This window comes from Furfurilactobacillus milii (assembly GCF_009863985.1).
Taxonomy (GTDB): Bacteria; Bacillota; Bacilli; order Lactobacillales; family Lactobacillaceae; genus Furfurilactobacillus; species Furfurilactobacillus milii_A.
This window is the reverse complement of the sequence record NZ_WEZT01000018.1, coordinates 120387-176456: the sequence shown is the minus strand read 5'-3', so window position 1 is coordinate 176456 and position 56070 is coordinate 120387. Positions and strand designations below refer to the sequence as shown.

At 43.7% G+C, this 56070-nt stretch carries 34 protein-coding genes, 1 pseudogene and 1 riboswitch; of the genes and pseudogenes, 5 read left to right on the top strand and 30 right to left on the bottom strand.

The genetic code is table 11. The features are described from left to right. Positions 1-39 precede the first annotated feature (39 nt). Genes wsfD through GB992_RS08905 form a run of 3 tightly spaced genes read right to left on the bottom strand, consistent with a single transcriptional unit; the run spans position 40 to position 3830 of the window. A complete protein-coding gene (wsfD, locus tag GB992_RS08915) occupies positions 40-1317 on the bottom strand; it encodes a glycan biosynthesis hexose transferase WsfD (protein WP_186337571.1) in 1278 nt (425 codons plus the stop codon). A gap of 30 nt (positions 1318-1347) precedes the next feature. Continuing rightward, complete coding sequence (locus GB992_RS08910; RefSeq protein WP_161002116.1) at positions 1348-2439, bottom strand: glycosyl hydrolase family 8; 1092 nt, start codon at positions 2437-2439, stop codon at positions 1348-1350. Continuing rightward, complete coding sequence (locus tag GB992_RS08905; RefSeq protein WP_161002115.1) at positions 2436-3830, bottom strand: FAD-dependent oxidoreductase; 1395 nt, start codon at positions 3828-3830, stop codon at positions 2436-2438. The genes GB992_RS08910 and GB992_RS08905 overlap by 4 nt, the downstream gene beginning before the upstream one ends. 795 nt (positions 3831-4625) lie before the next feature. Between GB992_RS08905 and GB992_RS08900 the strand changes: the two genes are divergently transcribed. Continuing rightward, positions 4626-5309 carry an EAL domain-containing protein gene (locus GB992_RS08900; RefSeq protein WP_017262566.1) on the top strand — a complete coding sequence of 228 codons (684 nt, stop codon included), beginning with the start codon at positions 4626-4628 and terminating at the stop codon, positions 5307-5309. Between the two features lie 192 nt (positions 5310-5501). Here GB992_RS08900 and GB992_RS08895 read toward each other — a convergent pair whose 3' ends face one another. From GB992_RS08895 to GB992_RS08885, 3 genes are read right to left on the bottom strand one after another with little or no spacing between them, the layout of a single operon-like run. Next, complete coding sequence (locus GB992_RS08895) at positions 5502-6359, bottom strand: hypothetical protein (RefSeq protein WP_161002114.1); 858 nt, start codon at positions 6357-6359, stop codon at positions 5502-5504. Continuing rightward, the gene (locus tag GB992_RS08890; RefSeq protein WP_161002113.1) at positions 6359-8263 is read right to left on the bottom strand and encodes an ABC transporter ATP-binding protein; all 1905 of its coding nucleotides are present in this window, start codon (positions 8261-8263) and stop codon (positions 6359-6361) included. The genes GB992_RS08895 and GB992_RS08890 overlap by 1 nt, the downstream gene beginning before the upstream one ends. Next, positions 8263-9996, bottom strand: a complete 1734-nt coding sequence (locus GB992_RS08885) for an ABC transporter ATP-binding protein (protein WP_161002112.1) — start codon at positions 9994-9996, stop codon at positions 8263-8265. Before GB992_RS08885 ends, GB992_RS08890 begins: the two co-directional genes overlap by 1 nt. 490 nt (positions 9997-10486) lie before the next feature. Between GB992_RS08885 and GB992_RS08880 the strand changes: the two genes are divergently transcribed. After that, the gene (locus tag GB992_RS08880; protein WP_161002111.1) at positions 10487-11638 is read left to right on the top strand and encodes an ArgE/DapE family deacylase; all 1152 of its coding nucleotides are present in this window, start codon (positions 10487-10489) and stop codon (positions 11636-11638) included. Positions 11639-11747: 109 nt separating this feature from the next. On the opposite strand, the gene purB is transcribed toward GB992_RS08880, so the two are convergent. Next, complete coding sequence (purB, locus tag GB992_RS08875) at positions 11748-13043, bottom strand: adenylosuccinate lyase (protein WP_161002110.1); 1296 nt, start codon at positions 13041-13043, stop codon at positions 11748-11750. Then, positions 13040-14353 (bottom strand): adenylosuccinate synthase, encoded by a 1314-nt coding sequence (locus GB992_RS08870; RefSeq protein WP_161002109.1) that lies wholly within the window; start codon positions 14351-14353, stop codon positions 13040-13042. Before GB992_RS08870 ends, purB begins: the two co-directional genes overlap by 4 nt. A 211-nt stretch (positions 14354-14564) precedes the next feature. Here GB992_RS08870 and GB992_RS08865 point away from each other — a divergent pair, with 211 nt between their 5' ends. Continuing rightward, positions 14565-15536 carry a GMP reductase gene (locus GB992_RS08865; RefSeq protein WP_161002108.1) on the top strand — a complete coding sequence of 324 codons (972 nt, stop codon included), beginning with the start codon at positions 14565-14567 and terminating at the stop codon, positions 15534-15536. Positions 15537-15680: 144 nt separating this feature from the next. Here GB992_RS08865 and GB992_RS08860 read toward each other — a convergent pair whose 3' ends face one another. Together GB992_RS08860 and GB992_RS08855 are read right to left on the bottom strand one after the other, a co-directional pair. Further along, positions 15681-17036, bottom strand: a complete 1356-nt coding sequence (locus GB992_RS08860) for a nucleobase:cation symporter-2 family protein (RefSeq protein WP_161002107.1) — start codon at positions 17034-17036, stop codon at positions 15681-15683. After that, on the bottom strand, positions 17026-17622 hold the full coding sequence (locus GB992_RS08855; protein ID WP_161002131.1) for a xanthine phosphoribosyltransferase: 597 nt from the start codon (positions 17620-17622) through the stop codon (positions 17026-17028). Before GB992_RS08855 ends, GB992_RS08860 begins: the two co-directional genes overlap by 11 nt. 68 nt (positions 17623-17690) lie before the next feature. Then, positions 17691-17788, bottom strand: a riboswitch (purine riboswitch). A gap of 126 nt (positions 17789-17914) precedes the next feature. Between GB992_RS08855 and GB992_RS08850 the strand changes: the two genes are divergently transcribed. Next, entirely contained in the window at positions 17915-18478 is a 564-nt protein-coding gene (locus GB992_RS08850) for a TetR/AcrR family transcriptional regulator (RefSeq protein WP_161002106.1), read from the top strand. Here GB992_RS08850 and GB992_RS11810 read toward each other — a convergent pair. The 14 genes from GB992_RS11810 to GB992_RS08785 all read right to left on the bottom strand — a co-directional run bounded on the left by GB992_RS11810 (position 18475) and on the right by GB992_RS08785 (position 46706). Continuing rightward, complete coding sequence (locus GB992_RS11810) at positions 18475-18696, bottom strand: hypothetical protein (protein ID WP_238331088.1); 222 nt, start codon at positions 18694-18696, stop codon at positions 18475-18477. The two genes, GB992_RS08850 and GB992_RS11810, sit on opposite strands and share 4 nt — an antisense overlap. Continuing rightward, complete coding sequence (locus GB992_RS08845; protein WP_238331087.1) at positions 18693-19301, bottom strand: MBL fold metallo-hydrolase; 609 nt, start codon at positions 19299-19301, stop codon at positions 18693-18695. The genes GB992_RS11810 and GB992_RS08845 overlap by 4 nt, the downstream gene beginning before the upstream one ends. Before the next feature lie 218 nt (positions 19302-19519). Then, complete coding sequence (locus GB992_RS08840) at positions 19520-19759, bottom strand: hypothetical protein (protein WP_161002105.1); 240 nt, start codon at positions 19757-19759, stop codon at positions 19520-19522. 647 nt (positions 19760-20406) lie between these two features. Then, entirely contained in the window at positions 20407-21009 is a 603-nt protein-coding gene (gene lepB / locus GB992_RS08835) for a signal peptidase I (protein ID WP_161002104.1), read from the bottom strand. 147 nt (positions 21010-21156) lie between these two features. After that, positions 21157-21804 carry a pyroglutamyl-peptidase I gene (gene pcp / locus GB992_RS08830; RefSeq protein WP_161002103.1) on the bottom strand — a complete coding sequence of 216 codons (648 nt, stop codon included), beginning with the start codon at positions 21802-21804 and terminating at the stop codon, positions 21157-21159. Between the two features lie 163 nt (positions 21805-21967). Next, positions 21968-23083 (bottom strand): MucBP domain-containing protein, encoded by a 1116-nt coding sequence (locus tag GB992_RS08825; RefSeq protein ID WP_161002102.1) that lies wholly within the window; start codon positions 23081-23083, stop codon positions 21968-21970. Positions 23084-23158: 75 nt separating this feature from the next. Continuing rightward, positions 23159-25453, bottom strand: a complete 2295-nt coding sequence (locus tag GB992_RS08820; protein ID WP_161002101.1) for an MBG domain-containing protein — start codon at positions 25451-25453, stop codon at positions 23159-23161. A 54-nt stretch (positions 25454-25507) separates the two neighbouring features. Further along, a complete protein-coding gene (locus GB992_RS08815; protein ID WP_161002100.1) occupies positions 25508-29956 on the bottom strand; it encodes a KxYKxGKxW signal peptide domain-containing protein in 4449 nt (1482 codons plus the stop codon). Between the two features lie 75 nt (positions 29957-30031). Continuing rightward, positions 30032-30175, bottom strand: coding sequence for a hypothetical protein (locus GB992_RS08810; RefSeq protein ID WP_161002099.1), 144 nt, complete (start codon positions 30173-30175; stop codon positions 30032-30034). A 329-nt stretch (positions 30176-30504) separates the two neighbouring features. Continuing rightward, the gene (locus tag GB992_RS08805) at positions 30505-31056 is read right to left on the bottom strand and encodes a ferritin-like domain-containing protein (protein WP_161002098.1); all 552 of its coding nucleotides are present in this window, start codon (positions 31054-31056) and stop codon (positions 30505-30507) included. A 20-nt stretch (positions 31057-31076) separates the two neighbouring features. Beyond that, entirely contained in the window at positions 31077-31310 is a 234-nt protein-coding gene (locus GB992_RS08800; RefSeq protein WP_161002097.1) for a heavy-metal-associated domain-containing protein, read from the bottom strand. Between the two features lie 85 nt (positions 31311-31395). Beyond that, the gene (locus GB992_RS08795; protein WP_161002096.1) at positions 31396-33309 is read right to left on the bottom strand and encodes a heavy metal translocating P-type ATPase; all 1914 of its coding nucleotides are present in this window, start codon (positions 33307-33309) and stop codon (positions 31396-31398) included. Between the two features lie 142 nt (positions 33310-33451). Then, the gene (locus tag GB992_RS08790) at positions 33452-37846 is read right to left on the bottom strand and encodes a lectin-like domain-containing protein (RefSeq protein ID WP_161002095.1); all 4395 of its coding nucleotides are present in this window, start codon (positions 37844-37846) and stop codon (positions 33452-33454) included. Positions 37847-38327: 481 nt separating this feature from the next. After that, positions 38328-46706: a SpaA isopeptide-forming pilin-related protein gene (locus GB992_RS08785; protein ID WP_161002094.1), complete on the bottom strand. Its 8379-nt coding sequence runs from the start codon at positions 46704-46706 to the stop codon at positions 38328-38330. Between the two features lie 465 nt (positions 46707-47171). Here GB992_RS08785 and GB992_RS08780 point away from each other — a divergent pair, with 465 nt between their 5' ends. Next, positions 47172-48434: a DUF2075 domain-containing protein gene (locus GB992_RS08780; protein ID WP_238331085.1), complete on the top strand. Its 1263-nt coding sequence runs from the start codon at positions 47172-47174 to the stop codon at positions 48432-48434. A 222-nt stretch (positions 48435-48656) separates the two neighbouring features. Here GB992_RS08780 and GB992_RS08775 read toward each other — a convergent pair whose 3' ends face one another. The 6 genes and pseudogenes from GB992_RS08775 to GB992_RS08750 all read right to left on the bottom strand — a co-directional run bounded on the left by GB992_RS08775 (position 48657) and on the right by GB992_RS08750 (position 55978). Then, entirely contained in the window at positions 48657-49811 is a 1155-nt protein-coding gene (locus GB992_RS08775) for a GGDEF domain-containing protein (RefSeq protein ID WP_161002093.1), read from the bottom strand. Positions 49812-49873: 62 nt separating this feature from the next. Further along, positions 49874-50737, bottom strand: coding sequence for a GGDEF domain-containing protein (locus GB992_RS08770; protein WP_161002092.1), 864 nt, complete (start codon positions 50735-50737; stop codon positions 49874-49876). Then, positions 50712-52864: pseudogene (locus GB992_RS08765) on the bottom strand (cellulose biosynthesis cyclic di-GMP-binding regulatory protein BcsB). Before GB992_RS08765 ends, GB992_RS08770 begins: the two are co-directional and overlap by 26 nt. Beyond that, on the bottom strand, positions 52803-54056 hold the full coding sequence (locus tag GB992_RS08760; RefSeq protein ID WP_161002129.1) for a glycosyltransferase: 1254 nt from the start codon (positions 54054-54056) through the stop codon (positions 52803-52805). The pseudogene GB992_RS08765 and the gene GB992_RS08760 overlap by 62 nt, the downstream one beginning before the upstream one ends. Positions 54057-54104: 48 nt before the next feature. Next, the gene (locus GB992_RS08755; RefSeq protein WP_161002091.1) at positions 54105-55694 is read right to left on the bottom strand and encodes a hypothetical protein; all 1590 of its coding nucleotides are present in this window, start codon (positions 55692-55694) and stop codon (positions 54105-54107) included. Continuing rightward, complete coding sequence (locus GB992_RS08750; RefSeq protein ID WP_488655868.1) at positions 55691-55978, bottom strand: hypothetical protein; 288 nt, start codon at positions 55976-55978, stop codon at positions 55691-55693. The genes GB992_RS08755 and GB992_RS08750 overlap by 4 nt, the downstream gene beginning before the upstream one ends. Positions 55979-56070 lie beyond the last annotated feature (92 nt).

Here is a 56070-nt window from a genome sequence, read left to right as displayed (position 1 = left end):
GATCAGCTCCTAAAAGATGGGTTTGTGGTAAACACCATTTTAAAGGAAGCTGATCTTTTTTGTCCGAACAGCGTTCGGATTAATTTTACAATCTATCATTAACACATAAAAAGCGAACGTTCGTGGGAAAAATGCGCCCATCATGGTGGAAAAGCCCGTAAAATAATGTGTTTGCGCATATTTTGGCTGACCGGCTGACTTGGTGTAATCACTAACTGCCTTAACCTGCGTCAACTGGCCGTCCTTAGCGGCCAGATTTAGTAGCGCACCAAATTCTGACGGATGGGTCAATTCATACTTTAAAATCCACATGAAACTGAACTTATCCGTAAAGTGCTTCTTCATGTACTTACTATTAACGTCAATTGGCGAATAACGATCAAAGTACGTTTGCCCCCGAGTCAAAGCAAATTGACTATCAATCCCTCCTTGCATCAATGCCTTTTCAGGATCCTTTGCCTTTAGTAACACACCGCGAGTCATGGACTGATACTCATTAATGTTATTAAACGTCTTGGTAATCAAGGCGTAGGTCGCCACCCCAGAGGCTAAAATCAGTACAGTACCCAAAATGACGTACAATTTCTCGGCACGTTTGTGAAACACAAACAACAAACTTAGCATTGTCAGCGCAAAACCTAGTGCCAGCGGCGCATTCTGCTGTTTGTTTGTAATCAGGACCACGGTGCTGATAAAGAAGAGCAAGACCATCGGCCAGCGCCGTTTGAAGCGGTGACGCGCCAGTAACAGAATCGAAGAAAACGAATAGAGCATAGCAACGAACATGCCTGGTTCTGCGAAGAAGGAATTAAAATACAGCGTGTATGATGAGTCAGCGAAAACAAAGACAACCATCAGCGCAATAATGTAGTTCCGCCACCGTTTCGAAGGAAATGTTAACGCCTCGGTCAAAAGATAGATGCCACCTAGAAACAACACGTAATAAATCAGTCCCATAAACCGAATATCAAAGACTTTGGTACTATAGACCAACATGTTTAAGCCAATTGCCGCCTTGATAAATAACGGTTGTGACGAGAACAGCGCCGCTGATGATTCGTTAAAATATTGCATAATGCCATATTTTTGAACCATGTATGTAAAAAAGTAATATGGTTTACCAGTTAATCGATAGAGACCGTTTACGTAGATGGCCCGATCAAAATCGCCATTGTTAGCGTAACCGTTAACCGGTGGAATGAATAACAGGTACGCCACAATCAGCGCTGACAAGATTACCGCCAACGCCGCTGGTGAAACATGCGACCGAAACCACAACAGACCTCGTGTCAGGCCATGCCTCAAATGCGCGCCCATTCAATCACCCCTTTCTCTCAAACACCGTTATTAGTGAGTGACACCATCCATTGCCACCAATGCCATTAGGTTGTTAAACGAATATGCCGTATTGGTACTTTCATCTCCGAACCCGCCTGCTAGTGGTGATGCATCATTTTTAACCTGCATCGCCAACAATTGTTGCTGACCGGCGGCTTGAAGCGCCTTTTGACCGCTTGCGTTACCAATCATCATGACTAATGCGTAATTGGCAGCAGACTGATCAGTTGTTAACGCGTGCCCGTGCTGGTCATACTGGTTAACCAGCGTCTTATGCTTTGTTTGCTGTAACAGCCATCGTTCACTGGATGGTTTTAAACGACCAATTTGAGCGATGTGCAATAACGTCACTAATCCTTCTGTGGTGTTAATGTTACCAGTCGTATATTTGTGTGTGTGATAATTGTACCTTCGGGCGTAAAAGGGCATCTTACGGCTAATAAAACCGTTTTGAACCAAACGCAACTGCTTTTGATAGGTTTTAGTGTTGCCTTCTAACTGACGCAGCGTCAAAAAATCAAAGTATGACAGCGTACCGGTTTGGGGGCGCTTTTTAGACTGCGGATCGTAAAAGTCTGCAACATGTCCTTGTTTCAAGGCTTGCTTTTGCTGATGATGCCACAGTGACTTAATTTCACGCTGATAATGCTCTGTTTTAAAGGTTTTATCGTACTGGATCAGGGCACCGATAATCCGCAGGTCATCGAGCGTTGCGTTCACATTTGAGCGCTTTTTTGTCCGTGGATTATACCGATAGCTAAACTGATTGTGCGCGTAAAAGGTCGTTTTCGTTTGCTGATAAAACTTAGTAAATGCTTCTCGCTGATTCGTGAGTGCAAGATGTTGCAGATACAATCCGGCTGACTCACTCAATAGTTCATTGCCACTAGCAGTGTCGCCACCCGCATTGACTTGATCATTCACGTTGGTTTTAACACCCTGCTTGGTAACCAGCTTGGTTGTCACAAACTTGGTCAGTGCTTGATGAGCGGATTCCAGCGATTGTGCATCGGTGTCGGCTTGAACGTTTAGCAGTGGGCCACTAACCATCAGTAAAACAAGTAAACTAACAAGGGTTAGGTAACGTCGCCATTGATTCATATTTCTGATGCCGCCTGATCACTATTCTTTGGTTCCTTCCGGCCACGCTGTTGTTCCTGTGCTACTGCGATTTGAGCCACTTGATTCAAATAGTTAAATGGCTCATCATAATTGGGCTGAAATAACATGTCGACAAACGCTAAATCATCAATTGTATTCTTATTCTGAATGCAAACAGACAATGTGTTCGCGGACTGAGCAATTTCATGTTCACACAACAACTGACCACCAAGAATTCGACGAGAATCCCGATCGTAAACTAACGCAATGGTCAGTTTGGCCGTTGATGGCATGTATGCAGGTCGATAATTACCTTCGTAAGTTGCCGTTGCTGCATCAATCCCCTGCTTTTGTGCATAGGCGAGAGTACTTCCTGTTGTTGCCAAAGTACTGCCAAAAATCTCCATCGCCGACGTCGACTGAGTGCCCATGTATTTCAAGGTCGGCGTCAACAAGTTCAGGCCAACCAACGTGCCTTGGCGAACAGCCGTGGACGCCAATGGTGCATACAGATTTTCATTTGTCGGGTTAAAGTGAACCGCACAGGCATCCCCGGCAGCAAAAATATGGGGATCGGAACTCTGCATGTAATCATTGGTTAAAATGGCACCATTCGGTAACATGTCAACCTGCCCACTCAGCAAACCCGTATTAGGCACAAATCCAGTCGCCACAATCGCTAAATCAGTGGGATAATGACCGCTGTCCGTTTCGACAAGAATTCCGTCACCCTCTGGGTCTGCACTAAAACCGGTCACACGTTCGTGCAGATGTACGTCGACATCATGGTCAACCAGTCGTTGCGTAATTTTTTCAGACAACATTTGGTCGACAGAGTGAACCAAAATCTGTTTGTGATTCTGAAACAGACTGACTACATGCTCTGTGCTGGCATAACTTTCCGCAAACTCCACACCAACATAGCCAGCGCCAGCAATGGTAATGTGTTTATTTTCCTCGGCCGTTTTATAAATCTGTTTGGCTTGGTCATAATCTTTGCACAACAAAACCCGGCGTGAGTCGATTCCCTTCAATGGCGGAACAATCACTGTTGATCCGGTCGTCATCACTAGACGATCATAATGAACTGTTTCAACATCCTTACTAATAAGGTCTTCGACGACTACCGTTTGTCGTTTTGCGTCAATCTTTAACACATCATGTTTTACATGAACGTGTGCACCTAATTTACGCAGAGCCTCAGGGCTTGAATAAAACATGTCCTCTAGACGTTGCACACGACCGTCCAAATACAGTGAAATCCCGCATGACAGAAAAGAAATATTATCATGCCGTTCATAAACCTCAACGTCTAAATCTGGATTGGTCACTAGCATCTGACTAATCGCAGCGGTACCTGCATGTGTACAACCAACAACAATAACTTTCATGAAAGTTCATCCCCAAAATTTAATTAATAACTTATGACTCTCATAAAGAAAATTACGGTAACACGGCCATCATAATCGGCCTACCTTAAAATTAACTTTATAAAATGTTTTGTAGCTCTTTTTTTTAGTGCCAAAAACATCTACGAGCTTTATTAAATCAACGATTCTTAACGCTTGACCACAGTTAACCAGCAACTGTACCATAGGTCAAGTAGTTCACCATAATTAACTCAAGTTTGTCTTTTCATCATTAACTTGAGTGATAATATGTAGTACTTGTATTTGCGATAAAAATCGCCTTCGGTTGTCAACATGGAAACACCGGCGTGGGAGCGGTTCAAGCCCGAAGTTCACGGTCTCTCACCTCGTCGCCAAGCCTCAAAACCCGAGTCTTCGCGACCGTCCCCGTGCTGTACATCAGGAAAACCACCTGATTACAGCCCCCTTCACGCCTTGGTTTCCTTGTTGACGCCCTTCGGCTTACATTACAGGCTTAGACTACCGTTAGTTAAAAATAAGCTTGTTCAAAAAAATACAATTTGTGTCTACAGTAATATAAGTGGAGTCGACTAGAGACAGAGTTCCGTGTCGACAGCACTTAATGGTGCGGGTTTGACCATTTAGTGCTGTGGGACGAGTTCTGAGACGAACTTGGGCTCAGAATCGAGGTGGAAGACTCCGGTTTTCAGGAGACTGAGACCGGTCCTCAGGGAACGGCGTCTCTGGTCGACGCAACGATGGCATAAGAACTGTAATAACCAGTTCGTTAATATAAAATGCAAAGGATGGATGAGCATGTTTCGTTTCTTTATACAACCTCAATTGAATATCGCCACCAATTCAATTATTGGTTATGAAATGCTCTTAAAAGAGCACACGCCAGATGGTTGGCGGGTTCCAACGTCTTTTGACAGCATTACACCGCAAAACTGGACGGAATTATTTGTGGCCTCGACCAAACTCTTGTCGCTAAAGATTCATTCCGTGTCTGTCAATCTAGATCGCCGTCAGCTGATGAATGACGACATTGCCAAATCAGTTATTGATGCCCAGGAACGTATGCGGCCAATGCGGGTCGTCGTTGAACTAACTGAACGGGTTGGTAAGGTGCCTTTCACAAACGCCGAGTTGATTCCCCAAATTCAGCAATTTACCAATCGTGGCATGGATTTTAGCCTAGATGACGTTGATAGTGGCGACAATCACTACAACAATATTAAAGACCTCCTGCCTTATGCCGATGAAATTAAGTTTGCTCTGCAAAACTTTAAGCAGGGACTAATGTCGCCCAATATTCGGCAGGAATTAGACACTTGGCTTGGCATTACCCATCAGTATAATCAACGTCTAGTATTGGAAGGCATTGAGGATGAAGTTGGCGACGACATCGCCAACGAAATGGGCATTAACATTCGCCAAGGTTATTATTATGGCAAACCACATTTATTAGCTTTAGGTCAGGATAAATCATTCGCCTAGTTTTGTTAATGTGGCAAGCAGTTCCGCCGGTCTAACAAAACACAACGTACCTATCCTATGTGTATTACTTTAAAAAATAAAACGTTATTTTACAAAAATTTAGGCCGATAGCGGTCTAATTCGCATGAATATTTTAAAAAATCGCCTTTCCTAAAATTTTAGGGAAGGCGATTTTTTGAAACCGTAATATCATTACTTTACGACAAAGATATAAATATTAGCAGGTGATAGCCCAATCGTGAACTTAACACCCTTAGAATAGATTGGATCAATGGAACTGGAACCGCTCTTAACGCTCTTTGTTTCTTTACCAAATTGCTTCATCACACTCTTAGAGTCCGCACCGACACCGTTTGTTAAAAGCGCGAAGCTCGTGCCAAACTGCTTTTGGGTAGCCTTTTGCTTAAATGCCTTGGTCGGTACGATCATCGTCGCACCGAGAACTTGACCATTCTGAACGTTCATTCGAATGCGGTAGTCTTTGGTCGAAACAACGTCACTAACACCATTAGCGGGTGTTTTAACAGGTAGCAATTGACCTTTGGCCTGTTGTTTGGCCGTGGCCATTGCTGCCTGAACATCCTTTTGCAAAGCGCCAACTTGAGCAGCAGCCTCTGGCGTTGGCTGTTTCTTCAAGCTTGCGGCAGCCTTTTGCAGTGCCATTGCCTTGCCCTGATCAGCTTTGCTTAACTTAGAACCCGTTAGCGCCTGATTGAACGACTTTTGCAAGGTTTGATAATCAGTCAATGCCTTAGCCGCTGAAACGTGGATTGTTTTACGCGAACCATTAGCGGTCAACTTAACGGACTGACGTTTGGTCGTTGTGGGTACCTGAATGACAAACGTCCCATTATGCACAGTTAATGATTCTTTTGTGTGGTCATCGACTTGATAGGTCACCTTATTAGCGTTGGTGTGTCCTTTCACCGCGGCAACCATGCCATCTTGATGATACGTTTCATGCGTGGTTGTCAGTGACGCGCGCCCACAACCAGCCAAGGCGAGGACGGAAGCCGCAGCAACAACACCTAATATTGTCTTTCGTTGCATTACGATTCCTCCCCTTCATTCATGCTGATGTTGCCGGCAAACTGACTATTGTAAAGATCAGCGTAAAATCCGTTAGCTGCCATCAACGCATCGTGGTTACCTGTTTCAACAACAGAACCATGATTCATAACAATGATGTTATCGGCGTTTCTGATTGTAGATAACCGGTGCGCAACAACGAAACTCGTTCGATTTTGAAGCAACTGTTCCATGGCGTGCTGAATTTGAACTTCAGTCCGCGTATCAACAGAACTCGTCGCTTCATCAAGAATCAGAATTTCGGGATCCGCCACAAATGCCCGGGCAATCGTTAATAACTGACGTTGTCCCTGAGAAATGTTCGACGCTTCCTCATTCAATACCGTTTTGTACCCTTCTGGTAACTTACAGACAAATTCATCGACGTGAGCGGCCTTAGAGGCGGCCATAATCTCGTCGTCCGTGGCGTTTTCACACCCGTATTTCAAGTTATCCCAGATTGTGCCGGTAAACAACCAAGTGTCTTGAAGCACCATCGCGAAGTGTGAGCGTAAGTCCTCACGCTGAAGGTCACGGGTATCCGTACCGTTCAAACGAATTGAACCACCCTTAACGTCATAAAAACGTTCCAATAGGTTGATAATAGTCGTCTTCCCGGCACCGGTTGGCCCAACAATGGCGACCTGTTGACCCTTCTTAACAGCTAAGTTGTAATCAGTCATCAACAGTTCGTCATCGTAACCAAACTGCACGTGGTCAAGGGTCAGCAAGTTTGGATCATCAGGCTGTGCTGGTAAGTTTGACTGTGTTTGCTTCATTTCTTCTTCATCAAGCACATCGAAGACCCGTTCAGCTGACGCAATCGTTGACTGAATCGTGTTCAGTAAGTTTGCCAACTGCGAAATTGGTTGTGAGAATTGCTGCGTGTATTGAAGGAAAGCCTGTACGTTACCAAGGGTGACATTCCCGTTAGCAACTTGGATCCCACCAACAATCGCCACAAACACGTAACCAATGTTGTTCAAGAACATCATCAGCGGCATGATAATTCCGGAAATAAACTGTGCCTTCCAAGCCGCTTTGTAATACGTTTCGTTCTGTGTTTCGAAGTCCTTGATAGCATCGTCTTCCTTATTGAAGCTCTTGACCACCTCATGACCTGAGTAGTTTTCTTCAACTTGGTTATTGATCAACCCAAGGCTCTTTTGCTGTTGACCAAAGTAACGTTGTGACTTCGGTGCCACAACCCCAACAACGACCAAACTGAGCGGAATAGTTACCAATGCGATCAGCGTTAGTTGCCAGCTAATCGTTAACATCATCCATAAAGTGCCGACAAATGTTACCAAACTGGTAATCGCTTGCGTCAGACTCTGTTGCAGCGTGCTGGCGATATTATCCATATCGTTGACCGCACGACTCATAATGTCCCCGTTGTTATGCGTGTCGTAATACTTGATCGGAACTAAACGCATCTTGCCTTTAAACTCACGCCGTAACTTGTACACAGTCCGCTGAGAGATCCGCGTCATAATGTACTGTTGTAGGAAGTTAAACAAGGCCGAAGCCAAATACATAATCAAAACAACAACGATAATATTGAGGACTTTTTCGAAGTTGATTGGGTAGTGACTCATGGCGATGCCGGCCTTTTGATGCGCGACACCCGTCATAATTCCTTTGTAGATTTCGGTTGTTGCTTGACCCAAAATCTTTGGTGTCCGAATTTGGAACACAACCGCCGTGATGGCGAAAACGAGCACCATAATCATGCCAAACCAACGATCTGACATGTATTTCATTAATCGAATAAACGTGCCGAAGAAGTTGTTAGGCTTTTCAACTAAACCAGGGCCTGATCCCGGACCGTGTCCGTGACCGCCAGTTGGTCGTGGTGTCTGTGTTTTCTTTGCATTATCACTCATTACAGACCCGCCTCCCCTTCGCGTAACTGAGACCGCATAATTTCTTGATAAACTTTGTTGGACTGTCGCAATTCTTCGTGTGTGCCCTTGCCGACTAGCTTCCCGTTATCAAGCACTAGAATCAGATCCGCATCAGCAACTGTAGCAATTCGTTGCGCAACAATCACAACAATACTCTGTTGAATCCGTTTGTCCTGACGCAGTTGACCACGCAATTTAGCATCAGTCTTAAAGTCCAAAGCGGAAAAGGAATCATCAAACACATAGGTGCTGGCGTCCTTCACCAATGCACGGGCAATGGCTAACCGTTGACGTTGACCACCAGAGAAGTTTGCACCGCCCTGTTCAACGTGGGCGTTCAAGCCACCCTCTTCTTTAACAAAGTCGGTTGATTGGGCGATATCTAACGCTTGCCAGATTTCGTCATCTGTCGCGTCCTCTTTACCAAACTTCATGTTGTCGCGAATAGTACCAGTAAACAACGTTGCCTTTTGTGGCACCATCGCGACTTCACCATGTAGTGTCTTAATGTCTTGCTGCCGCACATCAACGCCATTCACATTGACGCTTCCTTTTTCAACATCAAAGAAACGAGGAATTAGATTGACCAGCGTTGTTTTACCAGAACCGGTACCACCGATGATGGCCACCGTTTGACCAGCCTTGGCACTAAAATCAATGCCGCTTAAAGCAGGCTGTTCTGCGTGACGGTAACGGAATTCAACGTTATCAAATGCCAGTTGTTTGGCTTCACCAGTTGCTGGCGTAGTGGGGTGTTCTGGATCCTTAATGCTGGAATCTAGGGATAGGACTTCCTGAATCCGCGTTGCCGAAGCGGCCGCACGAGGCAGAAAGGCCATGACCATTGCGAGCATCATGAAGCTCATCAAGACTTGCATCGCATATGTCATGAAGGCAATCATGTTCCCGACTTGCATCGCCTGCGAACTGATCAGCTTGCCACCGAACCAAACAATGGCAACGTTTGTCGCGCTCATAATCAGCGTCATCACAGGATAGGCAAACGCCACGATCGTGTTAACCTTAATCGAATTGTCCGTGTAATCCTGGTTGGCTGCTTCAAAGCGATCCTGTTCAAACTGATCCTGACGGAAAGCCCGAATAACACGAACACCAGTAAGACCTTCACGAAAGACCAAGTTCAAACGGTCCGTTTTCGTTTGCATGGCACGGAACCGCGGAATCGCCAAGCCCATAATCAAACCAATACAAATCAGTAAGACAGGAATCGACACCACGAAAATCCATGACAATTGGTGACTCTTGTTATAGGCCAAGAAACTGGCACCAATCAGCATAATCGGTGCCATAATCATCATTCGTAAAGCAATCATGGCAACGTTTTGAATCTGGACCACATCGTTGGTTGTTCGTGTGATCAATGATGAAGTTTCTACCTTATTAAACTCATCATTGGCAAAGTTCATTACTTTGCTATAGATGTCACTCCGCAAGTTTTGACCTAACTTTTGTGAAGAACGCGCTGCTAACAACACGTTCAACACTGCGGCCGCCACTGACAGTAACGAAAAACCGATCATTTCAAAACCGATTTTCCATATGTAACTAATGTCACCCTTTGCCACCCCGTTATTCACAATGTCTGATGTTAAACTGGGCAAGTTTAGGTTGGCTATGACCTGAATAATCATAAAAAATACGGCACCGAGTACCGCCCATAATGAAATTCGGCCCCTAGCTATTTTTAGCATTTGGCACGTTCCTCCTCGTTCGTAAGCAAAGATGTGACGATGATTGACACAAAATAAACCTAGCTATTATACGCCAAAGAAAGGCGTATTCTCTAACTTAATTTACTCAAAATAATTGTAAATTAATTCATTTTTATCAATTGACGTTATATCTGCTATTTCGTCCGTAACAATCAATTTTTCGCACGAAGCAGAGTGAGTATATCACTTACTGTTTCTTATGGAAACTATTTTAAACTGGCTTTTTAATAATTTCCAAGTTTAGTAAAACAATAAATTACTGTTCGTGATTAAGTAATTTACTATTTTATTATAGTGCTTGAAATAGTAATTGCAAGCTTTTGTTTGTTAAACCATGCTTATTCAATCCCGCCAATTACAAAAATTGTTGCCATTCGGTATCAAAGAATTGACCGTTTTGCCTTCACAACTTACGCTGTTACCAAACAGATTCAACCACCGCCCTGACTGAGTGTAAGGAGGAAGCAACATGAATCAAGACGAACAATTGAAGCTACTGTCCGACCTTATTGGCGTACCATCAGTCAATGGTCGCGAACGCGCAGTAGCGCTTATCCTACAATCTTTTCTAGAGGGTCACGGCATTACTGCGCACTTAATCGATTATGGTACCGACCGTTCAAATTTGATTGCAAGTTACGGCGATAAAAATACACCAGTACTCGGTTTTTCGGGCCACATGGACGTCGTAACTGCTAATGAAAAGGAATGGCAATCGCCACCGTTTGCACTAACCGTTGAGGGTGATCATCTCATTGGCCGCGGCACAGCTGACCAGAAAGCGGGCGTTGCAGCACAAGCGATTGCGCTAGCCGAATTAGCCGATGCACACACCAAACTAAACGGGCAAGTGCGACTGCTATTTACGGTTGGCGAGGAAGTTGGTGAATACGGCGCTCAACAACTGACCGAACTAGGCTACGCAGATGATCTGTCCGGATTAGTAATTAGTGAACCTTCTTCTCAAGACGTTTGGTACGCTAATCAGGGGTCAATTGACTACACAGTCGTATCTACCGGGAAGACCGCACATAGTTCGATGCCTGATTTAGGCGTTAATGCACTAGATAACTTGATTATCTTTTACAATGCGTTACAGCAGGTCTTGCAATCGCACCAAGAAGAAAGTCCCACTTTAGGTAAATTTCACAATAGTGTGACCACTTTCCACGCCGGCGATCAAGTTAACACCATCCCCAACCACGCCGAATTACAAGGTAACGCCCGGACTATCCCAGAGTTCGATAACGCCGCGTTTATTGATCTCTTAACTAGTGTTGTTAACCGGTTAAATGAATCGTCATCAATGAATCTTGCCCTCACCATTAACTTCAACAAGATACCAGTTGTAAGTGATAAAGACTCGCCTTTAGTCCATCAAACCGTTGATATTGCTCAAAAAATTACTGGAAAAACACCGCAAGTAATCGGCATGGTTGGCACAACGGACTCCTCAGAGTTCGTCAAGGCCAAGACACATTTCCCCATCATTGTTTATGGACCAGGAATTACACAGCAGGCCCACCAGCCAAACGAATATGTCTCCAAACGTGCCTATTTTCAAAGTATCGATGTGTATCGTGAATTAGCGAAGCGCTTTTTAAATAAAGCGGATGACTAGTGCTTATAAAAAAAAGTCCGATTATGGACCAACTCAATAGTGAGCTGGCTCGTAATCGGACTGTTTTTATTAATTTCAGGATGTCCCCAAACACACCAGAACGCATCACTTACTCGATGCCGACACGTTTGAAAATCTCATCAACATACCGCAAGTGACGTTGCACATCAAACACGGCAGTCACTTCGGCCGGCGTCAAATATTGGTTGACAAAAGTACTGGCCATCGCCAGTTGTTGAAATGTTTTATCGGTGGTCATTGCCTGTTGCGCCAACTGTTGCACATGATCGTAAGCTGTTTCACGACTGATGTCCTTGTCAATTAAGGCTAGTAGCAATTGTTGACTGAACACCAGGCCACCACTGGATTCAATGTTGTGAATCATCCGGTCCTCATTGACGACCAAATTTGTCATGATGCGATTAAAACGATGCAGCATGTAATCTAACAGCTCAGTCGTGTCCGGTAAGATGATTCGTTCGGCTGAAGAGTGCGAAATATCGCGTTCATGCCATAAAGATACATCTTCAAAAGCCGTAATCATATGCCCACGAATTACCCGAGCCAAACCCGTAATGTTTTCTGAGCCAATTGGATTGTGTTTATGAGGCATCGCTGAAGAACCTTTTTGCCCAGCGGAAAACGGCTCAGCCACCTCACCAATTTCCGTTCGCTGTAAACCGCGAATTTCCGTTGCAAAGTTTTCTAAGCTAGTCGCAATGAGTGCTAACACGCTCAAATAGTGTGCGTGAAGATCCCGTGGCAACACCTGACTGGTCACTGGTTGCGGGCGTAATCCAAGTTGATCACAAACATCCTGTTCCACTTGTGGGGGGATATTTGCAAAAGTGCCCACTGCACCACTTAACTCACCCACAGCCATTTCATCAGTCACTGCTTGTAAACGCGTGATGTCACGATTAATTTCATCTACCCACCGTGCCAATTTAACGCCAAACGACATTGGTTCTGCCTGAATGCCGTGTGTGCGTCCCATCATTGCCGTGTGGCGATACCGTTTTGCCTGTTTGATCAATGTGTCTCTTAACGTTTGCAGATCTGTCATCAATAGGACATTAGCGGCTTTTAATTGCAATGCCTGGGCCGTATCCACAACATCCGTGCTCGTCAGGCCATAATGAACCCACTTTCGTTCATCGCCCAGCGACTCGGATAACATGCGTGTGAATGCCACCACATCATGATGGGTTTCTGCTTCAATTTCACGCATTCGATCAACATTTATGACGGCATGCTCGCGCAAGGCATCAACATCCGCCTGTGGAATCTTACCTAAGTTTGCCCACGCCTGACACGCAGCCACCTCGACCTTTAGCCATTGTTGTAACTTATTTTTTTGTGACCAAATTTGGCCCATTTCCGGTCGCACGTAGCGATCAATCATGCCATTTCCTCAACTTTCATGTCAGCTTGCCAAACATCCTTCAAAACCATTGTCTGTTTACGATCTGGTCCAACAGATAAAGTCGCTAATGGTAAACCAGTTAATGACATGACGCGTTCCACATACTGACGTGCATTCTTTGGTAAGTCATCCACTGTTTTACAATTTGTGATATCTTCCGTCCAGCCAGGCAAGGTTTCGTACACTGGTTTGCAACGCAACAAAGCTTCCCGTCCAGCAGGATAACGATCAATTGTTTCACCATCCAGTTCATAAGCTGTACAAATTTTTAACTCTGGCAAACCGGTCAGAACATCTAAACAATTTAACGCCAAGTAGTTTAAACCGGATACACGTTTGGCATGTCGCAAAACGACCGTATCCAGCCAACCAATTCGGCGAGGCCGTTTCGTGACGGTCCCATATTCGTGTCCCACTTCACGGATGTGATCACCTTTCTCATCATGCAGTTCTGTCGGAAACGGACCATCGCCAACTCGAGACGTATAGGCCTTTGCCGCACCAATAACGGCTGAAATTCTAGTCGGTCCGATGCCACCACCAATAGTGACACCGCCCGCAACTGGATTAGATGAAGTTACATAGGGATAAGTTCCGTGATCAATATCTAGCATTACCCCTTGAGCGCCTTCAAATAGCAAACGTTGTCCATTGGACAGCGCATCATCAAGCACTTTTGAAGTATCAGTTACATATTTGGCGAGCCTTTCGGCATAACCCTGATAAGCCTTTAGTAATGGTTCAAACGCAATTGGTTCCGCACCATACAATTTGGCCAACAACTCATTTTTAGCTATGACATTGCGAGCGAGCAATGTTTTAAAAGTTTCTGGTTCCAATAAATCGGCCACTCGAATGCCAATTCGGGAAGCTTTGTCCATATATGCGGGGCCAATACCCTTATTTGTCGTGCCAATCTTACTGCCTTTTTTACTGGCTTCTTCTAATTGATCTTGCAAGATATGATATGGAAAAATCACGTGAGCACGATCAGAAATTCTTAAGTTATCGGTACTAATGCCGCGTTCATGTAAGTAATCAATTTCAGCTAACAATGTTTTGGGATTCAGCACGACGCCGTTGCCAATCAAACATTGTTTATCACTTTCAAAAATTCCTGAAGGCAATAGTTGTAGCTGGTACTTTTCGCCGTTAAAGGTAATAGTGTGTCCCGCATTGTCGCCACCTTGGTAACGCGAAATCACGTCAGCCTGCTGACTGACAAAATCGGTAATCTTTCCTTTACCTTCGTCGCCCCATTGACTCCCAACAATCACTACTGCTGTCATTATGTCACCTCAAATTTTGTTTGTCGAACAACAATGAGAACTATAACAGGTAAAGTTCGGATAATCAACCAAAACTGTATAATCTAATTATTAATAAATTTATTGTTCCTGTTTTAGTGAATTTTAATTTGACAGCATGATTTAAAACGATTATTGTATCTCGTGTTGACGAACTTTAATCAATAAATGACAGAAAGAGGTTTTCACCTTCATGGAAACATTTGATTATGAAGACGTTCAGTTAATCCCCAATAAATGTTTGATTGAGAGTCGCTCTCAGGCGGATCCAAGTATTACGTTTGGCGGGCATCACTTCAAGCTTCCTGTGGTTCCAGCGAACATGGCAACTGTCATCGATGAACAGTTAGCTACCTGGATGGCAGAACATGATTACTTTTATATCATGCACCGCTTCGAACCGGAAACAAGATTACCTTTTGTTCGGAAAATGGCTAAGAAACATCTCATTAGTTCGATCAGTGTCGGTGTAAAGCCGAACGAAAAACAGTTTATCGATGATTTGACCAGTGAAAAGCTAACACCAGACTTCATTACCATTGATGTCGCTCACGGTCATGCCAACAGCGTTATTGAAATGATCCATTATATTAAGAAACGCCTCCCCAAAGCATTCTTGATTGCTGGTAACGTGGCAACACCGGATGCCGTCCGTGAACTTGAAGACGCTGGCGCCGATGCAACAAAAGTTGGCGTTGGCCCTGGTAAAGTTTGCATTACGAAGTTGAAGACTGGTTTTGGTACAGGTGGTTGGCAGCTGGCTGCAGTTCGCTGGTGTGCAAAGGCTGCGCGTAAACCAATTATTGCGGATGGCGGCATCCGTCACAATGGCGATATTGCTAAATCCATTCGCTTTGGTGCCAGTATGGTAATGATTGGTTCACTGTTTGCCGGTCATCGTCAGTCACCAGGCCATGACATTATGATCAATCACCGTCATTTCAAACAATATTATGGTTCAGCATCCGAAAACCAAAAGGGTGGCCATAAAAACGTTGAAGGTAAAGATATCCTAGTAGATTATCGTGGCGAAATCAGCGATACATTAACTGAAATGACAGAAGATATTCAATCATCTATTTCATATGCAGGTGGTAGTGATCTTACGGCACTCAAAACCGTTGACTATGTCATCGTGCGCAATACCATTACAAATGGTGATTAGTTAAAACTCAAAAAGGGCGCTACCAAATTCTGATTAAACTCAGAATTTGGTAGCGCCCTTTCAATTCAACTTTTTTAATTTCGATGTTAATTGTAAAACACTAACTAATTGGAAATAAAATTAACTCACGATTAACACGGAGACTTACTTCTCTGGCTTTGCTGCTGTAGTCTGGTTCTCCGCAGTAACTACTGTTTTCTCCCTTTCCGGTTGCTGCTCGCGCTCCGGTCGTAAGAGCAAGTTTAGAATAACAGCTGAGAAGCTAGCAATCACAATACCATTGCTCAAAATAAGTTGGGCCGTTTTTGGTAAATCTTGGAAAATTGCCGGTTGAACGGTAACGCCCAGACCTAAACCAACAGAAACTGCCGCAACCAAGATGTTTTTATTGTTGTGAAAATCAACTTGACCAAGCATCCGTACGCCCTGCATCGCAACCATTCCGAACATGACAACCATCGCGCCACCGATAACTGGCGCTGGAATAATCGTAGCTAACGCGCCAATCTTTGGCAATAATCCCAGTGTCATCAGAAAACCAGCTGCATAAAACACTGGTCGGCGACTCTTAATTCCGGATAGCTGAACCAATCCAACATTTTGGGAGAACGTTGTGTATGGGAATGTGTTGAACAAACCGCCAAGGGTAACTGCCAAGGCTTCAGCACGGTAGCCCTTCTTTAAATCCGTTTCCGAAATTGGTTTGTTCATGATATCTCCCAGAGCGAAGAAAACACCGGTTGATTCAACCATTGATACGAGTGAAATCAGAATCATCGTTAGGATTGAAGAGATTTCAAAGTGTGGAACACCAAAATAAAACGGTTGTGGAAAGTGAAACCAACTGGCCTGCAAAACCGGTTTTAATGACACCATTCCGAATGCTCCGGCTGTAAGTGTACCAACTAGCAACCCAATCAACACTGCAATTTGGCGAATAAATCCACGGCCCCAAACGTTAGCAGCAATGATTACAGCCACGGTTAGAAAACCAACCCCGAGGTTTAAAGGTGAGCCAAAGGTTTTTGCCGATGCATCCCCGCCGCCAAGGTTTAAAAATGCAATGGGAATTAGTGTTAATCCGATAACGGTGATGACTATGCCTGTGACCAAGGGTGGAAACAGGTGTCGGAGCTTGGCGAACACACCGGCGATTAAAAAGACAAAGATACCGGCCGCAATGATGGCACCATACATAGTTCCAATCGAAAAGTGCTGACCAATCAAGATTAATGGTGCTACTGCTTGAACGGCACAGCCGAGAACAACTGGCAAGCCGATCCCGAAAACACGATTCGTAAGAAGTTGGAGTAACGTTGCCAACCCACTCATGAAAATATCAACTGAAACCAAATATGTCATTTGAGTTGCATTAAAATGCAAGGCGCCACCAATGAGCAATGGAACTAATACGGCGCCTGAGTACATTGCTAATAAATGCTGAAGTCCAAGCATGGCAGCTTTGGATTCACGTGCCGTTGTCGTGGATTTACTGGACATTAATTTGCTCCTTTTCATGGCTGAAAACAACGTGACCATTATCAAAACTTGCGATACTTGCCAAAGCGAGCAATGGGATGTGACGGTCCACGATGAACTGATGACCACGTTGGAATCGTTTCTCAATCACCACGCCAACACCACCAACCGTGGCGCCGGCAGCCTCACAGATATCCAGCAGGCCGTTAACAGCTTGACCGTTTGCGAGAAAATCATCAATAATCAGTACCTTATCATCAGCCGACAAAAACGATTTTGAAATTGAAATTGTATTTTCAGTTTGTTTAGTAAAGGAGTAAACCGTCGCTGTGTATAAATTATCTGTCAGCGTCAGGCTCTTGTGCTTACGTGCAAACACCATCGGAACACTAAGAGAAAGACTAGCCATCAGTGCTGGTGCAATCCCAGACGATTCCACGGTTAGCACTTTAGTGATCCCCATATCGGCAAAGTAGTGAGCAAATTCATCGCCCATAGCCTGCATCAATTCGGGATCCACCTGATGATTTAGGAAACTATCAACTTTTAAAATATCTTCACCGAGGACACGACCTTCGGCATCAATGCGTTCTTCAAGACGTTTGATAAACTTCTCCTCCATTTTCTGAGAACAAAAAAGCTTCCCTTGCGGATATCGCAAAAGAAGCCGAGGATACATTGACTTAATTTGCTTATAGTCCGGAGTTTAGGGCTCTGGGTAGAGACAACCATCCATATCATGGTTATATATAAGCTTTGTTCGTATGCTAATTAACTTGTGGTTCATAGATTATCACAGGTTTGACCATCGTGCAATCACAGAACTCACTTTTTCATTTCTTGGCGCCATCTGGGTTCATCGACTACAATAAATTTAGTTTTCGAAAGGTGATAAAAAAATGAATGAATCCGACTTACGCGTTGTCAAAACTATCCATTTGATTGACCAAACATTACTAAACTTATTAAAAACAGAATCGTTCGAACAAGTCACGGTTCAGCAAATCTGTCTGGAGGCGGAAATCGGTCGATCTACTTTTTACCATCACTACGTAGACAAATTTGCATTACTTGAACATCTTAACAATCAATATGCCGACAAATTCAAAAAAATTATGGTGACACGAATTTCAACAGTTACACAGTCTACTTCCCTTGTCACTTTGGTATCAGATCTCTTGCCCGACAAAGACGCACTATTAATCTTGTTGAACGTCCATGTTAGTAGTCTTAGTTTAGATGCCAATTTTCGGAAAATAATCAACGACAGCTTAGCCAGCTTTTTGAGAGATCACCTCAGCACGACTCTGCCGATTGCCTACCTTCAAAACCTGTATGTTGCTAACGCAATGACTTACATTACTTGGTCACTCGCACACGGCCTCAATGAGGATGTTGCCCACTTTATGAACACGACGTTTATCAATATCGCTAATCAAATCACTCAGCAAAATTCACATTAGTAGCTCAATGTAACAACGTGAGGCATTACCTGAGGATCATGATTTGCCAACGCCTCAACAACATTTGGTTTTGCCGCTTCTTGCTTAATCCAAGCCAGTGACTCAATAGCAGCTTTTCGATCTACCACAATACCAGGGGTAACCATTTTTTCCCATGATTCGCGTGCATAACCTACATCAGCGGCAAGAACGACCTCACGTCCATCTTTCCCTGTCACAATTGTTGCTGAAAGCCCAGCACTGTGGCCAGGCGTGGCAACGAACTGAACACTCCCATCACCAAACAGATCAAATGTCTGATGTAAGGGACCCACATTTGCCTTTCATATGCAAATGTTTCTACGTTGACGTCACGCCACATTTTATTGATATACCGTAATTTATCGCGATTAGCCGCTTGCCACTCCGCATCACTGGTTAAAATTCTCTTGGCCTCTTTAACCAGTTTGAGACCACTGGCATGATCACTGTGCAAATGGCTTAATACCAAATAGTCAATATCACTTGGTTTATATCCTAAAGTTGCTAACTGTTCACGAACTGACCACTCAGCCGGTAAATAGGCTTTATTGATTTGCACTTGCATGCCCAGTTCATGCCACTGACTCTGACGAACCGATTCGTTCCAACCAGTATCAATGAGTACCAACCCTTTTGGATGCTCAATCAAATAACTCGAAACAGGCAAGGTAATTTGATTAATATGTGATCGCAATACACCTGTAAATGCCAGGGGATTACGATAATAGTCATGAAAAGGCAAGGCTCGATCAACTTGAACTAAACCTGTGTGCAAAACATGAACTTTAATGTCTGTAGTCATTTTATCAACCTCCGAAAAATACTGTACGCTATGACTTGATGAGTTCATTATTAATTCTTTATTGGCGGGAAACAAGAATCAATAATAGTCATTGTGTATCATATCTTTCAAAGCGTCGTTTATCGTTTTATTATTAATCATAACTTCTATAACACTAAAATAGTGGCATTAACCCTAAATGCACTTTGCATAGGATTAATGCCACTATTTTTTCCAAATTATTTTGATCGTCGGTCCAGCCACTGACCATATACAAACCCACCGATTAAAGCGAACATGGTTAGACCGGCAGCGACGGGAATCAAGACATTGGGAACGGCATTGCCAATCACTATGATAACAATACCAGCGATAACCAACCCCCGACCCATGAATAACAACATACCTTTTGTTGCACAGTCACTTTGTCTGACGTGAAACCCAATTGTGAATGTGGGATGTGCCGGTGGTAAATACATTACTAGCATTCCTGCCAATCCAGAAGTAATTCCAACAATCGAAGCATGGCTGGCCTGAAAGTCATCCGGAAAAACGCACGCAGTTATGCCATAAGGTAGATTGTAAAATTAATCCGAACGCTGTTCGGACAAAAAAGATCAGCTTCCTTTAAAATGGTGTTTACCACAAACCCATCTTTTAGGAGCTGAAAAGTGAATTGACTTCACAATTGTAATTGCTTCGAACTTTCGTTCAAAGACCCTACACATTTGATTCGTCGAAACGTTGTTCAGTTTTCAAAGATCTACATCGCTGTCATGCGACAACTTAATTAGTATAACATGCTGTTTTTAATCGGTCAAGCAAGAAATTAAACATTTTTTTGAAATCCGTTTAGCAACTTGACGACCTCTCGTAGCAGCAAGTAATACTATATCAACAAGTCGAACATCGGTCAAGCGTTTTGTTCAAAAAAATATCGCACGAAGTCAAACAGACAACTTCTTTCATTATATGTGCGATTGATTTCAATTCGAATTAATTCCACATCCTCGACACACAGTGACTACAACCGGGTCCTAAAAAGTATTCGTCATATCAAACCATGAGGTTCGAATGACGAATACTTTTTAAACACCGCCGTTGTTTTCAACGTCACAAAGCAAATTTACTTGTCTGCTGTCCATGTTTTGTAAGCCTGGTTAATATTAAATCGTTTGCTGGCGGTACTCGTCCAAAACGGAACCTTAACGACGCCAGCGACTTTCTTTTGCTGTACAAAGCCCCAATAACGACTGTCGTTTGACACAGAGCGATGATCGCCCAGGACAAAATACATCCCCTTAGGAACTGTCGATGACTTCACCCGCCAATCATGTTGTGCGGCTAACGACGATAAAGTCCAGTTACCAGTCCCCTGATTACGCTCTGTCATGCCTATGTAACTCTGATTGATCTTACGGTCATTAACATACAGGACACCATTCTTGCTTTCAACCGTGTCACCTGGCATGCCAATGACCCGTTTGACATAATCAATGTGTGAGGTGGCGTTCGGATCTTCACCCTGCGCATCAAAAATAATCACAGAGTTATGGCGAATCGGAGCTCGGTTAAACATCGCCACTCGTTCGTGGTCCTCTAAATTAGGTTGCATCGATGGACCTGCAACATAAGCAAACTGAAATAATGTCGCCTTAATTACCACCGCCACGATTACCCCAATCAACAACGCTATGATCACACTTACAATGCTCTTTAAAGTTTTCATCAATCCTGTACCAACCGTCTGATAATTTTCGTTTAACTCTCTCCAGAAATTTATTTTAGTCCACTTGCGGCACAATACAATTCTTAATCTCAAACTTAATTGAACAGGCCAATATTTTTCAATTCCTTGTCGCCACACATAAGAATTTTACGCAATTGTTCCCTCAACACTCTCAATATCTGCTTTACCATCGTAAGCAACCATTGCCTCAATTGCGGCCGTAATACCACGCACATCATCCGCTAATGACAATGAAGGCACGTTTGGACGGCTCACAACCTGCTCGGGCAGAAACGGAATGTGCATGAATCCTGCCTTCAATGCGGGAAATTGTTTATCTCGCATATACTGCACCTGATACATGATGTGATTGCAAACGTAAGTCCCTGCCGTTGTCGACACTGCGCTTGGCACGCCAACTTTGCGAATGGCGCGTGCCATTGCCTTAACCGGTAACTGAGTAAAGTAAGCCGTCGCACCATCGCTTTGAATCGTTCGGTTGATCGGTTGAAAGCCCTCGTTGTCCGCAATCCGGCCATCATCAAAATTAATGGCAACCCGTTCCGGCGTGATAGCAGCCCGGCCACCAGCCTGACCAATGTTTAAAACATAATCTGGATGTTCTTGTTCAACAGCATCCTGAACAACCGTTGCGCAACGATCAAACACCGTTGGAATTTCTAGCTTCACAATATCGGCACCCGCAATTTGTGCTGGCAATTGCTTCACGGTTTCAATCGCCGGATTAATTTTATCCGTGCCAAACGGATCAAAGCCCGTCACTAAAATTTTCATACTGACGCATCCCCTTCGCTTGCCATTATCTTAGTGTTTCTGACTGATGGCGTTGTTATTCATCATTCTAATCATCTGCCAACGACTTTCAATAAAAAACGCTAACCTCCAATACGGAGATTAACGTTTTTCACATTTGTAAAACTAGTTTATGTTGTTACTTTTACGATCGGCGATACTTACGAACACCGAGAAAAATGAATCCTGCCGCCATCATACCTAACCCGGCAATAACCAGCGCAAACGAACTTTGCTGGCCTGTATGTGGTAAGACCTTTGCCTGCGACTTAGCAGCCACACGCGCAGGGGCATAAACTTCTGTAGCCAATTGAACATGCGTCTTCTTAACAGTTGTTTGCTGTGCCGGAGTCGTTTGCTCAACCGTTCGAACTGGAACCGGTTTTGCAGCTACCGGTGTAACAGTCTGTGTGTCCACGGGTTGTTTTGGTGTCTGTTCATTTGGTGTTTGTTCAGGTGTGGTCATCGGCGTGTAAATCACCTCTACCACGCCTGGTTGACCCGACACCTCTGGTACAACTGTAACTTTGTAGCCAGGAATTTGAGGGACGTTTGAAATTGGCTGTCCCGGAACGCCAGGTTGTTGCGTCGGCGTCGTGCCAGGAACTGGTTTGCCATCGGGCGTCTTTGGTACAACCGTCACAATGAGCTCGTAATAGTAGTCCACTGCGCCGTTCGTTAAGCCATACATGCCGCTGGCGTTGGCCGGCGTAGCAACTAGCTTATAGCCGCTAACATTGGCTGGTGTCGACTGATAATCACTACCAAACGGTCCAGACAGCGTGGCAGAACTTGCAATTGGCGTCGTTGTCCCTTGAATGTAGTAATTAACCGTAACAGTTTCCGTCAGTGGTGTATAAACGACATTGACCTGTCCCGGCTTATCCGGCACATTCGGTGTGGTTGTTCTTGTATATCCTGGAATCGTTGGATAGCCACCCGTTGGTGCGACCGGTTGGCCTGGAGTACCTGTACCTGAAGGAGCTGGCACATTTGGAATTTTATTATCATTACTGTCCACTGGAACAACACTGTAATCAACAGTGTACTCATAATTGACGGTGCTGCCAGCCGCTACATAAGTGCCAGTGGCATTGCTTGGCGTTGCGACTAATGTATAACCCGGAATTTGGGCTGCATTCGTCGTATACGTCAGACCGACACCACCGTTCGTTGTCGCGGAATTAGCAATCTTGTTTGTAGTGCCAACCACATAATAATTGGCCGTAACGGATGCATTTTGGCGATAAACGACTTTCACAGTCTGTGAACCGGCACCGGTCAAAGTGTAGCTAGTTGGTTGATTGCTCTCAACCGTATAGCCCGCAACACTTGGCTAGGCAATCGTTATTGTGGCGCCCTTTTTCTCGTCAGTTATATCGACTGCTTTTTTACCAGCCAATTCATTACCGTCCTGATCAACATACTCAACCGTTACAGTCGGCGTAATCGTTAACGTACCATCAGTCAACTTGGCTAATGTTGTGGCGTCAATCGTAAAGCTCTTGTTTGCCGCGGCCAAATCACTGATTCCCTTTGCGCTCAGTTTAACATTATGATCACCAACATCTTCGCTAGTGTCATTGTCTCGTTCAAAGTCATCTTTTGTCCACTTAGGTGCCGTTAACCAGCTTGGTAGCGTCACCGTATATGGCGTGCTAGGATCATCTTTACCGTAAACTTTGGTTTGTGACCCGATACTGCCATCGATTTCTGCCTGGGCATAGTTCCACGTGATCTGATCAGCAACTGGATCGCCCGTTTCAACGCCCCAATCGTAATTAACCGCATATGACGCACTGCCATCAGCATTCTTCGTGATCTGCAAAGTTTTATTATTCTGATCCGCCGCACTCACGACTGCGTAACCAGTCACGGCCTGTGATTTAGCAACAAATCGACTATTTAATGCTTGGTCAGCTTCGGTTGGGTAAACAGGTTGTGATTCCTTAGGCAAGTCTGCTGGTAAACCACTAGCCTGTTGTTTTAAATCATTAACAAGTGTTAATTCCAAATGGATCCCAGAAGCCAACGGTGAGTCTCCATCAGCGCCTAACGTCAATACGGCACCCTTTTGAACATTGCTCTTAGCAAACGCCGTATTTAACGTTGCCACAATGTGGGCTGAAGTTCCATCGGCGCCCAAACTCATAGTTACACCGGTGATATTCTTCCAATTATCAGCATTAACCGATGAATTGCCTTTTTCCAAATCTGCTTGCGACGATCCTGACGTTAATACTAATTTCTGACCATTTGCTAACAGCGCCAATTGTTTCACACTCAGCGCCGTGCTTGGAACATCAAACGTATAAGTTTTAGCACTAGCATCGTAGCCATCGCCGCTTTTGGCTACGTTAATGGTAGCTTTCTTTGTGAAGTCCGCTAACTTAAGCGGTGCGGTTTTAGTTTTCACATACAGCGCGTTATGCATTACCGGCGTTTTACTGCCATCAGGTGTTTGCGTATCTGTTAGCCACCCGTTCAAATCAAAGCCATCTTGATAGGTATCTGCCAGAAAATCTAAGTCGGCAGCAGCGTTCCTTGGTTTATAGGTCACCGTTAGACTCTTGGCATCTTTATTGACCGTCACCGTAGTTGTGTAATTTGCAGCTGTGTTTGCATCAGGCTGGAAGCTAACTGTTTGCCAATTAAAGTCTTTAGCAGCGTTGCTTAAATCAATTGTCGTCGTTATTCCGTCGGATACTGGTGCGCTTGGCACATCTGTTAGGGACGGCGCTGTACTCGTTACATTCCACACACTGCCGTAAGTCTTCGCGTAAAGATAGGTACTCGTGTTGCCACCAAACGTCAATTGGGTGTCGTTAAAGTTAACAGCATTCGGATCATTTGTCGCAACACCGTTGATCAACTTATAAGAAGCGCCTTGGTAGTTCGCCGTGCTAGCGGCGTTAATTGTGGCGGGTACTGTTGCACTGTACGTGCTGCCTAAAGCTAGCCCATTTCGAGTTACAGGGGACTGTAAATCTTGCCCCGCCTGAACGTACGCAACATTATCAGTGCTATTACCGTCTTTGACCGTCGTGTCAGCACCACCAGCAGCAGCCTGATAAGCAAGCTTCAGATCGGCCTGCATATTCATGTTCAGCGTCAAATTGTCTAATGGCGTTTTATTGGTAGTATCCCCGGTATCAGGAATATATTGGCCATTACTATCAACCGTGAACGGCAACACTAGCTTAATTACATTTGTATTTGTCGCCTTATCATAATTGGCTGTGGCCTTATCTGGGTCAAACGTCACGGTCACGGATCCATCAGCATTCAGCGTAACTGACTTAACACCATTAGGTATAGGTAATCCATTCATGGTTCCCTCGTAAGTCTTTCCTGACGTGCCAGCCAGATTTTTAATAAACGCTGTGACCATTCCGTTTGGATCATTAGCCTTGGTTGCACTCACAATATCAGCATTGCTAAATGTATATTGATGATCAGCATTAACCTTCGTTGAATCTGAAGTGTCAACATTAGCTGTTATGCTATTTTGACTCTTCACTTTTGTGTCAATAACGAGATTCATGACATCCCCAAACTGATCAACAAGCGCCGGTGCCGTCGCATCTTTAGCACCTGACCAGTTAACAGCATACGTGCCTGTTTTAGCCAATGCGTTAATTAGCGCTGCTTTGTCAGCATCAGATGTTGGCTTATAGGTGAGCGTTTAGTTTGTGTCATCGTGCGTCCAGCCGGCAGGCAAGTTAGTCACACCGCTCCACTCAAAAATCTCACTACCCGTATTATCGGCAGTTACTTTGCTTGTATCAAATGAGGTTGTTGACTGAACGTTGCCGTTAGCATCCTTGCCCAGTGAAATGGTAATACTTGGTCCAGGCTGTGTTGTATTAACTGTCATTGCTGTCTTTGTAGCCGAGTTAGAGACATTCGTCGCAATATATTGGATCGTCGTGGTCGAATTTTCGGCGGTGCCATAATCTTTTGTGTTGTCCGTAGATGAGGCATCAGTCACGTATCCATGATAAGTCAGCCCATTTGTATCATCCGGAGTGTTTGTCACAGAGCCGTCTGCATTTTTCTTTTCATAAGTGCTCTTAATGCCGTTGGTACCAAAACTTGGATCAGCTGTTAAAACAACCCCTTGATGTAATGCGCTGACTGGTGTCACGATCGTTGTCGATGAAAATGACGGTTCAACATTTTTACCCATCACAACCGTCGCATCGGCCGCCGTCTGTGTGTTTGTTACCGTTAAATCATTAACCATTTTGTCTTGGAGACCAATTTCGCTAACCGTAATGGCATCATTCGAGGTCCGCCTAATTGTAACCTGCGATGGTTCTTCATCAGCTGTGGCATCTTGATTCGTGATAATAACTTGACTATCCTTTGCGCCAAGTGTTCCAGTTCCATTAGTGGCGGAAACTTTACCATTCACATCATAAACTGTGTAAACTAAACTACCGTCTACGTTTAGCGTAATATCAACTTTCGAACCATCAAGGTTAGTAATTGTTTTCTTTAGATAAGTCCCATATGCACCATTTACATCCGTAATTGGTTGTAGCTGAATTGTACTGTTGTGGACAATCTTGCCGTCTTTATCCGTGCTCTGGAAGAAACCAGCGTACGTTTGGTCCTCTGTTAGTTTGTTATTATCTTCAGTGACTTTATCGTTCTTAAAGTTCGTATCAGCCGCCTGCTGAACTAACGTCATTTGACTGATAAACGATTTACGATAATCCCAACCAGCCTGGTAAAGTTTTCCGGAACTAGTGCCATCGCTGGTTGTCGTCTTACCATCAGCGCTCAACTTTGTCTCCACTGTGTTGAGTGCATCACGGACAAACGTATAATTTAACGTGCCATCTGTGTTTGCTGACACTGAAACGGTGGTTTGCTTTTTACCGTCATTTGTCACGTCGTCATTTAACTGTACGCTTGGATAACTAACGCTTGTACTGCCCGTCGTTTGCGCTCCACTGTCACCTAAAGTTGCCGAATCATTGGTCACAACCATCTGAAGACTGGTTAGCTTACCTTGACTGGGATTGGCTGTATCTGCGCCTCGTGTGATTGTCACAAGCGTGTTTGTACCATCCGCATTACTATAATGAACGGTCCAAATCGTTGTGCCATCTGGATTCGTAGTCGTTAAAACAGGCGTAAGTATATCTGTAACAGTACTTTTATTTTCAAACTGATACGTGTCTGATGATGGGTTTCCTAGTGCCGGCTTTTCACTCGTTGGTGTGACATTCAAATTACGTTGTACAGCTGCATAACCAGCCTCATAAGCTGGAATTGCCATCGCTTCTTCATGGACATAAGCGTAGTCGATCGCATTTTGAATAACTTTCTTAGCATTATCTTGATTGTCTGTACTCAATTCTGTACTAGTAATCGTCGATGTACTGTCACCCTGCTTGCTAGCAGCCTTATCCTTCAGGACCGTTACGGTTTCAGCTGGTGTCCCTGTTGAATCTTCAGAATAAGGGGCAGTGTACGTAACATCAGCATTTAGCTTTATGTCACTGCCATTCGCCGTAGCAGTTAAATCCGGATTATCCTTCTTTGCGTCTGCCAAACTCTGTGAAATGGGCTGACCATTATGAGAGTCCCCACTTTGCTTAACATACGTGTCTGCATCTGCAATGGCCTTGGCAATAACATTCGTTGAATTGCCATCCTTATCAGTAAAGAAACTGTGATAAAGAGCACTAAACACCTTGTAGTAAACATATGAATTCTGTTTATAGTATGCATATTGGCTGTTCGACAATCCACCCTGACTCGTGGCATTTGGCAGAAATGCGGCTGCACTAGCTAGCTTCGATAGATCACCCTGGTTAATCGCTAACTGCACGTCACTTAAAAAGTCCGTCTTAGCCTGATTGGCAACGTTCAGAGCCAACTGGTACATGTTATTTTGTGCCGGTCCATCTGTCCAATCAGCACTAGCCGAGGTTGTAGGAGACGTTTGGTAAGCCAAAGATACGATCGGATTGCCCTTTTCAGAAACCGTGTACTTAAACATGTGACCCGTCAAAACTGAATAAATTGCTAAATCCAGTGGTGATATGACCTGTGTGCCTTTGGGGTTGGATAAAGCCGCTTGATCAGTAAGTCCAGTAGGAATGGCGGTATTACCGTCCCCGGTCAAAGCACTGGCTACAGTTGCATGTTTTCCACTTAGATAAGACCGTGCCACAAGATACATCGCTTGATACAAGTTCTTTTGATTATTGGAACTGTCCGTGTTCGTTTGTGATGCATATTCGGCCGGCATTCGTTGATCAATATACGTCAATAAATCTTTAGGTGAGATACTATTATCCAGTACCTCTGACTTACCGCTTAAGGCGTCCTCTGTTGCTGCTGTAAACGCCTGTGCAACAACATTTTGCCAACTGGCATAATAATTTATAAATGCGGTTTTAAAGATTTCTTTTTCTAGAGCGTTAGCGCCAGCATTAGGTAGTGCATTGGATTGGAGCAATTGGTCAACTGGTGGTAAAAATGTCGTTTTATTTACACCGTTCCGACTACCAAGTTGATAGTTAGCTGCATCCATATTCTGCTGACCATAGTCTTTAGCTATGTTCGCAAGCAGCGAGTCCCCATAACCAGTGGGACTGTAAGCGTTACTATTTCCGAATATTTTTTGGGCAATAACAGCTACCGTCTGGGGGTTACTAGGATTTTGAGGATGTCCCACTATGCCGTCCAAAGCAGATTCGAAACCCAGTTTATAAAAATCTGCTTGTGAACCCGTTAGACTACCCGGCTCATCGGCCGTTTCCATTTGTGTTCTAAGCGTTTGAAAATCATCCAGTTTACCTTGGAGACCGAAATATTTACTGTTATCTGAATTATTAGAAGCTTGCAATAACCATAAGTAGTATGCCTCTGAAACTAAATGGCCCCTTAAATAGGCTTTAACAGTATCCAAATAGCCATTCTGCTCTTCCGTAGTTGGCGCCGTTTGATTTGCAGTCCAAGAGTTATCGCCACCGTAGAGATCACTGTTCGAAATCGTTGCCCAATCAATTTTAGCCAACTGAGCATCGACCCATGTATCAATTCTGGCTTTGGCAGTCTTGTCTGAAGCATCGGTACTATGTACATACCCATCAGTGTTCTTCTGTAAATCACTAAAATCCAGTGAGGATGGATCAAAATCGTCACCCAGTTTTAACCAGCCGATAATGTCATTTTCATAGACATTCTCCATACCTTGAGCAAAATTGGCCTTAGCTGCAGCCACACCATTGGCGTACCCGACATCCGTTGCATCATCCTTCGCAATAATCATCGCTTTAGTGACATGGGTCGCAGCGATTGCCTTCTTAGCAGCTTCAATATCACTTTGAGTTGCACCACCGGCAGGCAAACTAATCGTAACTGCACTGTCGGCTGTTTCGGTAATCACAGCCCCAGCAACAAGCTGTTTTGCGTTGACTGAAGCAACGCTTGACGAGTTAATCGTACCTTGTGATTGTGTTGAAGAGCCCAGCAATTTTGAAACGGCGGTTGTTGATTGAGATGCGACAGTATTAGCCGTAGACGTTGCATTCATTTGCGTGGACGTGGATGTCGAGGGATCGGCAGAGCTAGCAGCAGATTTCCCGTCAGATGCCGCACTGGAACTATTTGTTGAGTCAGCTCCGCTTCGAGCAGCACTCGCCGGTGCAAGTGAGACGTTGTCAGATGCCGCTTCCTTCGTTTGAATGCTTGCCGGTTGGCTAGCCTTAGTAGTCAAACTTGATTCATTGGTTTGGTCTGTGGGTGTGGCAGATGCAGGCGTTTGTAACGAAATGGCAGCGCTTGCATTTTTGACCGTTTGATCCGCCGACGGTTCAGCAGTTTTCACGCTCCCCGCAGCAGAAGTACTTTGGCTTTGATTGCTTGCCGGCGCTACACTTGAAGATGACAGCGTAGCACTGGATGCATCGCCTGCCGTCGAAGCATTTGTAGAGGTTGGCACTTCAGTTGCTGGTTTAGTTTCTGCGTCCGCCTTGGCAGATTGGCCGGTTGTGGCTAGCACAGTTCCAAGACTCATCGCAATAATACTAGCGAAAAGCCATGTTTTTCCTGCCTTGTACATCTTGTAATGTTCCCGTTCACCCATATGTTGAAACTTGCTCTTTAGCATAATTGCCTCCGCAATTTAAGCTCAATTCCCTGAAGACTCTCTCATAGCCAACTCAAAGTTTCTCTCTAAACCTTGTCAATTATCGGTAGCCGCACTGTCAATTAACCGTGCAACTAGTTTAGACACCGATAATCTTTCCTTTGTTGTCAATTGCTGTAATTGCGTCCACTCGATTGGGGTAACCGTAATGTTCACTCGTTTATTTTCAGATTTAATCACCGTAAAGTGCCCCCTAAAAACATTAAGATTAAAATTTGATTATAAAAGTGTGCCACTTTAGGTTCAGACTAGTTCTCATTGAAAATAAAATCAAGGCAAATAGAACAACTTATTCACAAAAATATTAATATAAAGAAATTTATCAAAGCCACGTTATATCAACATTAAAGATACGTACCTAATTCGAATAATTTTATTTATATCAAGAAGTAGTGCCATGCATTAATCATTTGAGTTAATAACTTCTTTTACATATTTATTTCCAAAACACAAAAAAGGTTACAAAGCTTTATGTACCACTTTGTAACCTTTTATTTGGTAGTTAATCATTAGTCCCAATCATCACCGTCTTCGTCGTCTAGACCAGTTCTGGCATCGTTCCCCAAAAACGCTTGTAAATCTGCAATCGTTTTTCTGTTTTCAAAAAGCAGCGACGTCAAATATTGCATCAGAGCCGGACGATCTTCTTTTTCCGATAACTTAATTGCACGGCTGACAAATAAATTACTTGTTTCAAAATCATGAATAAATTTATCAACCAACCAAGAAGCATTTTGATACTTATTTTGACCTGCTTCTGTCAGCATCGTGTACTCAGTGAACGCTTTGGTAGTGCTTGGTACGATTTCTCCCTCAGACAATAGGCATTCTCCTAGCTCATCCCGTTGACGTTGCACTGTCACGAGTAGCTGTTTGAATTTTGGCTGCAAGGCGAAACGTTCAGGCCCCTTAACATACCACTTTGCCTGCTGTAGTTTATTTGCTAACACCACTAAGTTAGCGACGATATGGCCTGTCATCGCACCCGCTGTCGGTTTGTGATGATCAATATCTACTTGCTTCAATTCTGCTTGGTAACGATCTTCCACGGTTTCTGTCATATTTCTTGCCTCAATTCACTTTATTGTTGAACTGCCTTCACTTTTACACTTTGGACTTCGTACCCTAATTTTCTAACAACGTTGGCTAATGCATCGCCAGTCACCGAACTTTCATCAAAGTTCAACTTAACTTTAGCCGCGTTGAATAAGACCTTTACATCCTCAACACCAACTTGCTTTTCCAATGCACCTTGAATCTTCTGCATACATGATGGACAGGACAACGCATCTAATTGCAAAATTGCTTTACTCATTTTAATAACCTCCATATTTGTTTGATTGCTTTTATTCTAATGTCTAACCACGCATTAAGAATTGACGCCGATCAAGTTCGCAAAATTAATTTGTCGTGACCGCCGAATTCGTTGGTTCTTCTCGTTTAACCGATGCTTTAATCGTTTTTGGTGCATAACGAATCAACCGCATTGCATTGAAGATAACGACTAGAATGCTGGCTTCGTGGACAAACATACCGCTGGCCATATAAATGTATCCGAAGATTAGACCAATTAATAAGAATGCTACTGTACCAATCGCAATAATAATATTTTCACGCGTATTGCGAACCGTCTTCTTAGCTAACCCATACGCGTGAATTAGTTCACCAAACGAAGATCGCATCAGCACAATATCAGATGTTTCGACGGCCACGTCAGTGCCACCACCCATTGCGATGCCGATGTCTGCCGTTGCAATTGACGGACTATCATTAATGCCATCCCCGACAAACGCCACCTTGTGGTTTTCCTTTTGCAGCTGTTTAACAAACGTGACTTTATCTTCGGGCAATAGGTTGGCGTGGACTTCATCTATGCCAAGCTGGCTACCAACCGCCTGTGCGGTCAGGTCGTTATCACCAGTGAGCATCACGAGTCGTTTGATACCCATCGTCTTTAGCTGGCGAAGATCTTCTTTAACGCCATCACGAATGACATCGGCAATCCCGATAATCGCTTGTAATGTTCCATCAACTGCCACTAAAACCGTTGAGCTGCCCTGATGTTGAATCGACGCTAACAACTGTTGCTGGTCACTATTTAAGATGACCTTTTCAGCAGTCATTAATGTTTGGTTACCCACCGCAACATGATGATCATTAACCTCAGCCGCCATCCCTTGACCCTTAATCGTATTAGTTGCGTTAACAACTAGATCAGTCACTGACAAGTCATGGTTGGTCGCATAATTCACGATTGCACGTCCAAGTGGATGATCTGACTCGCGCTCCATTGCGGCAGCATAGAGCAAAGCGCGGTCATTCCCATACGTTTGAATGCTGGCAACTTCCGTTTTACCTTTCGTCAGCGTACCTGTTTTATCAAACACGAGGGTGTCAACCTTGCTAAACGTATCAACCACTTCGCCACCCTTGATCAGAACACCATTCTTAGCGCCATTACCAATACCAGCTACGTTTGAAACGGGGGCGCCAATTACCAAGGCACCAGGGCATCCAAGGACCAGCACCGTAATCGCGAGTTTGAAATCACGGAAGAATATACCCACTAGCAATGCGAGAAGCAACACGGCCGGTGTGTAATATGTGGCAAAACGGTCAATAAACTTCTCCACATGGGACTTGGTATCTTGTGCATCCTCAACTAATTCAATGATCTTGGCAAATGTAGTATCGTCGCCAACTTTGGTCGCCGTGACTTGAATAGTCCCGTTATCAACCATTGTTCCCGAGTAGACCAATTCACCCGGCCGCTTAGTGACCAATTTTGATTCACCCGTAACGCTGGCCTCATTCAGATAGGCACTGCCGCTGATAATTTTGCCATCCACCGGCACCTGAGCTCCCGTTTTAACCAACACAACGTCGCCTTCGTCAACAAAATCGACATCCGTTTCCTCTATGCTGCCGTCTGTTTGGACAACTTGCGCAGTCGTCGGTGCCATTTCAGTGAGTGACTTGATCGACTTTCGCGTTCGCGCTAACGTTTTCTCTTCTAAGAATGTCCCGAACAAGAATAGAAAAGTCACAATTGCGGATTCATCGAATTCCTGGATGACAAACGCACCAATGACCGCGATGCTCACCAATAATTCAATGCTAATCGTTTTAACCCTCAGTGCCTCCCAGGCCCTGATAATAATCGGTGTCGCCGCAATAATTGAAGCGAGAATAAACGCCGATGTGTCTAACCATGTTTGACCCGTAAAGCGGCCGATGAAACCGAGAATAATTAAACCGGCTGTGGTCGCCGTAATTTGATTCGTGTGATGCTGAATCCAGCGTTGAAATTTCATAACATGCAACTCCTCTTCGTTTGATGATGAATTCAGTATAGGTGGGATTACGCAATAGATAATTGACGGGCATCAAGAACGACAAAAAAGACTAAATCCGAAATTAATCGAATTTAGTCCTTTTAGTCATTCATTTTAATGATTAGTGTTGCTTGCGACGAAGACCGAGCAACGAAAGTAAACCAGTTAATAATGCTAAACCGGTGCCCATCGCTGCTGTTGTGGCAAGTTCGCCAGTATGTGGCAACTCTGCTGCAGCAGGCTGATCAGTTTCGTCAGTAGTTTTCGTGGTTGGTGCAGATGCTTCTTTAACGACAGTCGCTGGTACACTCTGTTGAGCAACTGACGCTACAGTTTCTGTCGTTGTTGCAGGAGCCACTGTGTTCTGAGTGGCAACCGCTGTTGATGTTTGATCAATGGTGTTAGCAACTAAGTGAACCGTCTGTGGTGTGACATCGTTCAGTAAAATCCAGTCACTTTGACCTGGTGCCAAATGATAACCGGCAGGAACCATGTTACCAATGTAAACCCAGTTGCCGGTATAACCCTGAATTTCAGTGGTTGTGATAGTTTGACCATTATCGTCATCCGTCATAATCAATTCGATTGGGTCCCAAGGACGATCTGATGACACAGGCGTTGATGGTTGTGCGGTAGCCGTTGGTGTCAGCACTGGTTGTGCCGGTACGTTTGGCGTTACATTTGCGACCGTTGCTGGTTGTGCAGGTTCAGTCGGTGTCGTTGGTTCAGCCGGCACTTCTGGAGTTTGGGCCGGTGTGATTGGCTGATCAACTGGCGTTGGTGTTTCGGCAACAGTTGCTGGCTGCTCCGGTGTCGTAACTGGCACTTCGGGAGTTGTGGCCCGTTTCTCCGGTGTTGTTGCTGGTGTTTCTGGAGTTGTAGCCGGCTGCTCTGGCGTCGTTACTGGTGTTTTATCACCAGTAACTGGTTGTGCTGGCTTAGTATCTGGGGTTTCAGTGCCGTCACTCGGCTTAATTGGCGTTGTGACAACAGGACGGTCCAAAACTTTAACATACGCCGTAGCATAAACTGGGTCACCGTATTCAAATACAACTTTCTGTTTGTCTGACTTGTAATCAGTAGAGATTCTCCCAGAAACTAGCTTTAGCATGTCAAACGACATTGGAGTGCCCTCGGCCGTAGTACCGCCCACGAAATTATCAGATTCAGTCCAAGTATCCCCAACATAAAGGGTCAAATCTCTCAAATTAATTTCAACAACATGAGTATACACGGTTGTTGACGCCCCATCTTTAGTAGTAATAGTGACCGGATAAATACCTGGTTTAGTGATATCTACCTTGCTCGTATCAACGGATACCGTTTCATATGCAGCATGCTTCAAAGCGGCATCATCAGTTGAGCTGGTTTTTCCTTGACTATCTGTAACGGATACAAAGTTTCGTTCTCCAGTATAGTCCTTATCGTTAACCATAATATCAACGTCTTGACCAGCAACGACACTTTGAAGCACATAATCAAAGGCAATGCTTTGATTTTGCGAATCATTGTATGTGCCTTCCTGCAGATTCTTGCCTTTCAAGACATACTTAACATTATCAACAGAAATCACTTTCGGTGCAGTTACTGAATAGCTACCAAGAACAGTTCCACCATCGATTTGCGTCTCAAACAAGGATTTTTTATTTTCATCCTCGAAAGTTACTTTAAGAGGTGCTGCTTTCGCCTGATATGCAACGTCATGTGACTGTTGTCCTGTCAGTGTATAAGTGTATGAGCTGGGCAATCCATCGTTAAGTTTAACAAAATCAGAAGCAGTCAAATCCTTTTTATTAGTAATTAATTCCTGTTGTAATGAAGGCACGTTAACTGTTACGTTAGACGAAATTTCCGGTCTAATATCGCTCTTTACGTAAGTCATAACACCCAGGCTTGCGCTCGCATCACTTACTACAGTTTTAGAATCAGAATCAACCTTTTTATTCTCATCAACATTTATTGTCGTATTCGTACTTTTGGTGGCGGCAGTGTAATTCAACCTGATAGAAGGTGCAACTTCATATGGCACTTTTACCTCATATGACTTCTGGGGGAGATTTGTACCTACATCTATCTTAGTAAATGAAAGCGAAAGTGGATGTGCATCAACCGGCACGTAACCAGGTATGATTGGCAGAACAATTGGCTTATCTTTCAATCCAAACTGCACTGGTATATTTGCCAACGCCCCTTCAGTATCTAATGAGGTTTGCTTTGGATCATTTACATCAAAAGGAATCACAGTATACGTGACTGTGCTTGGAACGTACCAAACTTTGAATGAATTAAGTTGATCTTTCTGTATTGCAAAAGTTGCTGTATTTCCTTGAAGTGAGTAATCAAATTCTGCACTTGCATCCGAATATTTATCTTTATTAGCGCTCTGTAACAATGTGTAACCTGGAATCTCTGGCATATCTAATGCGCTAGATTGTCCATCTGTAAAAATTTGTTTACCAATGTTAGCGGGGTTTTTACCATCTTCGACACTCATTGGAATTATTTGTAGAAATGTCTTGTTAGGAACATTACGTGCGTACACAAATACAATATCAGGATTCAATACTTTGGCATAGCCGGCTGCATTTTCTACCGTTTGGTCCTCTGCAATGGTCTTGCCATCATTCAAAACATAATTTCTTTCAACAGTGCGATCATAATGAAAACCCTCAATTTCGGGATTAGAGTACGCATATTGATCGCCAATCGAATAGTGATTTGTTACTTCAGGCAGCAAGTCATTTCCGTCTTCATCCTCATACTTAACGTTAATAGCAGCCTTCGACGTGTATGAAAAGCCTTCATACTTCATCCCTTGAATGTTGAAAAAGTTACCAGAAGATGCAGCCATAGCGAATGATAATGGTTCATATCCCCCTTTGCCATCTGAAGTCAGCCAAGGTGTAATATCTAGAGTCCATTCTTTCAATGGTTGATTAGTTGTGTCGTTGTCTGCGACTCCTTGAACACCATACTTCACAGTCATAATATGCTTGAAAACATTGTTTCCAGTCGCATCTACTAATGGATTGCCCTTATCGTCAAACTGTTGTACAGGTGCGTAATCAATTTCAATTGGCACTTCTTTGCCATTAAGTTGAGTAGGTGTGCGAACTAACAGTGCCCCAGCAGACTGGTCAGTTGTAGTATTCACACCAGTTTTAGAGTCAACATATTCACCGCTAGGATCTACGTGCGTTGAAGGCTCGTTAATGTGAATGCCCAACTTAATATCGCCTTCATAATATGGATTATAAACAGTGCCATCAGGTCCACCATATGTTGCCGCTACACCAGATGCATCAGTATGGACAAACGCGCCATAGGCTTCTCCGCCAGATATTTTCTGGCCCGTTCTGTCAAGGGTTGGATCTGGCAAAAAGTCAGAATGAACATCTGTATCGTCACCATTAAAGTAAGTATCTACCTTAAACCCAAATGCATTGGGCAAGTCAGCAATACCAAGAGCTCCACCTTTACCACCAACCTGATCAGTGCCGCCAGGATGGAAAATAAATGAAATACCATCTGCATCAGTCACTTGCCCTGGATTATCAGGATCCGGAGCCGGAGAAGTCATACTGACACCACCAATAACCTTAAAACCAGCAGATGGATCAATTTGGTTTCTTAGAGTAATATTACCTGATTGACTTTTACCATCAGTTAATTGAACAACACCACCAATGTAAGTAGCATCCCCGTTGGTTTTGAAATACTTATCAAAATTATCTGAGTGGATGTTAATAGTCTTGCCATCTGTGTCCACAGAATCGTTAGATTTTACATCATCCGAATTGGTTGAATTGGATATGTTTGATGCAGTTTGAGTGCCGTTAGTCGTTTCAGTTGAGTCTGTTGGATCAGTGGGATCATTCGCCAAAAAATTCAGTGCCGTAGCCTTTTCAATTGATGCAATTTGCGTTGTTCCCTGAGACTTAGTTGATGCTCCGTTCACTGATGTACTAGACTCCACTTGCGATTCTTGGCTGGCCTGCGATGTAACAGACTGTACATTTTGACTAACTTGTGAAGGCTGTGACGCCTGGCTTGCCACAGAGGTTACTGATTGTGCATCTGATTTTACTGAACTTGAGCCATTTGCTGAGTCTTGAGACTGTTGGTCGCTGACCTTTGTATCAGATTTTGCAGCTGAAGCGGTTGAGGTTGTGCCACTTTCGTCTTCATTTGCTGTGCTTTTTGCCGCGCCTGAGTTTGAGGCCACATCGCTTTTGGCAGAACTAGCAACACTTGTAGCTTCACTAGCTGTTGAGGCTTTTTCGCTGCCAACTGATGTTTGCGAAGCCGCAGCACTTGTGGCCTGACTGGCCGGAGCACTAACAGGCTTTTCAATTGGTGCCTGATCTGTCGTCGTTACATCAGCAGCGTGAGCAGTGGTCGTCATTGCGCCCACGCCAAAAAAAGCAAGTGCAACTGCGGCGAATACCCAGTTCTTGCCATCTTTATACATCCGATAATGCAGCTTCGTTTCTGGTTGCATATGTTTATAACTCATTCGTTTAAATACCCCTCAATTTAAAACCCTGTTGTATTTTTACTCACCAATGAATTCTTTGGCGATTAGCTAATCTTGCATGGGAAAGAGGTCTGCGATGGTTGTTTGCAAACAGAGAAAGTCATGCATAATCGATTACATTTATATAATTAAATTGTGTAAGCGTTTTAGTTACTTAACCTTTTAGTAATCAAATTTATTCTGTGGGTATTTATACCATACAAATATTGCTTTTGAAAGGTTGTCAAGTTGCGCTTTTTGCCGCTTTTGGAGCAACCAATATTTCAGTTTTCACTTTTTGCACTACAGCTAAAAAGTGCTTTCATCGCACAGTAGGTGCAATCGTTTTCCTTTAATAGTAATCATTTTTGTAGCTATACCAATTTAGTCAAAAAACATTTAAATAACTAAAATAATTTGTGCGTACAAAAAAAACGATCACGAGTTTCCTCGCAATCGTTTTTTCGTAATACCTATTCGATTAAGCTTCTTGTTTCCGCACATAGTAGGCAAATCCTGCAATAACACTGAGCAGAACTAAACCTAGCATTGCTAGTAATGAAGCTGATTTCTCACCAGTCTCTGGTAATCCAGTCACACCATGTCCTTCTTGTTTAGCAGGTTGACCCGCAGGACGACCGTTGGCAACAAATTTTTGTGATGCTACAGGAGTAACAGCGACAGCCACATAAGAACCATTTTGTGCTGATACAATCGGCGTTTCAGGTTTAGCTGGACGCGCTGGTTGATTTGGCATCGTTGGTGTCATTGGCTTGTTTGGTACGTTTGGCATTACTGGTACGTTCGGTACAGTTGGTGTCGTAGGAACGTTTGGTACTTCAGGGGTCGTTGGTACATTTGGAATGTTTGGTTGACCCGGAGTCGTTGGTACGTTCGGAATATTCGGCACATTCGGCGTTGTTGGTGTATACGGAATGTTTGGTACATTCGGTGTCGTCGGCGTGGTTGGAATATTCGGGATGTTTGGTGTCGTTGGTGGTGTAACTGGTGGCACCTGTACGTCTTGGAACTTAGCCGAGACCGCAACAGGTTCGTCAGTTGCATGATCCAGAACAACAATTTTCAATAACTCAGTGCTCAATTGATAACCAGTTGGGGCGACCGTTTCCTTGAAGTAGTAAGTACCAGGCTTCAAGTCAGTAACGGTTAACGTCCCGTTGGCATCCGTCGTCAAGCCTGTCTTAATAACATTCTTGTCGGCATCGAGCAGTTCAAACGTTGCATTGGCCAACACGTGACCATCCTCGGCAGCGACTTTCGTCAGTTTGATACTGCCTTGGTAATCAATCTGTGAAGCAGTTACGTTACTTTGACCACCACGAGTGATATCCGCAATAACAAACTTCGTTTCGTCAACGTTGTCGTTGATTAGGTAACCATCAGGTGCAGTGATTTCCTTCAAGTAGTACGTACCAGGTGCTAGACCAGTGATGGTGAAGTTACCATTTGCATCAGTAGTGAGCTGGCTAACTTGCTTGCCATCCATTGTGACTTCAATAGTCTTCTTATCACTATCAAGCAATTGGTAAACAGCACCGGCAAGTTTGTCACCCTTACTGTTTGTCTTGGTAAACGTCGTTGAACCCTGGTAGTTCGTTTGATCACCAGCGAATGCAACGGATTCCACGTCACTTGCTGGGAGAATTACAAAGTACAAACGGCTACTGAAGTCACGGTCATCAGGTGCTGAAGTTACGTGGCCATTTTTGTCAACCACCGCAGAGGTGCCATCAACACGTGAGAATTCCAATCCTTGTGGTTTGTCAACAAAGTTTGCACTGCCCAAACCTTTACTCAATTCAGGTTGCAGGTCAGGTGTGTCATCACGCAAAATGTAACCGTCTGCGTGGGCAACTTCTTTGAAATAGTAATTACCAGGTTTCAACCCTTGCAAGAAGATTTGACCATTAACGTTGGTTGTAAATACTGTCGTCCAACCTTTGGCGTCTTCCCCTGCTTTAAAGTAATGAATGTTGTGTTCATTATTTGGATCAATACCATATAATTCTTCGCTACCATCATCTACGACATAGTAGAGGGCGAACTTCGTACCCGGCAACATGACCCGTGTACCAACGTTTGTAACATCTGGTTGACCGTATTTGGTCATCTTAACGGCACCTAACCAATTCACAAACGTTCCTTCATCAAGGGCAACGTCATGATTGCTCTTGTTAATAGAGAAATGAACCAAATTTGAATTCAAAATGTAACCATCTGGTGCTTTCATTTCTCTGAAGTAGTAATCACCGACTGGTAAGAACTCAGTTTTAACCAATCCATCCATACCAGTCGTAATTGTTTGAACAATTTTACCTTCTGAGTTGTAAACGCTGAAAATTGCGCCAGCCAATGGGACCTTAGTATCAGCGGAAACTTTCTTCATAAAGGCATAACCTTGGTAGTCGATTTGGTTAAGAGAAAGTTCAGGCTTTCCATTGATCAAACCTTTTTCATCAACGGTGAAACTAATGACATCTGGATTAAGCATATAACCTTTAGGTGCGGTAATTTCAATAATTGTGTACGTACCAGCGGCTAGCCCTGATAAACTAACTTGACCGTTTACAAACGTGAAAGCTGGTTTTTCACCGGTAGTTGTGTTCAACAAAGTATATTCGGCGCCATCTAGGACGTTCCCTACATGGGTACCATACTTAGTGAAGACAAGCTTGTTTTGGACATTAGTTAATGTGGTATTGGCTGAATCATCTAACCACGTAGCATTTTGACCTTTACGATCAGCGACAACTACTTTGATTGGTGTTGCATCAAGAATGTAACCGGACAGTGTTTGCTTTTCAACAAAGTAGTATGTGCCAGGTTTTAAATTCTTGGTTGTAATCACACCATTTGCGTCAGTGATTAAGTTAGCTTGTTCAACCGTCTTTTGATCTGCGTCTAACAAGTCGAACGTCACACCCTGCAAAGGACCGTTGGCACCAGTCTTCGTCAATTGCGCATGACCTTGGTAATCAATCTGGCTCAGGCTGGCAACAGAAATTTTGCCATCAGCGTCCACCGTGAACGTTAGTGGTGTGTTATTTGTCGCATAACCCATTGGTGCTGTTAGTTCAGTCAGTGTGTAACTGCCTGTCTTCAAACCTGTAAACGTAATTAGTCCGTTTGCATCCGTGGTGAATTGTTTTGATTCACCAGCACCATTTAATTCGTAAACTGCATTGGGACCTTTAGTACCTTTGTCAGAATTCAAGAATTTAGTAAACGTTACTTTGTTTTGGTAGTTCTTGTAAGTTGCTGACAAATCATATAACGATTTGTCGTCACTAGTCACATCCGCACTAATCGTAAATTTGTAAACTTTGGTATCACGAATGTAACCATCTAATGACTGAGTTTCAACAACAGTGTAATCACCGCTGCTCAAATTCTTAAACGTCGCAATTCCGTTTGCATCAGTCGTCGCAGTTTGTGTACTACCATTTCCAGTTAACGTGTAGACAACACCTTCAAGTTTCTTTGAAGCGTTATCTCCGTCAATTTTCGTAATTTGAATCTGACCTCGATAATCAGTCATGGTGAAATAGAATGTACTATCCAGCTTTGCAGAAATAGTGAATTTCTGAATCGTGCTGTTCAAAATGTAACCTGCGGGGGCAGCAACTTCTTGTAGCGTATAGTCGCCGGCCGTCAAATCATCAATGACAATCTGACCGTTACCATCCGTTGTCCAAACATCATTCGATGTCTGTTTGCCGTTTGCATCCGTGGTCAATGTTTTAATAACGTTTCCTGCAGCATCTTTCAAAATGAAAGTTGCACCAACTACTTTACTATTATCGTTACCAACTTTTGTGAGAACAACATGGTCAGTATAGTTAATAACATGATCAGTGTGATCATCTGGATTTTCGTACTTAACGTTATCAAGGCCATCTTTTGAGTTCGTATTCACAGTAAATGACACGATATCAGCATTAGCATCTGGATTGTAGTAACCATTTGGTGAGGTTGCTTCACGAACGCAATAAGTCCAGCCAGCATTTAAACCGGTGAAACGAACTAAGCCGTTTTCATCCGAGTTAGTCTTTGAAACATAAACACTCTTTTTAGCTGCGTCTAAATAGTAAAGATCGAATTCGGCGCTAGCAATCGCTTTGCCTTCAGTACCCACCTTGTGTAATTCGAAGGTGCCTTTACTGTTGCTTTGTGTATCAAAGAAAGCAATCTTTTGTTCGTTTCCAAACGGATCATTTCCATCTGACGCCGGAACTTTGATTTCCTTAGTCTGTGGTGTTGCATCATTCAGAATGTAATCGGTAGGTGCTTGCGTTTCAACGAAACGGTATTGCGCCGGCAGCAAGCCATTAACAACGATTTTTCCATCGTTAGCTTTCTCGCCGTCAACACCAGTAACCAAATTGTCGTATGCCTTACCCTTAGAATCGGAGTAAGTGACCCATTCACCGTTTTTCAAAACTTCTAGTTTGAAATGAGCTCCATTTAAGATGCTTCCTTTGACAGCAGCATCCGTCTTAGTTAACGTTGCTTGACCAAGATGGTTCCAAATATTGCCTAAACGATCTTGATCATTTTTGGTACCTGATAACATAGAAACACTAATTGTACGAGTACCATTCTTTAAATCATCTGGTGTGATGTAATCGGCCGATGGATTAACTTCTTGAATAAAGTACTCAATCGGTGTAACTCCGTCAACATGATAACCAGGAATGTTCTTAAAGGTAACGACACCATTTTCATCAGTCACACCCGTACGCAATAAAGCGCCGCGCGTATGATTAGCATTTTCTTCATATAAGTTGAAGGAAATGCCGGCCAATTTTTGACCGTCTGTCGTTTGCTTGGTTAAAACTAAGTTGTAGAAGTAACCAATCGCTTTTGCTGAACTTTCAGTGACAAAGAAATGATCAGTGTTTTCATCACCAGGTTGGTCTGGTGTAACGTTATCACCGTTTAAAGTGGCACCGTTTGAGAAACGAACTGTTTGACCTTGATCGTCTTTACTAAAGTACAACCTTGATTGGTATTCCAAAACATAAGCGGTACTAATTGCATGGAGAAATTTAATCGTTAATGTTTCTTGACCAGTCACTGTGTCATGACTCAAAACAACTTCATAATCGATGCCCTGTTTCAATTCATTGTTTCTATCAGGTGTCATCTTTGTTTGAGTAAAGGTTTTAGTAACTTCTTTACCATCTTTGTCTGTCACAGTTTTAGTAATGGTTTCCAAGGTCTTTAGATCAGCGGCAACAACTCCATAAATATGAATTGTTGATGGATCAATACGCTGATTAATTGTTGGTGTATCGGTGAATACCGCATTAGTAATTGCTGATTGAGATCGGTTAATATCCACCGTCCAATTGGCACGGTTCGAGCCACTATCTTGATTGTAGTTACCTGTCTTACTAATGTAAGGCTGGCCTTGATATGTTGACGCCTGACCGTGAACGGACAATTTGCCGTCATTATCAATTGGATATGAAGTCAACGCAATGTTGTTATACATATTGTCAACTAGGATGCCTTTAACGTCCGTATCATATTCAACTTGATAGGCTAACTTAACACGTGAATCAGTGCCAGTAACATCTGAAGGCTTAGGTAACGGTGTTGCATCACTCCCAAAGTCAATCACAATTTCAGTTGTGGCATCTTTATAATTACGAAGATTATAAAGTTCGCTGCCTTGATAATTCTGAAAGCCTTGATAAGATGTCGTGCCTGTCATTGGTGTGATTGAACCATCTGCATTAATAATGCCTTCAATAACAAAATCACCAGTGGCCATATCAACATGACCTTTGTAAGCATGAACCGTGTAATACTTCGGATCAGTTTCGCCTGGAATAAAGTATCCCTGTGCGGCGATAGAACCCTGAGTCACCTTGACACTGCCAGGAACAAAATTTTGCTTCTGGTAAATCGGATCAAGCAATTGATAACTCTTGTAATCTTCGGCATTGTAGTTGGAAATTACAGTCCAATGAATCTGTTTTGTTTCAGGATTGTAGATCCCATTTTTACTACCTTGGTATGCTTCATCGTGTGAAGCTTCGAAGTGATTTCCCGCGTGGTCTGTCACCGGATTATTGGTTGTAACGTCTGTCCAAGTTCCCGTTGCATCATTAGTAAAACTAAAATTAGTATTAGGCAACGGTGTCTTGACTCTGGCAACATCATAAACCGTTTTGTAACGTAAAACGAAAGTATCTGATGTAACTTTGTATTTCCCTATAAAAACAACTGTAAATGTCGCGTTAGTACTTTGATCACCAGTTGCAGTCAAAAAGTAATCTGTTCCCTCTACTAATGTGTCACCTGTTGTTTTGTCAACAAGCTGCACCTTAGGCTGATTGGTGGCATTTGGTAAAGTTTCATCGGGGTCAAACGGTAAGCTCAGACCATCATTTGACGCAGTGTCCACTAAAACATAATCTTGCATCTTATAATTACTTTGGTTAATTGTAAGCTTCCAAGTTGCAACCTTAAGCCCACGATCCGGTCCGCCATTTTCAACATCCTTGATTAAGTCGTAACTGTGAGTCGTAACCGGCTTTGGCGTTTGATTATCATAACCGGTAACCTGTGCAGTATTTACAATGTCTTTAACATCAGTTGAGATAACTTTAGATCCTTGCGTGATCTGAGTTTGGTATACCATGTTAACGGCTTTATCAAATCCATCGTTAAACTTAACCGTAAAACCAGATCCATCAGCATTTGGTGTCAACGTGTATAGACTTGGATCAACTTGCTGATTCGTATACTTGAATGGCTGATCAGCATTGTTAGGATCGTATTCCATAATCCACATATGAAATGAATCTTTGACAAACGTTTGAGGTGCGCCAATGACATCAGTATATAAACCTGTGTTGCCGTTTAACGTATCCGTACCGTGGTTATAAGCAACTGTCCAAGTATAGATATGATGTAACTTGTCATAATCAGGATCATTAGGATGATCATTTGTTGCAATTGCTGGATCGTACTTATAGAACAAACCTTCATAATGGGCAATGACACTTGCCGATGCAGGTAAGACATTATCGCCTTGTTCATCGTCACGTTGGTCAACTGTGTTATTTAATGTGGCATCACCCGTTTTAATGTTGCCATGAGTATCTTTGGGCTTAGCGGCATCATTAATGCTGGTTGTGTAAATCAATTCATATGGTGTTGTGATTTGCTTTAAGAAGGTAACTTTACCGGCTGCATCAACCGTGTAATCAGTGCCGGCGACTAACTTTTCACCAAGCTTGTCAGAACCATCATCATTTTTGATGACGTTGCCCTTGAGATCAACTTGAATGGCATAAATCTCAACTGGCTTCTTTGCATTGTCATAAGTTACCTTATCATCAAACTTTTCGGTGATTGTAGCATTGGTCATCGTCTGCATGTTTTTGTTCATATAAACGGACCAAATGATATTGTTGGGATCTAAGTTCTTATCAGGCCGGCCAGTCTTAGAAATACTTTGATCGGTTGTCGGATGAATAACTAAGATATCTTGATCCGTTTGACCAGGCAAATGCAACTTGTCGCCTTGTTGACCTGGATTGGTAATAACTTGGTCATTGAACTTGGCTTTGAAAGAAAGATTCCCTTTCAGTGACTGAACCGGATTATCATCGCCGTCATGTACATGAGGATTAAAAAATGTCAGGGTGATTTTCCCATCCGTTCCTATAGTATAAGTTCCATACGTTGAACTTTTATCGGGTGAATTTGCATTCTGAATGTTACCCGATTGAGCTTCTGTGATTTTATAACCACTTGGCAATTGATAAGTGAACGTATCACCCGTGACCAAATACTTCCAAATGTCATGCTCAATATTGAAGGTCATGAGACCATCTATTCCTGTGGCTAAAGTAATCTGACTTGGTTGAACAGAATGCCCGTCATTATCGTGATAAGTCAGGTTAAATACCGTATTTATTGTGGCAGCCTTCTCATCATTAGTTGCTTTATTACCGTCTTTACCTTGCTCATCAAGAATATATGATCCTAAATCGGGTGCGCCGTCATTAGGATTCTTATTGTCAGCATTGATAGCATTACTGTTTTTGGATGGTTCGTTCGCGGAATTATTCTCGCCGTGGTAATACTTGTCTGTGTAAAAATCTTGTTTGTCCACAACATCAGGTTCAGTTACCGTAGATTTAGTAAATACTTTGTTGTTATCAGGATCGGCATCTGTGTTATCAAAATAGTTGGCTTTATCTACAGTAACCTCGGCGCTATCAACCTTAGTCTGTGACTGTGGCTTTGCCGTTCCTGCGGATGAATCACCCGGACCGCCACCACCAGAACTGGTGTTGTCCGTAACTGGTTGCGGTGTCGAACTGCTATCACTGTTGGCGGAGCTGGTCGAACTATTAGCAGTGTTGTCAGTCTTAGGCGTTGTTTGCGTCTGTGGCGTTTTTACAGCGCTGGTATCCGTATTGGTCTTACCCTCAGGTGGCGTAGTAACACTACTTGAACTCGCATTGTTTGTGCCCGACGTGTCAGTCGAAGAAGGCTTACTAGCGCTTGTTACAGACCCGCTTGAATTGCTAGAAGGGGCGGCTGACTGTGCAGTACTGGAGGCCCCTGAAGCATTACTTGACGAACTAGGTGATCCCGTCGAAGAGTTTGCTTGGTTAGTTACAGCCTCTGTCGTATTCTGTTTGGCGTTACTTGCATCACTAGAAGCCGCGCTCGGTTGACTATCTGCCGTGCTGCTAGTTGTTGCAACCGCTGGCGTCGCATCCGCCTCAGCACTGATTGTTTTGACGGTTGTGACACTGAAAAAGGCGCTTGCAATAACTGCCCCCGCTAACGCGTATAGACGTTTCCTCAAAATAATGTTCCCCCCACGAGTTATAGTTAAATCATTTAGTATGAATAAAAATACGATTAGTCAATGTTTTTACTAGTTATTATTTCAATAGGTAAACTAAAAGTTACAGCGTCATTTATAACATACTTTTTAATGCTTTAAAACCGCGTCACTGTAAGGATTAACGCCCACATTTTCTTTTAATTATTAGACCGTTCCACTTTAGTAATACGTTTTACTTAAAACGTTGTTTATGAAACCCTGTTCTTGTGCAATCGTTTGTCTTCACGACTTATTGTTTTAGCTACTATACCAATTTCTTGTTCAAAAAATTCAATCGCTTACATGTTATTAACCTTAAACAAAATGTAATGATTATATTTCCACATTTGTAATATTTAACTAGTTCACTATCTTCACATTTTTAGCTTTATGAACCGGTTAACCTATTTTCGAACAGTATTTTTCAAAATGGTGTACACTATTATGCAATGTCATCTCTTTATGACTGCTAGGAGGTCGAACGTAATCGTTAAAAATTCTGCCATTCATAAGTTATCACCCTTCAAGTCCTTATCCACCGAGCAGGGTAAACTGAAAACTAAAATCGAGAACTTCTGCAACTCGCATATTCAAGCTGAGGATAACAAACCAGCTATCTTTACAATTCATGGCGACGCCGGCACTGGGAAAAGTGTTGTTTTAAGTCAGCTATTCAATGATATTCAAACCGCTGCGCGCACCGATTCAACCAGTCCATTGTTTGACACGACGAATGTTTTTCTCGTGAATCATCCAGAAATTCTCAAAGTCTATAAAGAACTAGCCGGTCAGCTCCCTAACTTACGGAAAAAGGATTTTGAACGGCCAACTTCGTTTATTAACCGCTCACATAAGAACGGTCACCACAGCGATATCGTCATTATTGACGAAGCTCACTTACTGCTGTCCAAACCAGACAGATACAATAACTTTGATCAGCAAAATCAGCTACTAGAGATTATTAAATTAGCGAAGGTTGTTGTCTTAGTGTTTGATACGTATCAAGTCTTAAAAACCAAAAGCTTTTGGAATGAACAACGTTTGCAACAGCTGATTGCGCCATACCCGCATGCTGATTATCAGCTTCACCAACAATTCCGAATGCACGCAAATCAAGCCGTCGTCGATTGGATTGATAATCTGACATCCCGCCGACTCACACCTGTGCCAGCAAGTACTAAAGACTTCGAATTGCACATATTCGATGACGCCCAGGCGATGTACGACCGTATCAAACAGGATGATCAACGTGTTGGTCTCTCACGAATCGTCGCAACATCCGGCTATCCTTCTAGGCTCGATGGTGGCAAACACTATGTAACAGAAGGACGCTTTAAATTACCGTGGGATCAATATAATTACCAAGCCACTTCATGGGCAGAAAAACCAGAAACCATCGATGAAGTCGGCTCTATTTACACTGTCCAAGGCTTCGACCTTAACTATGTTGGTGTCATCCTCGGTCCGCCGTTTGATTACGATTCAATCACTCAACAAATGACTGTCAACACTAAGCGAGTAACAGATCCCGAGGTCTTCAAACGACGTGATGATTTAACAGACCCGCAAGCAATCCAGCAAATTAAAGAACAGCTAACGTTAAACGTGCTCAATGTGTTAATGAAGCGTGGTGTATACGGTCTTTATATCTACGCGAGTCAGCCTGCACTTCGGCAACGATTGTTGGAATTGGCGGCGTCAAAATAAGCTAAACAAACAAAATAGACGTTTTGCACGCGAAAGTTTGTGCAAAACGTCTATTTTAGTTACATACTGGAGAATCAAATCTAGACTAGATTGTCTGGCAACTTCGTCACAGCAATCGTGGATTCCATACGTTGCTACGCTATCAACTGAAGCATGTCACTGTTGACGGCCACCAGTGCACCACTCCAACACCGTTTACCAAACCGTCGAACCAGAACCCCTCTAGTTCTCTTGCAAATCCGTCGTGATCTCATTTCGGCCACGACCTTTGGACTGATACAACATTCGATCTGCCCGATCATAAAGATGATCAGCCTCATCGTCACCGTTTCTCAGTTGTGCCAAACCAAATGACATCGTAAATTGAATGCGTGAATGCTGGTAGACAACCGTCTTATTCTCAGCATTAACCTGAATTTCGCGGGCTAACATCCGCGCCATTTCCATCGTCATCCCGGTTAGCAACATCTCAAACTCTTCACCACCAACCCGATAAACAGAAATATCTTTGTCATTGCCCACGTATTCTCGAAGCATGGTGCCGACTGTTGTCAGAACGCGATTGCCCCCTAAATGCCCATAGGTGTCGTTAATTCGTTTGAAACGGTCGATATCCATCGCAATGAGAATTAGCTGGTCATTATCCGCACGAGAACTCTTATAAGTATGATTAAACGTTGTCGCAAACGCAGCATAGTTTGCTAGCCCCGTTAGTTCGTCAATGGTTGCTTGGTGAACGCGTTGCACGTATGAGCGATTATCTCGATCCAAAAAGATAATGGCGAAATACAGAACGATATCCATCACCCAAAAGATCGCAATCTGCTCATACATGTCAGACAAGGTGATTTTTTGTTGAATCGGAAAGTGCATCACGTACACCAGTAACCAAAATAGTGGAATGAACACTATGCTGGTCACAATAATCGTCAGCATCCGTGACGTCCACAATCGATGACGAACCACACCAAGCAAACCAATAATGACGGCATAGAAAACCAGAAACAGCAGCGAACGCTCCATCTGTGTACCGCCAATCAGAACGATTCTGGTCAGAAATTGAAGCGCTAACACGATATATGCCGTTTGTTGGCCAATGAAAAAGACAACATACATTAACAACAGCATGCGAATGTTAACAAACGCATAGTTGGGTCCCACATGAATCGTCGCGTATTCGAAATAAATGCCAAGAAGACCAAAGTAAATCACACTGAGCACTTTCAACCGGCCTTGCTGATAATTCAACGAAAATTTAGGATCATGTCCAGGGTGAACCCAGATACGACGGACGAGAATTTGAAACAAGAAGATGATGCCCAGTTCAAAGAACAGTCCCGTCAGCAATGGGTTTAGGTTCCAGTGCGTCAATGTCATTCCCAGATCTCCTTTCTGCTTTAATGTAGCGGTTTTTCATAGTCATATCGTTTCAACACTTATCAGACATCGTACTCTGTTTCCTTAATACCAGCATTCATCATGTCGTAAGGATTGTGCATCGTGTTATCGTCAAACTCAGCTACCCCAATAACAAGCGACAATTCCATCATTTCTAGCGTCTTGGCGCTATTGGCAGCCTTGGTGAAGTTATCGCGAATCCGCTGAGCAGCGATACGTGCCCCAGCTGCATCGGTAAACATCAGTGTTCCCCATGTCGGCGTCACGGTGTCCAAAATGTACCCAATATCATTATCGCGGGTTGATTGCACAATCGTGTCAGACACCAAACGAATCAGTGCATCCATCTGTTCATCGCCCATCATCCGTTCCAGTTCGGAGTAATAACGTACGCGGATAATGATTGTCGTCACCGGAATCTTAAAACGAGTATGCGTTTCAAGGTACACATTAGCGTCTTCGATATAAGAAACTGTGGTTCGCAAGTTCGTTTGGGCATCAAACGCCCCACGCTCAACCATGTCAGTTGTCAATTGCTGATTCTGTTGCTGTAGCCGACGTTGCATCGTGGTCATGCCATAAAAGCTTAGCGACAACAGTAGCGGCATGACTAGCCAAAAGACTAGTGCCAGTTTAACCGTGTGATGCTGAACCAGATTGAGGTACACCATCACTAATCCCTGAATAAACATGAACACAAGATTTAAGGTCAGCCCGGTTGTTAAACTGAAGAAGTACGTCGTCATCACCAATGCGACACTGATGCCCAGATAGAGTGTATTCAGCAATAGGTTGCTTGGCGTCGCTCCAAAAAAGATGGCGGTAATGGCAATCAATCCCAGGAAGGCCAATAAACAAGCATCGGCCATCAAACTGGCGTTATTTGTCTGACGATTGTTTTTCATGAGAACGGCCTCCCTTCCCGATTCGTTGACCGTTCTTCCGGAACATTAGGAACAGCGCATACGCAATGACCACAATCATCAAGAATGCCAAACCAAGGTAAATGGCCAGTGCCGAGTTTTTGTGAATCGTTTGCGTAACAGTCGGTTTAGCTTCAGCATTCTTTTGCTTCTTAAACCGGTAATTGTAGTGATTATTGTCTCGGTCCACCAAAATGGCATCCCCAGTATATTGTTGAATATTGCGCTGGAAGTTAATTTGTGTGGACGCCATCGCGACATCACGACTGTGTGCCGCAGTGACGACGAGCACGCCTAACCGCTTATTCCATGGTGACCGCAAGAGTTGATTCGTGCCCACTGTTTTGCCATAAGCTGACTCAATGCTAAGTTTCTCGTTCGAAAGGAAACCAGTAAACCTTTTGTTGTATTGGAAGTACAATTTGTTATTCAACGACTTAATAAACTTATTGTTTGCCGGTGTGCCAAACGCAATGACGTGGTGCTCGCGAAGAACGCTCTTAGGCGGTGTCTTCGTATAAAACTGAATTGAACCAGTATTACTTTGGGCAAAATTGCCAATCAAATTAAAGATGTTCGTCATTGTGGTAAAATCGCTCGCGCTCAGTGTCTTTGGCCGCACGATAGCTAAATTGTTAAACGACTGATTTTTGATAAATAGACTCGGGTAGTTGCTAAAGAGAATATCCGTAACTGGCTTGGACTTGATGTAAGCCCGCGAGTCCGGTTCCACGAACGCCCATGGTGTCTGCGCATTATCGCTATCGCTTTGATCCTTCATTTCGAGATCGAACGCTACCCGAATGACAAAACTGTTGCCAAGCGATTGTCCGGTTGGCAAGTTAACCGTCAGCTGATCATTGTCGGCATTGGCCGCAGTCAGTTTTTTGCTGCCAATCGGCTTACCGTTCACGTAAACGGTAGCCAGTGAACGCGTGAAATCAAGGTTCTTTGCATACCGGAAGTGCACACGAATTTTGCTCCCGTCCGCATTTGTGCGATCCGTTGGCAAATTAACGAAATAAGTACTCTCCTGATGCTTTGGACCCGTGATTTGATCACCCGTCGACGTTAATTTACGACTGCCTTGATACTGCAGATCGGACGTAAACGTTTGGGTAGCTGCGGAGACGTTTTTAGTATCCGCGCTGGTTTCCTTCATCAACTCGGCGTTAGCAATAAACCGCGCCGCCTTTTCCAGATCTTTGCCGGTTGTAGCGGTGACCAAGAGTACATGCTTATTTCCGTCATAAATTGTTTTAAGTACTGCATGTTTGGCAACATCCTGACGACTCACGGCCGCCTGATATTTCTTTGGCAGATGCTGATAAGTTGCCATGACGATTTGATAGTCAGCTTTCTTAGCCTTACTCGTATCAAACGTAGTCACAGGAATTTGGTTATTCTCGGTAGTAATTACACCCGTGCATAACCAGCTAAAGTGTACATACTGGCCGTTAACTCATCATTAGTCGCCTGCTTTGGCACAGAAATAACCGAGTTGTGGTTCACGATGGTATCCGGCCCACTGAAATGATCGTAGAACGATTTAATGGCCGTTTCCGGATCCTTCAACACATACCGAAAGTTGACGTTGGCACCACTGTACAACGTGAACCAGTTAGCTGGCGTTTGTGCCACTTCGGCCTTACTCCCGTCAGAATTTAAAATCTGACCACTGATCTTAATATTGTTCGTGCCACTGAGCAAACGGGTCGGAATGTCGACACTCTTCGTTTGCAAACCAGACTTATTTTCAGGCCTGAACGAATGAAATTTAACACCATTAATCGAGACAGTAACGTCGGAGGTGTCACCGTTAGTTAACTGGCTAACCTGATAGTTTAGATTCAACGTCGCCTGTTTAACGTCCCAGTAATCCATCTTGATAAAGTACGTATTGGCGGTAATTGAATTACCTGACAACGTTGTGGTGCTGTTTTGAAACGGCTGCGTGTACGTCTGTTCATCAGCAGCCTTTGCCGGCATTATTGTGATGACCAAACTAACCGCGAGCGTGAGTACCAGCCACAGCAACGACAATCCCCTACTGGTACCGCTTTGTTTTATACCATTTCGCTTGTTTATGAAAAACCTGCTCTCTAACATAACCCACCATCCCGTAAGCGGCTACTGCAAGCCACATTTGACTGTATGTGATGTACATCAAAATAATTATGAGAACGTTGCTAAAGTTCATCTCGCCCTTCTCCGTTGTGATTGTAATGTACGTACTGGCAACGAAGAGGACAATTGCCAGCAACCATAATGAATTGCTGAACCCCTGTAAGTTTGAATGAACCTTACCCGCTACCGAGAGGACAAATACGGTGTCGGATAAAACTAACGACGTCATCAGGAGAAAATAAATGGACAAAAAGTACAACAGATCGAAACGAATTGGCCGGCCACGTTTGGTAAATAGCAAATGCGTGTTCTTTAAGATGACGTAGATATTTCCCTTAACCCAGCGCGTTCGTTGATGGAACCACACGGATAACGTTTGTGGCTCCTGCTCCCAAGTAACTGCTTTAGGCTGAAACTTAATGTGAAAGCCCTTCATGTAGATCCGAAAACTGATTTCCGTATCTTCGGCAAGTGCTTTCACATCCCAACCGCCGACTTCTTCCAACAGTGATCGACGAATGACGTAATTGGTTCCCGGAATTGTGCATAAATGAAATAACTGTTGTCGCCCTGCCTGCGCCATCCATTGAAAGGACAATGTCTCAATGTTGATAAAACGCGTAAGTAGTGTTGCATTGCGATTTCGTGTCCGAAACTTGCCAATCACTGCCCCCAGCGTGTCGTCAGCCATTAACTCGGCAACTAGAATTCGAAGTGCACCACTTTCAGGTGTGTTATCCGCATCATAAATGGAAATGACATCACCTTTGGCAGCAGCTAAGCCAATATTCAGGGCGTTAGACTTTCCTTTACCACCATTAGTCTTATCCGTATTGATGACGTGAACCTGACGATGAGGGTACCGCTTTTGCAAGTGGCCCAACAATTCAGCCGAATTATCATCTGAATTGTCGTTGATGATGATGATCTCGTAGCGATCGTGTGGATAATCGAAGTTTAATAGCGACTCAACCGTCTTCACGATAACGATGCCCTCGTTGTGGGCAGGAACCATCACCGACACAAACGGCACATTTTTCGGTAACTCACGCGCAGGTGTTTTCACCTGGCGTAAATAATTGACGTATCCTGCAATGACCAAAATAATATTCACGATTAAAATGGTCCAAATTGCCAAGATCGCAATAAAGAGAAAAATATCGAGAATGTTAATGGTAGTTCCTCCCTTCAAAATGCCAAACTGACTGAGCTGAGTTTGCCGCTACTTCTTTTTAAACATGCGCCAGTAAACCTGACGACCAACAATATAAAATGCCAACAGGACAATCAGTGACACAATCATGAAGAAGAACAGAAAAACGCCATCGACACTGAAGAATGTGTTTAATGCGCCAGTTGGTGTAACTGGTGCTGGCTTAGTCTGCTTTGGCGGATTGTACGTTGGTACCACGGTTAGCTGCCCGTTTAAGTAATAATTGCCATTACGATAGTGCGCCCGCTGGTTGGCAACCGTTGTGGTGCCGCTAAATTTGCCAGCACTTGGATCTAACCAACTGACCTTGGCAGCACTCACGCGTTTGACTAACCCCGTCAAATCCTTTTGGCTATCAGGCATAGTCATCGTAACCGCTGTGGGCGAAGAAAACGAAAGATCTGTTTGTGCTAAGTTGGTCCCATTGTGAACTGTCTCTAACGATTGTTCCTGTAGTCCATAAAATGTTCGTTTGTACACGCCGGCTGTATTATCAGCATCGGCGTTCTTTGTCTCCGATGGATTCTGCGTCAGAATAACATTGTTACTATATGACAATGCGGCGGGTCGATAAACCAAATCCTGATTCCAATAATTGGGCGCACTTAAACCGACTGGAAACACTTGTCGGTCGATAAGCCGCTGAATCTGCGTCTGCATCAGCTGTGTCAGCTGCCCTTGAGTACTGGCCTTGGGGTAATACACAACGGGCGTTCGCAGAAAGACGACCCCGCCATGATTTTCAACCCACTGTAGCTCACTCGTGAACCGTTTGTATGCCGGTAAATCAGTATTAACGGAAATGCTGGTCGTGCTGATGGCAAATGGAATCCCGTTATTCTCTAAATCCGTAGCCATCTTATGCAACAAGTCCATGTTCGTAAACGGCGTCACGTCCGTAATCGTCAGTAACGGCGCATAAGTCGCCGTGTGACCGAAGAAGCGGGCAATTAACCGACTGGCAACAACGAAACTCAGACCATTTGGTGTCAGATAAGGTAGGTACGCGTTGTTTCCATTGATGACGCCGTACGGTACTTTTTGGGCATTTTGACTTTGTGGCACTAAGGTCCCAAATGTCTTCACTGTCGCTAGCGTCTGTGCCGTCACGGCCAAAGACTCACTAAAAGATAATAATTGCCGCGCCGATGACGTGTGATCGCTTAACCAGTACTGCTGGTGATAACGCGGTCGAAGCGCCAAGTCAAGTGACTGCCGTTCATCCGTAGCCATTGACGGCCCAATGTGAAGCTTTAATCCCTTAAACGCGGCCCGATCATGAGCAAAGTGACTTGTTGTCAGCTTAGCCTGCGACCAATTCACCATCGTAATAACAGCTTTAAAATGAAGCCGTTTGATATCACCAGTATGATATTGATCGATGCGAATCGTATGAACTTCAAGGTTCAATGATGTCAGTAATCGCTGCATCGCATCAATTTTTGTTTGGTCACCCTTGGCACGATTTTCGCTATCGTAAGCGAGTAATACACGGGGCGCATGGCTGACTTGGCTAGCAGAAGCCGTTACCGATGCAGATGATAGCAAGCCAAAAATTGTTAATGTGAGCAACAGAATGGCCCCAAACCGTTTTTTCATCGCTGCCCACCCCGCATTTCAAATACATGCCAGAGGCGGTGATTCAACAAGTCTGAGACGAGTAACGCTAATGACAAATCCGTACACAACGGCACCATAAACAGATGCTTCGCCAAATCCGCGTCTCCGTCACCAATCACAGATGCGATAAAGGTCATGAAAATTATTGTCATGTTCGCAATGATGAGTGCCAGTCGAACGACCATTTCCGGATCACCATCACGAATACCGTGATAGGCGCCAAACGCGTACACGCCGATAAAAGCGAAGGCAATTAGGTAGATTGCAAATTTAATCCGAATTTTTGGACAAATTTGTCAGCATGATCTGATAAGGTGTTTGCCAGTCAAGTATTTTAAGTGGTCTCTGATTAATT

Bases quoted from the DNA above. Each gene is read 5' to 3' on its own strand.
- wsfD (WP_186337571.1), bottom strand. From the start codon at position 1,317: ATGGGCGCGCATTTGAGGCATGGCCTGACACGAGGTCTGTTGTGGTTT.
- GB992_RS08910 (WP_161002116.1), bottom strand. From the start codon at position 2,439: ATGAATCAATGGCGACGTTACCTAACCCTTGTTAGTTTACTTGTTTTA.
- GB992_RS08905 (WP_161002115.1), bottom strand. From the start codon at position 3,830: ATGAAAGTTATTGTTGTTGGTTGTACACATGCAGGTACCGCTGCGATT.
- GB992_RS08900 (WP_017262566.1), top strand. From the start codon at position 4,626: ATGTTTCGTTTCTTTATACAACCTCAATTGAATATCGCCACCAATTCA.
- GB992_RS08895 (WP_161002114.1), bottom strand. From the start codon at position 6,359: ATGCAACGAAAGACAATATTAGGTGTTGTTGCTGCGGCTTCCGTCCTC.
- GB992_RS08890 (WP_161002113.1), bottom strand. From the start codon at position 8,263: ATGAGTGATAATGCAAAGAAAACACAGACACCACGACCAACTGGCGGT.
- GB992_RS08885 (WP_161002112.1), bottom strand. From the start codon at position 9,996: ATGCTAAAAATAGCTAGGGGCCGAATTTCATTATGGGCGGTACTCGGT.
- GB992_RS08880 (WP_161002111.1), top strand. From the start codon at position 10,487: ATGAATCAAGACGAACAATTGAAGCTACTGTCCGACCTTATTGGCGTA.
- purB (WP_161002110.1), bottom strand. From the start codon at position 13,043: ATGATTGATCGCTACGTGCGACCGGAAATGGGCCAAATTTGGTCACAA.
- GB992_RS08870 (WP_161002109.1), bottom strand. From the start codon at position 14,353: ATGACAGCAGTAGTGATTGTTGGGAGTCAATGGGGCGACGAAGGTAAA.
- GB992_RS08865 (WP_161002108.1), top strand. From the start codon at position 14,565: ATGGAAACATTTGATTATGAAGACGTTCAGTTAATCCCCAATAAATGT.
- GB992_RS08860 (WP_161002107.1), bottom strand. From the start codon at position 17,036: ATGTCCAGTAAATCCACGACAACGGCACGTGAATCCAAAGCTGCCATG.
- GB992_RS08850 (WP_161002106.1), top strand. From the start codon at position 17,915: ATGAATGAATCCGACTTACGCGTTGTCAAAACTATCCATTTGATTGAC.
- GB992_RS08845 (WP_238331087.1), bottom strand. From the start codon at position 19,301: ATGACTACAGACATTAAAGTTCATGTTTTGCACACAGGTTTAGTTCAA.
- GB992_RS08840 (WP_161002105.1), bottom strand. From the start codon at position 19,759: ATGTATTTACCACCGGCACATCCCACATTCACAATTGGGTTTCACGTC.
- lepB (WP_161002104.1), bottom strand. From the start codon at position 21,009: ATGAAAACTTTAAAGAGCATTGTAAGTGTGATCATAGCGTTGTTGATT.
- pcp (WP_161002103.1), bottom strand. From the start codon at position 21,804: ATGAAAATTTTAGTGACGGGCTTTGATCCGTTTGGCACGGATAAAATT.
- GB992_RS08815 (WP_161002100.1), bottom strand. From the start codon at position 29,956: ATGCTAAAGAGCAAGTTTCAACATATGGGTGAACGGGAACATTACAAG.
- GB992_RS08805 (WP_161002098.1), bottom strand. From the start codon at position 31,056: ATGACAGAAACCGTGGAAGATCGTTACCAAGCAGAATTGAAGCAAGTA.
- GB992_RS08800 (WP_161002097.1), bottom strand. From the start codon at position 31,310: ATGAGTAAAGCAATTTTGCAATTAGATGCGTTGTCCTGTCCATCATGT.
- GB992_RS08795 (WP_161002096.1), bottom strand. From the start codon at position 33,309: ATGAAATTTCAACGCTGGATTCAGCATCACACGAATCAAATTACGGCG.
- GB992_RS08790 (WP_161002095.1), bottom strand. From the start codon at position 37,846: ATGAGTTATAAACATATGCAACCAGAAACGAAGCTGCATTATCGGATG.
- GB992_RS08780 (WP_238331085.1), top strand. From the start codon at position 47,172: ATGCAATGTCATCTCTTTATGACTGCTAGGAGGTCGAACGTAATCGTT.
- GB992_RS08775 (WP_161002093.1), bottom strand. From the start codon at position 49,811: ATGACATTGACGCACTGGAACCTAAACCCATTGCTGACGGGACTGTTC.
- GB992_RS08770 (WP_161002092.1), bottom strand. From the start codon at position 50,737: ATGAAAAACAATCGTCAGACAAATAACGCCAGTTTGATGGCCGATGCT.
- GB992_RS08755 (WP_161002091.1), bottom strand. From the start codon at position 55,694: ATGAAAAAACGGTTTGGGGCCATTCTGTTGCTCACATTAACAATTTTT.